Origin of the sequence: Kutzneria buriramensis (assembly GCF_003387475.1) — a bacterium.
GTDB classification, from domain to species: domain Bacteria; phylum Actinomycetota; class Actinomycetes; order Mycobacteriales; family Pseudonocardiaceae; genus Kutzneria; species Kutzneria buriramensis.
The window spans coordinates 337413-394802 of the sequence record NZ_QUNO01000012.1 but is presented as its reverse complement, the minus strand read 5'-3'; the positions used below and the strand labels follow the sequence as shown (position 1 = coordinate 394802).

Below are 57390 nucleotides of genomic sequence, written 5' to 3'. Positions count from 1 at the left end.
GTCGGCCTTCCCTCCACAGCTCTCCCCTCACCGTCCCCACCCACCCGCTACTCCTGGCCGCTCGCGCCGCCGCATCCCGTGCTGCGGCCGTTCCAGCCGCCGACCGGCCCGTACGGCCCCGGCCACCGCGGCGTCGACCTTGGCGCGGCCGTCGGCGAACCGGTGCTCGCGGCCGCGGACGGGGTGGTTTCCTTCGCCGGATGGGTGGCAACCCGGGGCGTGGTGTCGGTGACGCACGCAGGTGGCCTGCGCACCACGTACGAGCCGATCCGGCCGGAAGTCACCGCCGGCCAGCGGGTGCGGCGGGGCGAGGAGGTGGGCCGGCTGATGCCCGGACACGAGGGCTGCGCGCCGAGTTGCCTGCATTGGGGCGTGCGGCGTGGCGACGAATATCTGAACCCGTTGCGACTGTTGTCCACACAGCGCGTTCGCCTGCTGCCATGGCGTGAACCACCACCGGGACGGGCGGCCTGAACCGACTGTCGAATTCCTGTCGATTGCCGCCCAATTCCCCCAAATCGGTCGCGCACAGGCGGTTCTTAAGTTCCTCCTATGCGCTTCACATCGATCAAGTCAAGAATCGATCAGGTCATCCCACATCGTGAGGAGGCCGCATGGCAGTGGTGTCCCGGCTGCTGACCGCACGCGCGCTGGAGCGGCCCGCGGCGGCCGCGTTCGTCGCCGGCGCGGACGGCAGGTCGCTCACCTGGTCGGAGCTGGCTTCCCAGGCCGAGAACTGGCGTGCGGCCAGTCGCGGCCGCGGGCTCCCGGAGCGGTCCCGCGTCGGGCTCGTGGCCACCGATCCGCTGGCTTTCACGGCGGCCTATCTGGGCCTTTTGGCGGCCGGCCTGACGGCAGTGCCGCTCGATCCCCGGCTCACGGCGTCGGAATTGGCCAATTCGATCTCACGCCTTCGTGTCGACGTGGTGGCGACGGACACTCCGGAACTGTTCACGACCGAGACGGAAATGTGGTCGCTCACCGATTCCGGCCCGATTCCGGTCCGATTGGCGACGCTGTCGGCCCGACCTGGCGACGGCGCGGCGATGCGGCCCGCGGTGCTGTTGGCCAGTTCCGGCACGACGGGCGCGCCCAAGGGCATTCCGCTGTCCGAGTGGCAGCTGATGCACGCGGCGCGGCGGGTCGCCCGGCACCACGGCTTCGGCCCCGAGCAGCGCGGTTACACGCCGCTGCCGCTCTTCCACGTGAACGCTCAGGTGATGGGGCTGCTGGCCAACCTGGTCAGCGGGGCGTCGCTGGTGGTGGACCGCCGATTCGACGTGAACGCGTACTGGGAACGGGTCGAGCAGTGGCGGCCGACCTGGCTGAACACGGTGCCCGCGATCCTCGCGTCGCTGGCCGCCGCACCCGCGCCGAGCGAGGACTTGGTGCGTGGCATCCGGTTCGCGCGGTCGGCGTCCGCGCCGCTGCCGGAGCACACGCTGCGCGCGTTCACCGAGCACACCGGCATCGGCGTGCTGGAGACGTACGGCATGACCGAGGCGGCCGGGCAGATCACCGCCAACCCGGTCGAGGCCGACGCCCGGCGCATCGGCTCGGTCGGTCTGCCGGTCGGCGTCGGCCTGTCGGTGCTCGGTCCGGACGGCCGCCCGGCCCCGCCGGGTCAGGAGGGCATGGTCGCGCTGCGCGGACGGCAGGTGGTCAGCCACTACCTGGACCTGTCCGCCAACGTGCCGGAGCGCGCCCGACCGGCCCGCGACGCCAGCGGCTGGCTGCTCACCGGCGACCTCGGCGTACGCGACGAGGCCGGCTTCGTCCGGCTCGCCGGGCGTGCGGACGACGTGATCAACCGGGGCGGCGAGAAGATCCACCCGCTGGAGATCGAGAACGTGCTGCTCGGGCACCCGTCGGTGCGGTCGGCCGCGGTCGTCGGCGCCCCGCACGAGCGGCTCGGCCAAGTGGCGGTCGCGTTCGTCACCGCCCAGCCCGGCGCGGACTCCGACGTCCTGGCCCGCGACCTCCGGGATCGGTGCGAGCGGGAACTGACCAGGTACAAGCGTCCGACCGCGATCGAGGTCACCGCCGAGCTGCCCACCGGCCCCACCGGCAAGGTGCTCCGCCGCGCGCTGCGGGCCGAACTGGCGACCGCTGGAGGCGCCCGATGACGCCCGCTCCGTCGCCGAACCACGATTCCGAGTCAGGGAGGCACCGCATGAGCAGGGGCATGCCCGGAACCACCATGATGATCGACCCCGGCCTGCCGACCGGCGCCTTCACCGACGTCATCCAGAGCCACGGGCAGCTGATCGACCTGGTCAAGTTCGGCTGGGGCACCGCGCTGGTGACCAAGGACATCGACCGCAAGGCGGCCGTGCTGCGCGAGGCCGGCGTGGACTTCTACTTCGGCGGCACCCTGTTCGAACACTCGGTGTGGACCGACCGGCTGCCCGACTACCTGTCGCTGGTCGAGCGCACCGGGGCGACGCACATCGAGGTCTCCAACGGCACCATCCCGCTGGACCAGCGCAGCAAGGCCGACTACGTGCGGCGGATGTCCGCACACCGGCCCGTGCTGTCCGAGGTCGGGTACAAGGACGCCGACCGGTCCGCGCTGCTCACCCCGGCCGACTGGGTCGAGGCCCTGCGCGAGGACCTCGACGCCGGCGCCGTCATGGTGATCACCGAGGCACGGGAGAGCGGCCGCAGCGGCATCGCCAAGGCCGACGGCCACATGCGCGAGGACGTGCTCGGCGCCGTGCTGGACGCCCTCGACCCGGCCACCGTGATGTTCGAAGCCCCGACCAAGGACCTCCAGGTCGAGCTGATCCGCACCGTCGGTCCGCAGGTGAACCTCGGCAACATCGCCACCCACGACGTGGTCGGCGTGGAGACCCTGCGCCGGGGCCTGCGCGGCGACACGCTGCTCAGCCTCACCACCGGCATGGCCAATGCGCGGTCGCTCACCCACTCCACCTGAGCACCACGCGATCGCCCCCCACTCCACCTGAAAAGCCGCCCCCACAAAGGAAAACGAGGATGCGCAACCCGTACGACGCCTGCCACATCGCCGTCCCGGCGCGGGATCTGGACGAGGCCATGGAGTTCTACGTCTTCGGCCTGGGCGCGAAACTGGCCCGGCGCTACGACGACCGGATCACCCTGGACTTCTTCGGCGACCAGCTGGTCTGTCACCTGTGCGAGGACGTGCCGGACGAGGCGATCGCCTACCCGCGGCACTTCGGCGTGAGCTTCGCCCAGGCCGAGGACTTCGACCGGCTGGTGCGGCTCGTGGAGCACCGCAAGCTGCGGGTGCTGTCCGGGCCGGCGATCCGCTTCGAGGGCACCGCCGAGCAGCACCGCACGCTGTTCCTGGCCGATCCGTCGAACAATGTGATCGAGTTCAAGAACTACGACGACCCCCGCATGCAGTACTGATGACGGACGTGACCATCACACCTGCCGTGCTGCACCTGGTCCGCCACGGCGAGAGCACCTGGAACCTCGCCGGCCGCATCCAGGGCCAGTCGCCCGAGGCCGGCGGCCTCACCGCCGCCGGCCGAGCCCAGGCCCGGCTCACCGCGGACCTGTTAGCCGAACGCCCCGCCCGGCCCGCTGCCATCGTCGCCAGCGACCTGATCCGGGCACGGGAGACGGCCGAGATCATCGCCTCGGTGCTGGACATGCCGCTGGAGTTCGACCCCGAACTCCGCGAGCAGCAGTTGGGAGTCCTGGAAGGCCACCGCCTCGACGCGCCCTTCGCCGACGACCCCACCGCCCAGCACGCCGTCGACCGCCTGTGGCGCGAGCCGTTCCGCCGTCCCGACGGCGGCGAGAGCATCGCCGACATGTACGACCGGATTCACCGAGCCCTCCGCCGCCACGCCGAGTCCCGCCCCGGCGCCGAGGTAGTCCTGGTCACCCACGGCGGTCCGGTGCGCATGGCCTCCGCACCGCAGGCCCCAACTCCCGGCGTGGCAGTACCCCGCGTCGGCGTCGACAACGCCTCAGTCACCTCGATCACGATGAACTGAACAGGTGCCGACACCGGCTGCTGGGCTCGGCCGCGCTGGCTCGAGCTGGTCGAAGCCCGCGCCGCGTGTGGCTGACTTGCCGGGCAGCTGGGACACATACGTGTGGTGGGCGCATCCATCCCAGCTGTCCAGTTCGCGACGGGAACGGTTCAGGTCTCCGACTGCTCGTTCAACTTGGTGCGCAGGCGCAGCACGGCGCGGGTGTGCAGCTGGCAGACGCGGGACTCGGTGACGCCGAGGACCCGGCCGATCTCGGCGAGGGTCAGGTTCTCGAAGTAGTACAGGGTCACGACGATGCGGTCCCGCTCGGCGAGCTGGGCGATGGCGTCGGCGAGCTGGCGTCGGCTGTCCTGGTCGACGAGGCTGGCGACGGGGTCCTCGGCGTAGTCGTCGGGCAGGGTCTCGGCCAACGACGCGGTGCCGCGGCCGGCGGCGATGAGCTCGTCGAGGGCGACCACGCTGGTCAGTTGGAGCTGGGCGTAGAGCTCACGCAGCTCACTGATGGTGATCGACAGCTCGTTGGCCAGCTCGGAGTCGGTGGGGGTGCGCTGCAACCGGCCGCCGAGGCGCTCGAGGGCGCGTTCGACGTCGCGGGCGCGGCTGCGGACGGAGCGCGGCACCCAGTCCTGGGAGCGCAGGTCGTCGAGGATCGCTCCGCGGATGCGCTGCATGGCGTAGGTCTCGAACTTCAGCCCACGCTCGGGCTCGAACTTCTCGATGGCGTCGACCAGGCCGAAGATGCCGGACTGAATCAGGTCGCCCACGTCGACGTGCGCGGGCAGGCCGGTGCCGACACGGCCGGCGACGTACTTGACCAGCGGCGCGTAGTGCAGCACCAGGCGGTCCCGCAGCTCCTGCGCCCGGCTCCCGCCGTAGCTGCGCCACAGCGCGACGATGCCCGCCTCGACGTCGTCGGCCGTGCGCTGGTCGCCGGGAAGGACCCCGTCGGGCTGGCCCCCACCGTACGAGCCCCGCGAGCCACCGGCGGCCGGGCCGTGGCTGCCGTTGCGCATCGCTGTCGTCTCCGGGGCGCGTGTCTCCAGGGAGGGCACGGTTGCCGTGCGGGAACCTCCCCCGGCGTCCTCAGGAACGGGGGTGGGTTCGCTCATGGATCGCCTTAAGCCGTTCGACGGTGACGTGGGTGTAAAGCTGCGTGGTGGCTAGCGTAGCGTGACCGAGCAGCTCTTGGACGGTCCGCAGGTCCGCTCCCCCTTCCAGCAGGTGCGTCGCGGCCGAGTGCCTTAGCCCGTGCGGCCCCGTGTCGACTGCTCCGGGTACCGCACCGACGGCGTCGTGCACGATCTTGCGGGCGGTCCGCTGATCCAGCCGGCCACCCCGCGCTCCGAGCAGCAGCGCGGTCGGCGAACCGGCCTTGACCAGGGCGGATCGCCCCTCTCCGAGCCATCGGCGAAGCGCTTGCTCGGCCGGCACGCCGAAGGGCACCACCCGTTCGCGACCGCCCTTGCCGAGCACGCGAATCACTCGGCTGGAGTAGTCCACGTCGGCCAGGTCCAGGCCACACAGTTCGGACACCCGGACCCCGGTTGCGTAGAGCAGCTCCAACAGCGCTTGGTCACGCAGAGCAACCGCCGCGCCCTCCGCGGCCCCGCTCTGCGCGGCGGCCAGCATCGCGGCCGCCTGGTCCTTGCGCAACACCCCGGGCAGTGTCCGGTGCGGCCGCGGCGCCATCAGCAGCTGCCCCGGATCGGTCGCCAGATGCCCCCGGCGGCGCGCCCACGCGGTGAACGTCCGCGCCGCCGCCGACCGCCGTGCCAGCGTCGACCGGCTCGCGCCGGCGGACCGCAGCGCACCCAGCCACGCCCGCAGCCCGGCCAGGTCGATGTCGGCGATCGCCACCGCCAGCGGTGCTTCGTCTGCGTCTCCAGCGTCGTGGTCGGCCTCACCGCGATCCGCGCTGGCACCTCTCGTGCTGCCGCCGCCGACATCGTCGGCGGCGTCGCGGACGGCGTTGTGGCTGTCGACCATGTCGCGGGAGGTTGTGGTGCGGGCGGTACCGGCGTCATTGGGCGGCGGGGCCAGGTGGCCCAGCAGCGAGACCACGTCGCCAAGGTAGGCGCGCACGGTGTGCTCGGAGAGGTTGCGCTCCAGCCGGAGGTGGCGCTCGTAGTCCGCGAGCACCGCCTCGACGTCAGCGGGCAGCCGCTCGCGGAGCCGGATCAGCTCCCGCGCAGCCGGCCGTCGGGAAGAGGACATCGAACGCGCGTCACATCCCCGCGAGCGGCGAGGTGGCCTCAGGCCTCAGCGGGGCTGGGCGCCCGCTCCCGTGATGTCCACCCGCGCGAATGACCCTCGTGTGACGGCACATAGCCCAACACGGTGCGCCGCAACCCGTTCGTGGTCAAGCATCGCCACACCCGTTGGAGTGGCCTCTGCCCGTTCATCCTGTTCCGCGACACCACCCCGCTTCACACTTTTGGACTAGCCCCAACAGTTCCAGTTCCGGCAGCAAGGCTCTGACCCGCGACAACGGGACGCCGGAACCGACGGCGATGCGCTCGGCGCTCAGACCACCCCGGGATGGCAACTCCTCGTGCACGCGCAGCATCACCCGATCGAGTCCATCCGTTGACCGCAGGGGTTCATCCGATCGAGTACTTGCGTCGACACCGATCCGTCCGGCGTCAGCCATCACGTCCTCGACCGAGCACACCGCCGTCGCGCCCGCCGACCGCAGCAGGTCGTGACAGCCCACCGACATCGCCGATGTCACCGGGCCGGGCACGGCCATCAGCGGCCGTCCCAACGCACTTGTCGTCGCGGCGGTGTTTCTCGAACCGCTTCGACGGCCCGCCTCCACCACGACCGTGCCGGCCGCCAGCGCGGCGATCAGCCGATTCCGCACCAGGAAACGATGTCTGGCCGGACGGGTGCTCGGCGGGTACTCGCTGACCACGGCCCCGGTGTCCGCGATCTTCGCCAGCAGCGCGGTGTGGCCGACCGGGTAGGCGACGTCGACCCCACAGGCCAACACGGCGATCGTGGGGCCGTTGGCCCCCAGTGCTCCGCGATGGGCGCAGCCGTCGATCCCGTACGCAGCCCCGGAAACGACGGTCACCGACCGCTCGGCCAGGCCGAAGGCGATCTCGCTCGCCACGTGCTCGCCGTAGCCGGTCGCCGCGCGTGCGCCAATCACCGCGACCGCCTCCTGCACGAGAGCGTCGAGGCGTGCGCGGCCCCGCACCCACAGCCCCAACGGTTCTGTCATGCCCGGCACGCCCCGGGCGGCGGCATTGGCCAGGGCCAACAGCTGCCAGGCCGGCCACTCCTCGTCCTCCGGAATCACGAGGCGGGCTTGCTTGGCCCGCGCCGCCTCGATGTCCATCGCCGCAACGTCAAGGTGCCGCCGCGCCGCCGTCTCGTCGTCGGCGGCCTTGCCGGCTCGCACCAGTTGCGCGGCCCGCACCGCCCCCAGGTCCTTCACCAGCGACACCACCTCGGGAGCCGGCGGCTCCGCGACCCGGAGCAGATACGCCCTGGCCAAGCGGATCTCGTCGACGGTCATGCCGCTCGCCGGTCCCGGAACTCCAGTGCGGCCGCGACGTCCTCCCCATCGGGACGGTCCTTTTCCGCGAGATCTGCCAGCGTCCACGCGATCCTGATGCACCGGTCGGCACCTCGGGCGCTGACGAAGCCGGCGGCGAGGCCGCGGTCGAGCAGGCGCGTCGCCTTGGCCGGCAGGCGGGAATGGCGTCGCAGCGCCGGTCCCGGGACCTCGCCGTTCGTCTGCCAGCCGTGTTCGGCCCACCGCTCGGCGGCTCGCGCGCGGGCCTTGGCCACCCGTTCCCGCACGGTCACGGAACTCTCCGGCGGACCGAGGTCGCTGTTGTCCATGGCGTGGATCGGCCGCATCCGGGTGCGGATGTCGATGCGGTCGAGCAGCGGCCCGGACAGCCGGGCGAAGTAGCGCCGTCGCTCGACCGGGGAACACGTGCAGTCGACGTCCCGCGGCGGCGCACACGGACAGGGATTCGTCGCCAACACCAGCTGGAACCGGGCCGGATAGCGGACGACGCCGTCCCGGCGGGCCAGCCGGATCTCGCCCTCCTCGACGGCGGTCCGCAACGCCTCCAGATGACCCGGCGCGTATTCGCAGGCTTCGTCGAGGAAGAGCACGCCCCGGTGGGCTTTGCTGATCGCGCCGGGACGAGCCGTGCCGACGCCACCGCCGACGAGTGCGGCAATGGATGCCGAGTGGTGCGGGGCGATGAACGGCGGCAACGTCACCAGCGGCACGTCGGCGGACAAGGAGCCGGTGATGGAGTGGATGGCGGTCACCTCCAGCGCCTGCTCCGAGGTGAGCTCCGGCAGCAACCCGATGATCCGCTCGGCCAGCATGGTCTTGCCCGTGCCTGGCGGACCGACGAGCAAGAGGTTGTGTGCGCCGGCGGCTGCGACCTCCAATGCCCACCGCGCCTCGGGCTGGCCGAGGACGTCGGCCAGATCGAGGGCGTCGGTCCGGGCGACGGGAGCGGGTGGTTCGGCCTCGACAAGCGCCGAATCCTCGTCCTTGAGCCAGGCCAACACGTCCGCGAGCCGAGCGGCGCCACGCGTGTGCACGCCGCCGACGAGCGCGGCCTCGGCGAGCGTCTCCACGGGCACGATGGCGTGCGTCAACCCGGCCCGCTTGGCGGCGAGCAGCCGGGGCAGCACGCCGCGCACGGGACGGATCCGACCGTCCAGCGCCAGCTCACCGATGAGCACGGTGCCGCCGAGTTTGGTCTGCGGCACGCTGCCGGCGCCGGCCAGCACGGCGCACGCCAGGCCCAGGTCGTAACCGGAGCCACCCTTGGGCAGGTCGGCCGGCGACAACGCCAGCGTCACCTGGTCCGGCCACTCCAGGCCGGAGTTGCGGACCGCGGCCCGCACGCGGTCCTTCGACTCGTTCAGCGCCGGATCCGGCAGGCCCAGCAGCTGCACCTTGGGCTTGCCCTGGCTGACCTCGGCCTCGATCTCCACGGGCTGGCCGTCCACGCCGAGCAGCGCGACGGACCAGGTGCGGGACAGCGGCATCAGAACGCACCCCGCAGGTGCTCCACCCGTGCCGGTCCGTGGCCCGGCCACATCACCGAGACGATGTCGAACCGGGTGTAGCAGTACGGCACCTTGTGCGCGGCCCGCCATCGATGCGTGAGCCGCCGGATGCGGGTCGCCTTCAGGTAGTCGACGGCCTCGGCCGGCTTGCCGAAGTCGGGGCCGGAACGGGTCTTCACCTCGCACACCACCAGCAGGCCGCGGCGATTGGTGGCCACGATGTCCAGCTCCCCCTCGGGACATCGCCAGTTCCTGGACAGCAGGACCAGGCCCTGGCCCTCCAGGAAGAGTGCGGCCAGGTCCTCGCCCAGCTTCCCCAGCTCGCGGGTGCTGCATCGATCGCGGGTCATGCGTCGACGATGCGCCGAACGGACCAGCGATCGCCAGCCCGTTCGCCACGCCTGTGGACAACTCGGGAGCTGTCCACAGGCCATCCCCAGCAGGGCACTCCGGTCAGGGAAATGTGGTTGGCTGGGCGGGGGCATTCAGACGTCGGCAAGTCCGCGAGGCCGCCGCCGGTGCCTGGACCGCAGGCAGTTTTCGATCGTGTCTGTCCATCGATCGAAAACTGACAAGGGAAGGCATCGGCCTCGTGGGCGGCCGAGCCGCGACGCCGCAGGCGGCGCCAAATTACGTGGCGGGAGGGCCGCCGGCGCCGAAGGGGCCGTCCTCCGGGAGCCGGAGGTCGGGCTTGTCCAGCTCCTCGACGTTGACGTCCTTGAAGGTGATCACCCGCACGTTCTTCACGAACCGAGCCGGTCGGTACATGTCCCACACCCAGGCGTCGGACATCCGCACCTCGAAGTACACCTCGCCCTCGGCGTTGCGCACCTGCACGTCGACGGCGTTGGCCAGGTAGAACCGCCGCTCGGTCTCCACCACGTACGAGAACTGACCGACGATGTCGCGGTACTCCTTGTAGAGCTGAAGCTCCATCTCGGTCTCGTACTTCTCGAGATCCTCCGCGCTCATCGGACCCGCGTCCCTCCTCGTCGTGAGCCAGGTACCCCGGCTTCCGGGGACGCTCCATTCTGAACCACGCGGCGGGCGACCTCGTGCGGAGGGCACATGTTGTGCAGCCGCCCGGCCGCCGCCACGTTCACGTACGACCAGCGGTGCTCCGCGGTCGGCCCGTGCACGTTGAGCGCCGCCGTGTGCTCGGCGGTGCAGTAGCCCTTGTGCACGTCAAAGCCGTAACGCGGCAGCTCGCCGTGCAATTCCGTCATGATCCGGTCCCTGGTCACCTTCGCCAGCACCGACGCGGCGGCCACGCACGCGACCACCTGGTCCCCCTTGATCACCGCCGTGCTCGGCGCGGTCAGCCCCGGCACCTTGAAACCGTCGACCAGAACATAACCCGGATGGGTGGTCAGCTGGGCGACCGCGCGCCGCATGCCCTCGATGTTCGCCACGTGCACACCGATCCGGTCGACCTCGGCCGGCGGGATGACGATCACCGCGAAGTCCAGCGCCCGGGCCAGCACGAGGTCGTACATCCGCTCCCGCGCGAGCTCCGTGAGCAGCTTGGAGTCGGTGAGGCCTTCCAGCCGGCGGGCGTCGCCCGGCCGCAGCACGCACGACGCCACCACCAGCGGCCCGGCGCACGCGCCGCGGCCGGCCTCGTCCACGCCCGCGACCGGCCCTAAACCGCGCCGGTCCAGCGCCGACTGCAATGCCCAGTTGCCCGTGCTGCTCCGGATCACCGCCCGCTGCGGCCGGAGCTCGTCTCCCGCCACTACCACCTCAGCGGTCGCCCCTGGCGAACAGTCCGAACAGCTTGCGCCGCACCCGCCGGCCGACCCACAGCGTCGGGAACGCCGCGGCCAGGCCGACGCCCGCCGGCAGCCCCTGCTGCCAGGCCGGCGCGTTCAGCGCCGACGCCTGGGCCTGCGGGTCGACCGTCGTCACGCCGCCCCAGCGCTGCGGCGGCAGCACGATCACCCGGGCCTTGCCGATCACGTTGGCCACCGGCACCGCGCCGGCCAGCAGGTCGCCGTGCCCCTGCAGCCGCGAGTCGTCGGAGTTGTTGCGGTTGTCGCCCTGCACCCAGAGCATGCCATCGGGCACCTTGACCGGCCCGAACGTCATCTGCGTCGGCGGATAGTCCGGCCGCCAGTAGATGTACGGCTCGTTGAGCGGCTTGCCGTCGACCACGACGCGGTTGTTGTCGCAACACTGCACCGTCTGCCCGCCGACCGCGATCACCCGCTTGATCAGGTCGTACTCGTTGGGCGGGTACAGCGAGATGGCCGACGCGAAGTTCTCCAGGCCCCGGATGATCGGGTTGGCCGACTGCTGCGCCTGGAACTCGCTCTTGTCCCAGTTGTCCGGCGCCTTGAACACGATCACGTCGCCGGGCTTCACGCTGGTGAAGTCGTAGCTGAGCTTGTCGACCAGCACCCGGTCGTCGGTGCACCCGTCGCAGCCGATCAGCGTCATCTCCATCGACTCCGACGGGATGACGTAGACCCGGGCCAGGAACGTCTGGATCAGGATCGTCAGCACCAGCGCGGTGACGATCAGGATCGGCAGTTCCTTCCAGAACGACCGCTTCTTCTCCGGCCGCCGACGCCGACGGGTGCGCGCCGTGGCGGCGCTGTCGAGAAGATGGGGTTCCGACTCGGCCTGCTCGGACTCGGAAGAAGTCAGCTTGGGTTCCTCCGGGTCCGGGCTGCTCTGCGGGTTCTGCGAGGGCACGACGTCGGTCACCGGGCCAGGTTACGCTAGCGCTGGTGGGGTGGAGGTACAGCGGGCCGTACGGTCCCCTACACGGGTAGTAGCGAATCCGCCCAATTCCGGCGTCGCCACCACAGCAACGCCAGACCGCCGGCGGCGACCTGCGGATCGTGGTCGGTGATGAAGCCCCAGCGGCCCACCGGCAGCACGATGACGCGCGCCTTGCCGATGACGTCGTCGACGCCGATCGTGCCGTTCACCCCGCCGCCGCCCTGGTACCGCGAGTCCTCGGAGTTGACCCGGCTGTCGCCCATCACGAACAGCCGCCCCGCCGGCACCTTCACCGGCGCGAACGGCTCCATCTTGTCGCCCCGGCCCGGCAGGAAGTAGATGTACGGCTCGTCCAGCGGCTTGCCGTCCACCAGCACGCGGTTCTTGGCGTCGCAGCACTGGATGGTCTGCCCGCCGACGGCGATCACCCGCTTGACGAAGTCCCGCTCGTCGACCTGCGCCAGCCCGATCAGCGAGCCGAGCCACTGGAGGCCCTGCACGACCGGGTTGCCCGGTTCCCGCGCGGTGAAGTCGTTGTGGGTCCAGGCTTCGGGGCCGCGGAACACCACCACGTCGCCGGGCGACGGGTCGCGGAACCGGTAGATGATCTTGTCCACCAGCACCCGGTCGTCCGTGCAGCCGTCGCAGCCGTGCAGCGTCTGCTCCATCGACCCGGACGGAATGACGTAGACCTTGGCCAGGAAGGTCTGGATGAGGACGGTCAGCACGAGGGCGATCCCGATCAGGATGCCCAGCTCCTTGAAGAAGGAGCCGGCGCGCTTACGGCCCTTGCCGCCATCCGATGATGGCGGCAAGGGCCGTTCAGCGTCGTCGTGCTCGTCCCGGGACTCGTCGTAACTCACCGGGGCGCTACGGCCGCGTGATCAGGAGTTGGCCGGGATCGCGTCCCGCTTCTCCTTGATCTTGGCGGCCTTGCCGCGCAGGTCGCGCAGGTAGTACAGCTTCGCGCGGCGGACGTCGCCGCGGGTCACGCGCTCGATCTTGGCGATGTTCGGGGAGTGCACCGGGAAGGTGCGCTCGACGCCGACGCCGAACGAGATCTTGCGCACCGTGAAGGTCTCGCGCACGCCGCCGCCCTGGCGGCGGATCACGACGCCCTGGAACACCTGGACGCGCTCGCGGGTGCCCTCGATGACGCGGACGTGGACCTTCAGGGTGTCGCCCGGACGGAAGTCCGGGATGTCGGAACGCAGCGACTGAGCGTCCAGAGCGTCCAGGGTGTTCATCGGTGGTCCGTCCTCGTCCTTCGGGTGTCTGTCGTACAACCCCCGCGAAACGCACGAACGAACTCCACTGCCGGAATCCGGGTGCTGGTCCTGCCTGGGGGTCTGGGCCCAAACTGGCGCACGCCGGTCGCACTGACCGGGTGCAGCAACCTGTCCAGTGTGCCAGACGCGCTCGGCAGGCCCAAATCCGGGGGTTAGGGGTGGTCCGGGTCGCGCAGGCGGTCCAGCAGCGCCCGGTCGTGCTTGTCGAGCTGGTCGTCGGTGAGCCGGTCGAGCAGCTCGGGCCGACGGTGGAAAGTCCGCTCCAGCGCCTGGTCGCGCCGCCAGCGGTCGATCAGCTTGTGGTTGCCGGAGCGCAGCACGCTCGGCACGCCCAGGCCGCGCCACACCTCCGGCCGGGTGTAGCTGGGGCCCTCCAGCAGGCCGTCGGAGAACGAGTCCTGCTCGGCGGACAACGGGTTGCCGAGCACGCCGGGCAGCAGCCGGGCCACCGCCTCGACCATGACCAGCACCGCGACCTCGCCGCCTACCAGCACGTAGTCGCCGATGGAGACCTCGTCGACCCGCATCCGGCCGGCCGAGTCGTCCACGACCCGCTGGTCGATGCCCTCGTAGCGGCCGCAGGCGAACGCCAGCCAGGGCAGCGTTGCGTACTCGCGGGCCAGTTCCTGGGTGAAGGGCCGGCCGGCGGGCGTGGGCACGACCAGCCGCGGCAGCGTGCCGTCGGCGTCCGGCTGGCACACGGCGTCCAGCGCCTCGCCCCAGACCTGGGGCTTCATCACCATGCCGGGGCCGCCGCCGTACGGGCTGTCGTCCACGGCCTTGTGCACGTCGTGGGTGTAGTCCCGCAGGTCGTGCACGTCGACGCTGATCAGTTCCTTGTCGATCGCCTTGCCGAGCAGAGCCGCCCGCAGCGGCTCCAGGTACTCGGGGAAGATCGTCAGCACGTCGATCCGCATCAGGCGTCCAGCAGTCCCTCGGGCGGGTCGACGACCACGCGGCCACCGGCCACGTCCACGGTGGGCACGATCTGTGTGACGAACGGCACCAACACCTCGCCGCCGCCGTCCCGGCGCACGGCCAGCAGGTCGCTCGCGGCGGTGTGCAGCACCTCCGCGACCACGCCCACGCGGTTGCCGTGCACGTCGACGACCGCGAGCCCTTCGAGCTCGTGGTCGTGGAACTCGTCGGGGTCGTCGGTCGGCGCCAGGTCCGACGCGTCGACCAGCAGGAGCAGGCCGCGCATCGCCTCGGCCGAGTCCCGGCCGGCGACTCCCTCGAACGTCACCAGCAGCCGTCCGGTGTGTGGCCGGACGGCTGCGACGGTGACAGTGCCGGACGCGCCGTCACGCGCGCGGGTCCCCAACACGGAACCCACCGCGAACCGCTCCTCGGGGGAGTCGGTGTGCACGTCCACGACGAGTTCGCCGCGGATGCCGTGCGGCTTGACGACCCGTCCGACGACGCGAACGTCGGGACTGGTCAACGGTCGGTGTCCACCACGTCCACGCGCACACCGCGACCGCCGATGCCGGCCATCACGGTGCGCAGCGCGGTCGCGGTCCGACCGCCCCTGCCGATCACCTTGCCGAGGTCGTCCGGGTGGACGTGCACCTCGAGGGTGCGACCGCGGCGGGTGGTCAGCAGGTTGACCCGAACGTCGTCGGGGTGGTCGACGATGCCCCGGACGAGGTGCTCGAGCGCGTCCGCGAGCAAGCTCACGCCTCGCCGCCCTCGGACTTCTCCTCAGCGGCGGCCTCGTCCTTGGCCTCGGCCTTCTTGGACGCCTTCTTCTTCGGCGTCGTGGCCTCGGTCGTCGGCTCCTCGCCCGCGGCGGCCAGCGCGGCGTTGAACAGCGCCTGCTTGTCCGGCTTCGGCTCGGCGTGCTTCAGCGTGCCCTCGGCGCCCGGCAGGCCCTTGAACTTCTGCCAGTCGCCGGTGATCTCCAGGATGCGCTGCACCGGCTCGGTCGGCTGCGCGCCGACGCCCAGCCAGTACTGCGCCCGCTCGGTGTCGACCTCGATGAAGCTGGGCTCCTGGAGGGGGTGGTACTTGCCGATCGTCTCGATCGCCTTGCCGCTACGACGGGCGCGCGAGTCGGCGACGATGATCCGGTACTGCGGCTGGCGGATCTTGCCGAGCCGTTGCAGCTTGATCTTGACGGCCACGGGTGGTGGTACTCCTCAGGCTCTCGTTGCTCCGGGTGGAGCCCGGCCGCCCGCGTGGGGACGCGGAGGTCGAGCTCAGGTTTCAGGACGCCACGGCACAGCGAGAGGGACCGGCAATGGCGGACAGCCGTCCATTCTGCCAGACGACGGCGCGCCGACACCAATCAGGGTGTGCCCGAGACCTGCATTCGGTGTGCCCGAGAGCGCGACTCGCGGGGGTTCAATGCCACACACCCAGGGACATGAGGAGGATGCCGATTGCCGGGATGAAGTTGTTGATCTGGTGGGCGACGATGCTGGCGGGCAGGCGGCCGGTAACCAGGCGGGCCCAGCCGATGGGGATGGCTATGACCAGCAGCAGGGACGTCCGCAGCGGCTCGAGGTGGCCCATGGCGAAGATCGCCGTGCTCAGCGTGAAGGCGGCCCAGCGGCTCCAGTTCAGCCGCTCGATGGCGCCCCACAGCAGGCCCCGGTAGATCACCTCCTCGCACAGCGGGCCGACCAGCCAGGTGTAGAGGAACATCACGACGGCCAGCGCGACCGGCAGCGGCCGGGTGTCGACGACCGACGCCAGCGCGGACGTCGGATCGAGCCGGCCGACGGTCTTGGCCCAGATCACGGCGGCCACGGCGGTCAGCACCACGCCGGCCGCGCCGAGTTTGAGGCCGGCGCGCACGTCCGGCCAGCTCCATTGCAGCCGCAGGTCGGTCACGGGGCCGTTGCCGCGCAGCAGGGTGGCCAGCACGGCGACGCCGGCGGCGAGCATGGCGGGCAGGATCGTCACCACGACGATCACCACCGGCGGGATGGAGCCGTCGTCGCCGGTCGGCCCGGCGGCGGCGGACAGGAACACCGCGGAGAGGATGAACACCAGCTCGGCGAGCAGGAACGCACCGAACCCCCAGCGGTGGGCCAGGGGCCTGTCGGCCTGCGTTGTCGGTGGTGTCACCGGGCCTCCTCGGTCCGACGGCTGGTGCACGTGGTCGGCATCCGGTCAGGTCGCCGCGAGCACAACGATCCCGGGCAACAGGTTGTTGGTCGCGTGGGCGACCATGCTCGCGCCGACCCGTCCGGTGGCCATCCTGGCCGCGCCCAGCGCCAGGCCCTGGGCGAACAGCGACGCCAGCCGGGTCGGGTCCAGGTGCATGAACGCGAACACCAGCGCGGTGAACGCGAGGATGACGAACCGCGGCAGACCGTAACGCGCCAAGGCTCCCCACAGCGCGCCGCGGACCAGTAGTTCCTCCGTCATGGGCGCGCCGACCACGAGGAACACCACGTAGCCGACGAGCCACCCGTTCAGCTGAGTACTGACGGACTTGGGCTCCGGCGGGATGGCCTGCGCCACCAGCAGCGAGATCACGATGCCGACGAGAACCGCCCCGACACCGCAGACGAAGCCGACCAGGACGTCGCGGCCGTTCGGCAGGTAGCCGAAGTCGGCCAGCACGCCGCGGCCGCGCCGGCGGGAGAACCACCACGGCACCAGGCCCAGGAACAGGTTGGCGATCAGCGGCAGCACCAGGTCGAGCCCGGCCCGCGGTCCCGCCGGCGGCCGCAGCAGCCCCAGGATCAGCAGCGACACCACGTAGTACGCGCCGAAGCCGAGCAGGAATGCGGGCAGGCCCCAGGCGAGGTCGGTGGGCGGTTGCTGCCGCTCGTCGTCCACCGGGCCTCCCCGTCGCTAGCGAACCACCCGTCCCCGCAGCATGATCATCGACGGATCACGCAGCACCTGGAGATCATCTCGTGGGTCGGCGGCGAATACCAGCAGGTCAGCGGGTGATCCCTCGGTCAGTCCCGGCCAGCCGAGCCAGGACCGGGCGGCCCACGACCCGGCGGCCAGCGCCTGTTCGCGGGTCATGCCGGCCTCGTGCAGGGCGATCACCTCGTCGATCAGGCGCCCGTGCTTGATGCCGCCGCCGGCGTCGGTGCCGGCGTAGACCGGCACGCCCGCCTCGACCGCGCAGCTGACGGTCCGTCGCACCCGGGCGTGCAGGTCACGCATGTGAGCGGCGTAGGCCGGGTACTTGCCGGCACCGTCCGCGATCGACGGGAACAGCTCGATGTTGATCAGGGTCGGCACCAGCGCGGTGCCGCGGCGGGCCATCTCGGCGATGGTGTCGTCGGTGAGGCCGGTGCCGTGCTCGATGCAGTCGATGCCGGCGTTGATCAGGCCGGGCAGCGCGTCCTCGCCGAACGTGTGCGCGGTGACCTTGGCGCCGGCCGCGTGCGCGACGTCGATGGCCTCCTTGAGCACCTCGTCCGGCCAGAGCGGGGCCAGGTCGCCGAGGTCCCGGTCGATCCAGTCGCCGACGAGCTTCACCCAGCCGTCGCCGTACGCCACCTGCTCGGCCACCGCGGCCGGCAGCAGCGACGGGTCCTCCAGCTCGACGCCGAGGTGCCGGATGTAGCGCCGGGGCCGGGACAGGTGCCGGCCGGCGCGGACGATCCGTGGCAGGTCGAGGCGTTCCTGGAGCGGCCGGGTGTCGATCGGCACGCCGCAGTCGCGGATCAGCAGCGTGCCGTTGTCGCGGTCGGTCTCCGCCTGCTCGATCGCCTCGTCGAGGGTGGTGGCGCCCTGCGGGCCGAGGCCGACGTGGCAGTGCGCGTCCACCATGCCGGGCAGCAGGAAGCCGCCGTCGACGATGGTCTCCGCGCCCGGCACCGCCTTGGTGCGCACCCGCCCGTTGACGACCCACAGGTCGCGCTCGTCGCCGTCCGGGAGGACGACGCCGCGCAGGTGGAAGCCGCTCACTGCGGCACCTCGCCAGCGCTCGGTGTCCGCATTCGCGGACGCTCTGCGCTGAATGCGCTCGCAGGCTCGCTCATTGGTCCTTGCCGAACTTGAACTTCTTCGGGTCGAAGCCGGGCGGCAGCTGGTCGAGGCCGGCCAGGCCGGGCGGCAGGTCCTGCAGGCCCGGCGGCAGGTTGGACAGGTCGGGCATGCCGGCCGGCAGGCCCGGGAAGCCGCCGCGCATCTTCGGCGGGGTCGGCCCGCGGCCGCCCTTGCCCTTCTTCCCCTTCTTGCCCTTGCGGCTGCCGCCGCCACCGCCGCCCGGGAAGCCGAACCGGCCGGCCATCTGCTTCATCATCTTGCGGGCCTCGAAGAAGCGGGTGACCAGGTCGTTCACCTCGCTCACGGACACGCCCGAGCCCTTGGAGATGCGCAGCCGGCGCGAGCCGTTGATGATCTTCGGGTCGACCCGCTCCGCCGGCGTCATGCCGCGGATGATGGCCTGCATCCGGTCCAGCTTCTTCTCGTCGAAGTTGGCCAGCTGGTCCTTCATCTGGCCGGCGCCGGGCAGCATGCCGAGCAGGTTGGCGATCGGGCCCATCTTGCGGACCGCCAGCATCTGCTCCAGGAAGTCCTCCAGGGTCAGCTCGCCGGTGCCCAGCTTGGCCGCGGTCTGCTGCGCCTTCTCCTGGTCGAAGTGCTGCTCGGCCTGCTCGATCAGGGTGAGCAGGTCGCCCATGCCCAGGATCCGGCTGGCCATCCGGTCCGGGTGGAAGACGTCGAAGTCGTCCTGCTTCTCGCCGTTGGAGGCGAACAGGATCGGCTGGCCGGTGACCTCGCGCACGGACAGCGCGGCGCCGCCTCGGGCGTCGCCGTCCAGCTTGGTCAGCACCACGCCGGTGAAGCCGACGCCGTCGCGGAAGGCCTCCGCGGTGGTCACCGCGTCCTGGCCGATCATCGCGTCGACCACGAACAGCACCTCGTCGGGCTGCACGGCGGCCTTGATGTCGGCGGCCTGCCGCATCAGCTCCTCGTCGATGCCCAGCCGGCCGGCGGTGTCGACCAGCACGATGTCGTGCTGGGCGCGCCTGGCCTCGTCGAGGCCGGCCTTGGCCACCCGGACCGGGTCGCCGACGCCGTTGCCCGGCTCCGGCGCGAACACCGGCACGCCGGCGCGCTCACCGACCACCTGGAGCTGGGTGACGGCGTTGGGACGCTGGAGGTCGCAGGCGACCAGCATCGGGGTGTGGCCCTGCTTGCGCAGCCAGGCCGCCAGCTTGCCGGCCAGGGTCGTCTTGCCGGCGCCCTGGAGGCCGGCGAGCATGATCACCGTCGGCGGCGTCTTGGCCAGGTTCAGCCGGCGCGTCTCGCCGCCGAGGATGCCGATCAGCTCCTCGTTGACGATCTTGACGACCTGCTGGGCCGGGTTGAGCGCGCCGGAGACCTCCGCGCCCTTGGCCCGCTCCTTGATGCCCGCGATGAAGGTGCGGACGACCGGCAGCGCCACGTCCGCCTCGAGCAGGGCGATCCGGATCTCCCGGCAGGTGGCGTCGATGTCCGCGTCGGACAGGCGACCCTTGCCACGCAGGTTCGCCAGCGCCGACGAGAGCCGGTCAGAAAGGGTGTCGAACACGGTCCGCACGACCTCGCAACTAGACGGTGGTGTTGCGTCGAGCGTAGCTGGACGGGTACCCACCAGTCTCATGAGCGCCACGATGCCGGCCGGACGGCTCAACCTCCGCACCCTCGAGTTCGCCGTCGAGGAGGTGCCGGTGCCGACCCCCGGGCGGGGCGAAGTGCTGGTGAAGGTCGAGGCCGCGGGCGTGTGCCTGTCCGACATCCACCTGATCGACGGCACGCTGCGGCTGCCCGGCGACGAGCTGGAGACGGTGACGCTCGGCCACGAGGTCGCCGGCACCATCGCCGAACTGGGCGAAGGGGTGCCGGACGTGTTCCGCGAGGGGCAGCGGGTGCTGCTGCTGGCCGGCATGGCCTGCGGCAAGTGCGCCAACTGCGTGCGGCGGCGTCCCGGCTGCCTGAACGGGCTCACCCGCGGCGTCCAGTTCGACGGCGGTTGGGCGCACTACACGTTGGCACGCACGGAGACCGTGTACCCGATCCCCGACAGCCTCCCCATCGAGCAGGCCGCGATCATCCCCGACGCCGTCTCCACGCCGTATGCCGCGATCACGCACACCGCCCGTCTGCGCCCCGCGCAGTCCGCCGGCATCTGGGGCGTCGGCGGCCTCGGCGCTCACGGCGTACAGCTGCTGCGCTTCGCCGGCGCCGCACCGATCATCGCCGTGGACCCGCTGGCGAGTGCACGTGAACGCGCCCTGAGCCTCGGCGCCGACTTCGCGCTGGACCCCATGGCCGACGACTTCCGTACGCAGGTGTTGGCGGCCACCGACGGCCTCGGCCTCGACTACGCCTTCGACTTCGCCGGCGTGCCGGCCGTGCGACCGCAGGCCGAGAGCGTGCTCGCCCGTGAGGGCTCCCTCGTGCTGGTGGGCCTCTCCGGGCAGGCGCTCACCCTCCCCAACGACACCGCCTTCAGCGCCCAGCGGCACCGCGTGCTCGGCCACTACGGCGGCCTGCCCGTGCACCTGGAGGAGCTCATCAAGCTCACCGGCCACGGCCGGCTGGACTTCTCCGGTTCCATCAGCGGGCACTTCAAGTTCGAGGACGCCGCCGAGGCTGTGCGCCAGCTGGCCGAGAAGGTCAACGACCCCATCCGCCTGGTGCTGGTCCCCTGACGCCGCAGGGGACCAGCCACTTCTAGCCTCTCGCCGCGGTGAGGACGGCGCGTTCGAGGGCGCGGCGGCGGGGCAGGTCGAGCTGCTCACCGTCCTGGGGCACCAGGCAGAACGAGTCGACGACGGTGCCGCCGAGGGTGGCGACCTTGGCCCACCGGACGTCGAGCTTGTTGCCTTCGAGGGTGGCGGCGACGTGGTGGAGCAGGCCGATCCGGTCAGCGGCGCGGAGCTCCATGACGACGCCGCCGGTGGCCTCGTCGTCGAACCACAGGACGCGAGGGGGCGGGGCGTCGGCGGGCGGACCGCCGTAGTCGCGTTCCTTGGCGCTGAGTCGTTCGGCGAGGGGCAGCTCGCCGGCGATGGCGCGGGTGAGCTGCTCCCGGATCAGCCCGGCGTCGGGCAGGGTGCCGAAGCGCGGCGACACGGAGAAGACGTCGACGGCGACTTCGGCGTGGCTGCGCAGGGCGGCGGAGTGGACCTGGAGGGAGTTCAGCGCCAACACGCCGGCGGCACGGGAGAGCAGGCCGGGACGGTCGGGGGCGACGACGGTGACGGTCGCCGAGGAACCGTCCTCGGTGATCAGCACGTCGGGTTTGCCGGACACGGCCACCTTCTGCGCCAAGTCCTGCTGCGACGCGTCCAGCGGCTCGGGATGGGGCGACGGCTCGCCGGCCATCGCGGAACGGCAGCGCCGCACCAGGTCGGCGATGAGCCCGGCCTTCCAGTCGGTCCACACGCCGGGACCGGTGGCCAGCGAATCGGCCTCGGCCAAGGCGTGCAACAACTCCAGCAGCACGGGGTCGCCGCCCAGGGTCTCGACGACCCGGGCGACGGTGGCGTCGTCCTCGACGTCACGCCGGGTTGCGGTGTGCGGCAACAACAAGTGGTGTCGCACGGCGGCTGACAGCAGCAGGACGTCATTGGGCCACAAGCCCAACCGCTCCCCGATCTGGGTGGCCAGCGCGGCGCCGACCTCGGAGTGGTCGGCGTCCCGTCCCTTGCCGATGTCGTGCAGCAGCGCGGAAAGCAGCAGCAGGTCGGGCCGCGAGACGGTGGTGGCAAGCCGGGCCGCGTGGGCGGTGGTCTGCACGAGGTGCCGGTCGACGGTCCACGTGTGTGCGAGATCCCGCGGCGGCAGGTCTCGAACGGCGCCCCACTCGGGGAAGAGCCGCCCCCACAGGCCGGTCCGGTCCAGGGCCTCGACGACGTCGATGAGCCCGGGACCGGTGCCGAGCAACTCGAGAAGCTCGTCACGGGCCTCGCGCGGCCACGGCTTGCGCAGCTCGGGCGAGGAGTCGGCGAGCCGGGTCAAAGTCCCCGACGAGATGGGGCTGTTCGTACGGGCAGCGGACCCGGCGACGCGAAGCAGCAGCCCGGGGTCACGGCTGGGCACGGCGTCCCGGGCCAGCGCGACTTCGTTGCCGTGCAAGACAACGCCGTCGTCCAGCGGCCGCCTGGCCGGGCCCCGACGCAGTGCCGATCGCCCGAACGCGCCGATTCCCTTACGGGGAGCGGCCGCCCGCGCGGATCGCAGTGCCACGTCGACGGCGTAGACGACGGTCCGACCGGCCGACGACAACGCCCGCGCGAGCCCGAACCGGTCGCCCATCGCCAGCGCCGAGGCGACCTCGTCACCCTCCTGGGCGTGCAGGACATCGCGAGGCTTTCCGCTGGCGCGCCGCAGTTCCGTCCGAACGTCGAGCAGAAGTTCCCGCGCCTCTTCGACATCGCCGCCGGGACGGTCGATGACCTGAGCCACCGCCAGGGCGTCCACCAGCTGCACGTCACGCAGCCCGCCGCGACCGTGCTTGATGTCCGGCTCCACGCGGTGCGCCACCTCTCCGGACGCCGTCCAGCGCCGCTTGGCCTGGTCGGCGAGCTCGTCGAGGCGGTCCCGGATGCCGGCCCGCCACTGCTGCCGGGCCGAGTTGATCAGGCGCTCGGCGACCTCCTGGTCACCCGCGAGGAACCGGGCCTCCAGCAGCCCGAGCGCCACCCGCAGGTCGCTGCCGGCGACCCGCAGCGCCTCGCCGACGGTGCGCACCGAGTGGTCCAGTCCGATGCCGGAGTTCCACAGCGGATACCACAGCTTCTCGGCGACGGAGTCGATGTCCTTGCGCCCGTTGTGCACGAGCACGAGGTCGAGGTCGGATCCCGGCACGAACTCCCGCCGGCCCAGCGCGCCGACGGCCACCAGGGCGGCCCCCGCGCCCACGCCGGCGGTGCCGGCGTGGGCCGTGAGCCAGAACTCGTGCAGGTCGACCAGCGCCTCGCGAAGCGCCTCCGCCGGTAGTCGGCGGTGGCCCGGTGCGGGCTTGAGGAGCAAGTCCCTGGCCCGCACCAGGTCGTCCGCCGAAACGGCCCCCAGATCGGTCACTTAAACCTCCCGAGCACGCCTCGCGTGGACGCTCGGCGCCCTCGCTAGGAGCCCTGCGTTGAACGGTGAGCTCGCAAGCTCGCTCACAGAGCGTCGTTGCCGCGTTCGCCGGTCCGCACCCGCACCACGGTCTCGACCGGCACGACCCACACCTTGCCGTCGCCGATCTTGCCGGTGCGGGAGGCCTCCACGACCGCGTCCACGACCTTGTCCGCGGTCAGATCGTCGACCAGCACCTCGACCCGCAGCTTGGGCACGAAGTCCACGGCGTACTCGGCGCCCCGGTAGACCTCGGTGTGCCCCTTCTGCCGGCCGAAGCCCTGCACCTCGCTGACCGTCATGCCCAGCACGCCCAGCCGCTCGAGCGACGCCTTGACGTCGTCCAGCACGAACGGCTTGATGATCGCCGTCACCAGCTTCATGACTTGCTTCCCTCCAGGACCGTGCTAGCGCCCGACACGTTGCCCACACCCCGGCCGGCGCCCACGATGCCGCCGAGCTCGTAGGCGGTCTCAGCGTGCTCGCTCTCGTCGATGCCGGTGACCTCGGCCTCGGTGTCGACCCGGAACCCGATCGTCTTCTTGATGATCCACCCGAGGATGAAGGTGATCACGAAGGAGTAGCCCAGCACCGAGAACGCGCCGATCGCCTGCTTGCCCAGCTGGGTGAATCCGCCGCCGTAGAAGAGGCCGTCGGCGCCGCCCGAGTTGACGCTGGTGGTGCCGAAGAAGCCGATCAGCAGGGTGCCGACGAGGCCGCCGACCAGGTGCACGCCGACCACGTCGAGCGAGTCGTCGAAGCCGAGGCGGAACTTCAGGCCCACGGCCAGGGCGCACAGCACGCCGGCGATGAGGCCGATGGCCGCCGCGCCGAGCGGGCTGACGAACGCACAGGCCGGGGTGATGGCGACCAGGCCGGCGACCGCGCCGGAGGCCGCGCCCAGGGTGGTGGGCTTACCGTCACGGAACTGTTCGGTGATCAGCCAGCCGAGGACGGCGGCGGCGGTGGCCACGGTGGTCGTGGTGAACGCGACGGAGGCCAGGTCGCCCGCGGCCAGCGCGGAGCCGGCGTTGAAGCCGTACCAGCCGAACCACAGCAGGCTGGCGCCGAGCAGCACGAACGGCACGTTGTGCGGCCGCATCGGCTCCTTCGGCCAGCCCTTGCGGCGGCCGAGCACCAGGGCCAGCGCGAGGCCCGCGGCGCCTGCGTTGATATGGACCGCAGTACCACCGGCGAAGTCGAGTGCCTTGATGCGGTTGGCCAGCCAGCCGCCGAGGGTGGAGCCGTCCGGCGCGTCGAAGGCGAACACCCAGTGCGCGACCGGGAAGTAGACGACGGTCACCCAGACCACCAGGAAGATCACCCAGGACCAGAACTTGGTCCGGTCGGCGATCGCCCCGGAGATGAGCGCGGGGGTGATCACCGCGAACATCAGCTGGAACATGGCGAAGGCCAGCACCGGGATCTGGTGGTCCTTCGGCCCGGTCAGCTGTCCGACGGTGCCGGCCAGCCCCGAGTTGTCGAAGTTGCCGACGAGGCCGGCGAAGGCGTCGTTGCCGAACGCCTCGCTGTAGCCGTACAGCATCCACAGCACCGTCACCACGGCGAGCGCGATGAAGTTCAGCATCAGCATGTTCAGCACGCTCTTGGAGCGGACCATGCCGCCGTAGAAGAACGCGAGTCCCGGTGTCATCAGCATGACCAGCGCTGCGCTGGCCAACACCCAGGCGGTGTCTCCTGTGTTCACATCGTCCTCCCGTGCGGGCGCCAACTGCACGGAAGCATCCGCAGCGGCTGTTTCACCGGCCCGCGCCTCATGTTTCGCGGGCGTGAACTGTCGGCGGTCCGGTGTTAACAGGGCATTTCCACGGGCCTACCCGCCCGGTTTCGGTGACGTTCCGTCAACGGGTGGTGGGCTGTGCGTCGCCCGATGCGGTGGCTGGCTCAGGCCGTGACGGACTCGGTCGGCGCACCCCGCACCGCACGGTGGCGACGGGTGATCATCGTGACGAGGCCCAGCACGACCACGTTCGCGACCAGCGCGACGACGCCGGTGTTCAGGTCCTGCACCGGCTGCGGCAGCCACGGCGCGAGCCCGGCCAGCGTGGCACCGCTGATGGTGAACGCCGCGACCACGGCGACGCCGACCAGAATGCCCGCGGCGGCGCCGGTCGCGTTGACCAGCCGGCGGCGGCACAGGCTCAGCAGCAGGGCCGGGAACAGCTGCGTGACCAGCGAGTAGCCCATCAGGAGCAGCGAGACGATGGTGTCGCCGCCGTTGAACGTGAAGTACAACGCGATCACCGCGACGACCGGCACCAGGATCTTGGCCAGCACGCCGACCTGCCGGTCGGAGGTGCCCGGCCGGGCGACGCGGTAGACGTTCTTGGCCAGCATCGTCGCCGACGTCATGAGGATCAGCGAGCCCGGCACGAGGGCCGTCAGCACGCCCGCGCCGCCGACCACGCCGACGAACCAGGGGTCGAACGTCTTCACGCTGATGCGCAGCAGCGACAGGTCGCCGTCGCTGCCCTTGAGGCCGGGCACGACCAGGACGGCGGCGAAGCCGGCGAAGAACACGAAGAGCAGGATCAGCTGGTAGAGCGGCAGCACGACCGCGTTGCGGCGGAAGACCCGCTCGTCACGGGCGGTGTAGACGGCGCCGAACGAGTGCGGCCACATGTAGAAGCCGAACGCCGACAGCAGCACCGTGGACACGAACCAGCTGGGGCTCATGCCCTTGGCCGGCAGTGTGAGGAAACCGGGCTTGGCTGCGTCGACGGCGTGGAACATCTCGCTGTAGCCGCCGAAGTAGCGCACCGGCAGGTAGATGCCGAGGAACACGACGACCGCCAGGATGAGGACGTCCTTCAGAGCCGCCGTCCACGCCGAGCCCCGCACGCCGGAGATCGTCACATACGCCGCGAGCACCACGGTGCCGACGATGATGGCCGCCGCGTACGGAATCCGGCCGCCGGAGGTCTCCGACACGATGATGCCCAGGCCCTTGAGCTGGAGCACCAGGTACGGCACCAGCGCGACCACGCCGACCAGCGACACCAGCACGCCCAGCGCCGGGCTGTCGAACTTGGCCGTGTAGAAGTCGGCCTGGGACAACAGCTCCTTGCGCCTGCCGTAGCGCCAGACCGCCGGCAGCAGCCAGTACGACATGACGAACGCCAGCGAGCCGTAGCAGAGGATGTAGAAGGCGGGGCCGCCCTTGCCGTAGGCCCAGCCGGAGCCGCCGAGGAACGTGAAGGTCGTGTAGATCTCGCCGGCCATCAGCAGGAACACGAAGACCGAGCCGAAGCCGCGGCCGCCGACCGTCCACTGCTCCAGGTCCATGTCGCGGCCGCGACGGGCCTGCACCGCCAGCACGACCGCGACCAGCACGGTGGCCGCGACCACCAGCAGCGCGGTCACTCGCCACTCCGGTTGGCCGGGTCGAGCTTGTAGATCACGGCCAGCACCACGCTGGTGAGCACGACCCAGGCCACCATCCAGAACAGGATGAACGGCAGGCCGAGCACGTACGGCTCGGTCCGGTCGGCGAACCAGACGCCGCCGAGCATTCCCAGCACCGGCAGCACGCCCAGCAGGTGGCGCAGTCGCATCGAGCCTCCCCGAAGCCCGGCAATTCCGCATTGCGGAATCCAACTACCAGGTTTGGGGGAATCCAACGTCGAGCCCCGACGGTGTGTCAAGACCTACCCACCGGCTGTTACCCGACCGACCAATGCTGCGAAAGGGCCATTCCTGACGTCGAACGTCAGGAATGGCCCTTTCCACACTCAGCCCAGCAGGGCGTCGACGAAGGCGGCCGGCTCGAAGGGGGCCAGGTCGTCGGGGCCCTCGCCGAGGCCGACCAGCTTCACCGGCACGCCCAGCTCCCGCTGCACCTGGAACACGATGCCGCCCTTGGCGGTGCCGTCCAGCTTGGTCAGCACGACGCCCGTCACGTCGACGACCTCGGCGAACACCCGCGCCTGGATGAGGCCGTTCTGGCCGGTGGTGGCGTCCAGCACCAGGAGCACCTCGTCGACCAGCGCCTGCTTCTCCACCACCCGCTTGACCTTGCCCAGCTCGTCCATCAGGCCGGTCTTGGTGTGCAGCCGGCCGGCGGTGTCGACCAGCACGGCGTCGACCTTGGCGTCGATGCCCTGCTTGACGGCGTCGAAGGCGACGGCGGCGGGGTCGGCGCCTTCGCGACCCCGCACGATGTCCGCGCCGACCCGGGAGCCCCAGGTGGCGAGCTGTTCGGCGGCGGCGGCGCGGAAGGTGTCGGCGGCGCCGAGCAGCACGGTGCGGCCGTCGGCGACGAGCACGCGGGCCAGCTTGCCGGTGGTGGTGGTCTTGCCGGTGCCGTTGACGCCGACGACCAGCAGCACGGCCGGCCGGCCGTCGTCGGGCAGCGCCCGCACGGACCGGTTCATGTCCGGGTGCAGGGCGTCGATCAGCACCTCACGCAGCAGCGCCCGCGCCTGGGCGGCGTCCTTCACGCCCTGCGAGACGATCTTCGTGCGCAGCGTGGCGACGATCTCGACGGCGGTGGCCGCGCCGAGATCGGCCATCAGCAGCTGGTCCTCGATCTCGGTCCACGAGTCCTCGTCGAGGTCGCCGGCGCCGAGCAGGCCGAGCAGGCTCTTGCCGAACATCGTCTGGGACCGGGCCAGCCGCCCGCGCAGCCGCTCCATGCGGCCGGCGGTGGGCGCGATCTCGTCGAGAACCGGTTCCTCGACGATCTCCTCGGGCTCCGGCAGGTCGACGTCGACCAGCGTGCGGCGCTCGGAGTCGCGCGGCACGGCGGCGTCGTCGCCGACGCCGGGCTGGCCGTCGACCTCGGTTCGGTCGACGACCGGGTGTTCGACCGGTTCGACGGTGGCCGTGCCGCCACCGGTGGACAGGTTGAAGCCGCCACCGGCCTGGTAGCCGCCGGACTTCGGCTTCTCCAGCTCCTCCTTCTTCTTCGTCATGTCGATCCGGCGGCGCCGGGCCAGCACGAGCCCGACCACCAGGGCGACGAGCAGCACCGCCAGCACGACGGCGCCGATGACGATCAGCTGGGTGGGAGTCAACACGGGTGCCATCCTCGCATCCCGGGTTCCGCCAACATCTAACGCATCGACGCGCGATTTGGTAAAAATCGTGCATGAAGGTGCTCGGCCTGATCTCCGGCACGTCGATGGACGGCATCGACGCGGCCGTGGCCGAGCTGCGACTGGCCGGCGACACCGTGGTGCTGACGCCGCTGGACGCCACCTCCGTGCCGTATCCGCGGCACGTGCACGCGGACCTGCTCGCGGCGCTGCCGCCGCGCGACTGCACCGCGGCGAAGATCTGCCAGCTGGACACCTGGGTCGGGCAAGCGTTTGCCAACGCCGCCGCGCAAGCGCTTGCGCGGCATCCGGACCTGGGACTCGTCGCCTCGCTCGGCCAGACCATCTACCACTGGGTGGAGGGCGAACGCTGCCTCGGCACGCTCCAACTCGGCCAGCCGGCGTGGATCGCGGAGGCGACCGGGCTGCCGATCGTCGCCGACATGCGTGCCCGTGACGTCGCGCGCGGCGGTCATGGCGCGCCGCTGGCGGCGATCCTCGACGCACTCTGGCTCGGCGGCCGCGACGACCGCACGTGGGTGGGACTCAACCTCGGCGGCATCGCCAACATCACCGTCGTCGCCCCGGGCCGCGAGCCGATCGCGTACGACACCGGCCCGGGCAACGCGCTGCTGGACCTGCTCGCCCGCCGGGTCGGCCTGCACCAGGACGAGGACGGCGAGCTGGCCGCCGACGGCACCGTCCAAGGTGACCTGCTCGAACTGCTGCTCCAGGACCCCTACTACGGCCGGCCCGCGCCGAAGTCGACCGGCAAGGAGCTGTTCCACGTCGGCTACCTCGACGGCACCGAGCACCGCGTCGTCGAGGACGTGATGGCCACGCTGGTGGAGCTGACCGCGGTCACCGTCGCCGACGCCTGTCGCAAGCACGGAGCGGACGTCGTCGTCGCTTCCGGCGGCGGGGTGCGGAATCCGGTGCTGATGCGGGCGCTTCGCCGCCAGCTCGCGCCGGCGGAGCTGTGCGTCAGCGACGACTTCGGGCTGCCCAGCGACGCCAAGGAGGGCTACCTGACGGCGCTGCTCGGCTTCCTGACCTGGCAGGGCGTGCCGGCGAACGGCCGGCTGCTCGGCTCCCTGACACCCGGCCGCGGGCCGCTGCGCCCGCCGCCACCGCCCGAGTTCCCGGTGACGAAGCTGCGTGTGGAGGCGTCCGATGCATCCCGTTGATCTGATCATCATCGTGCTCTATCTGCTCGCCATGCCGGTGATCGGCCTGCTGTTGCGCGGCCGGCAGCGCACCGGTGCGGACTACTTCGTCGGCGGCCGCAACCTGCCGTGGTGGGCGGTCTGCCTGTCGGTGGTGGCGACCGAGACCTCGACGCTGACGGTGATCAGCACGCCAGGTCTGGTGTGGGGCACCGGCTTCACCTACCTCCAGCTGGCGCTGGGCTACATCATCGGCCGCATCCTCGTGTCGGTGATCCTGCTTCCCCGGTACTTCAAGGGAAATCTCGTCACCGCCTACGCGTTCCTCGGCGAACGCTTCGGCACCGCCGCGCAGGGCGTGGCGTCGCTGGCGTTCGTCGTGACACGGCTGCTCGCCGAGGGTGTGCGGCTGTTCGCCGGGGCGATCCCGATCCAGGCGATCCTTGCCAGCTACGGCATTCACACCGCCTACTGGCACATCGTGCTCGGCCTGACCGTGCTCACCGTGATCTACACCTACGTCGGCGGCGTGCGGTCCGTGGTCTGGGTCGACGTCGTGCAGCTGGCGCTCTACCTCGGCGGTGCGCTGGTGGCCGTCGGCGTGCTGGCGTCGCGGCTGCCCGGCGACTGGTTGTCGACGGCCGCGGCCGGAAACCGGCTCCAGTTCTTCGACTTCACGTCCAACCCGCTGTTCAGCCAGTACGCGTTCGTCACGGCGATCGTCGGCGGCGCGGTGTTCGCGATGGCCTCCCACGGCACGGATCAGCTGATCGTGCAACGGCTGCTGGCCACCCGCAGCCTGCGCGACGGCCAGAAGGCGCTCATCGGCAGCGGCATCATCGTGTTCGTCCAGTTCGGACTGTTCCTGCTGGTCGGCGCCGGGCTGTGGGTGCTCTACCACGGGGCGTCGCCGGCCTCGCTGGGGCTGACCAACACCGACGGCTTCTTCTCCAAGTTCATCGTCGAGGACCTGCCGGTCGGCGTGGCGGGGCTGCTGATCGCCGGCATCCTCGCGTCCACGATGGGCGCGCTGGCGTCCGCCCTGAACGCGTTGTCCACGTCGACGGTCACCGACCTGTACCAGCGCGTCAGGAGGGAGCCGCTGCCCGAGGAATCCGCCCTCAAGCACGGGCGGATCTGGACACTGGTGTGGGCGGCGGTATTCGTGGTGTTCGGCTCGATGTTCTCCAGCACCAAGGGCCCGGTGATCGAGCTCGGGCTGGGCATCACCGGCTACACCTACGGCGCGCTGCTCGGCTCGTTCGCGTTGGGACTACTGGTGAAACGGGCCGCCCAGGCCGACGCGGTGATCGCCTTCCTGGTCACCGTCGCGGCCATGGCGGTCATCGTTTCGCTGAAGTTCACCGTCGGCGGCAAGTCGGTCGGGCTGGCCTTTCCCTGGTACACGCTGACCGGCGTGGTGATCACACTGACCGTCGGCGGCCTGTTGTCGCTACGGCATCGGGCACCCGTGCCGGTCGGCTGACCGCCCAACCCACCAGGGCGGACGCCACCTGCATGCCGCCGACCAGCGCGATCACGCCGGCCGCGCTGAACACCGTCAACAGCGGGCCGACCAACGCGGCGCCGAGCGCGTAGGCGCCGAGCCGCAGGCTGGCACCCGTGGCGCCGACCTGGCTGAGCAGCTCCGGCGGGCTGAATCGTTGGCGCGCCGACAGCAGCGCCGGGAACTCCGGTCCGAACGCGAGACCGGCGACCAGGGCCAGCGCCAGCAACACCGGGAAGGTGCCGGCCAGCGACCAGCCGCCGAGCACGATGCCGTAGGCGGCCAGCGACGCCAGCACCACCCACCACCGGCCCTGGAGCCGGATCAGGGCGATGTTCGTTACGACACAACCGATCTCGACGACCGTGAGGACGAAGCCGGCGGAATCCCGGCCGACGCCCAACTGCTCGGTGCGCAGCGACAGCGCGACGATCAGCAGCCCCATCGCGCCCCAGGACAACGTGGTCGCCACCGTGACGGCGCGCAGCTCGGGCGTACGGACCATGTGCCGCAACCCGGTCAGCACCGGCTGACGACCGTGCGGGCTGGGCGGCACCGGCGCGACGAACGCCAGCGCGACCAGGCTGCCGGCCGCGGCCGCCGCGATCGCCAGCACCGCGCCCGTCGGCGACACGACCTTGGCCAGGCCGCCGGCGACGGCCGGACCGGCGATCGCGGCGCCGCTGAACGACATCGAGTCGAACGAATTCGCCCGCGCCAGCCGGGCGGGACCGGCGAGTTTCGGCACCATCGCGGAGAAACCGGCGCTGGTCATCGGCAACGCGAGCCCGGCGATCGCGGCCAGCGGGGGCGCGGCCCACCCGGGCGCGACCACCACGCCCACCATCGACGCCGCGAGCGCGATCTGGTTGGCGGCCAACACCGCCCGCCGATGGCGGGTCCCGTCCAACCAGGACCCGAGCACCGGGCCGGTGAGCATCGACGGCAGCGCGTACGCGGCGAGGGCGACGCCGGTGAGGGCGGGATCGTTGGTGCGCGCCAACAGGAAGAACGTCAACGCGGTGGCGACCATCTCGTCGCCGAGGCGGGCCAGCGTGGCTGCGGTGTAGTACGCCCTCACACCGCCTGTGTACTGCTCACCACGCAGTTGCGGCCAGCGCTTTTCGCGCGGTACAGCGCCGTGTCGGCGGCCAGCAGCAGCTTCTCCAGCGTGTCGCCGGCGCTCGGGTGCACGGCGCAGCCGATGGACACGGTCAGGCCGTCGACGTCGGCGTGCATGCCGTCCAGCGGCACGGTGACGGCCATGTCGGCGATCGCGCCGCGGATCCGCTCGCCCACCGTGAGCGCGCCGGGCTCGGAGGTGCCGGGCAGCAGGATCGCGAACTCCTCGCCGCCGAAGCGGCCGACCACGTCGTAGTCCCGGACCTGTCCGCGCAGGGTGTCGGCGACGGCCTTCAGCACCACGTCGCCCGCCACATGGCCGTAGGTGTCGTTCACCCGTTTGAAGTAATCCAGGTCGACCATCAGTACGCCGAAGGTTCTATTCTCGCGTATCGATCTGGAGTATTCGCGTTGTGCGGAATCATGCCATGCAAGTGCATTAAGCAATCCCGTTTTGTCGTCGGTGCTCGCCGCCACTTCCAACTGCTTCACCAGGACGCTTCTGTGCAACATCAACAACGGCGGCAGCACGAGGATCACGAGCACCGGTTGGTAGACCAAAGCGAGGGCGGCAAGGCCACCGAGACACAGCGTTACCGTTTCGAGCGCGTTGTCACTCCAGGTGCCGAACAACGCCTGTCTCGAACGTTTCCGGCCGTACAGGAAAATTCCGGTCGCGGCCAAGCAGGCGTTGACCGATTCGAACACCAGAGCGGCCGTCAGCACGATCCCGGCGGCCCGCCAGGTCGACGGCGTGCCCACGTCGAGCTGGCCCAGACCGGTCACGCGCAGCACCGACGCGGCCGCGAAACACGACAGCAGGGCCCACGCGGTGCTCACCGCGACCCGGTGCGCGGGCCGCGCGCGGACGTGCCGCCAGACGCGGATCCACAGGTGCAGATACAGAAGCGCGGCCAGCAGGGACACCATCGCCGGGGACAGCAGCACCGCGCCGGCCAGGTACCAGACCGAGGTCATGTTGATGTGGGTCTCGCCCGACATCCAGCGCCGCATGCGCTCGATCCGGGCCGACAGCTCGGCCTGGCCGACGCCGAGCACCAGCAGCACGCCGAGCCAGCACAGATCCGCCGCGCGCTGCGGAAACACCACCGCATCGGTTATCGGCAACGCAATCGCGGCGACTTCGCAACTGAGTGCGAATGCCAGCCATGCCGGCGCCTGCTTCCACACGTCCCAGTTCGGCACCGCGACGCTCATGTCACGGAATCGTGCGATACTCGTGCGCAACGCGATACCGAGTTGGGCCATAATAGAAGTCGACACCCCCTCTACTGCGACCGCTCCGCATCGACAACCACCCGACGTGTCTGCCGTCAGCGTAGTCGGCCGTACGTCCGACGTAGCCGGAGGAGGCGACCGAACATGGCGACCCGCGAAGGCTGAGCCCCGTATTCTCCCGCAGACGAGCGCGCGCCGCCGCCCCCGGCGGCCGGAATCCACCGCCGCTCGCACTCACGCTCCGTCACCACGAAGCAGGTCGGCGGCCGCCCCCGCCTCCGGCACCCCGAGCGCCTCCAGCACCTCGGACGCCCGTTCCCATGCCCGCCTGGCCGCCCCGGTCGCGCCCAGCGCCCGGTGCCCCCTACCCGCCGTGAGCAGCGACCTGCCCTCGACGAGACGCTGACCCGTCCGCGCGGCCAGCGCCACCGCCGCCTCGGCGCGCCCGACGGCCGGGCCCGATTCCCCCGTGGCCAACTCGATCTCGGCCATCACGTGCAGCGTGGCCGCCTCGGCGCAGCGCATCGTCGCCGCGTCGCCGATGTCCAGCGCCTGCCGAGCGTGCTCGAACGCCGAGGACAGCTCACCCGCGGCCAGCAACGTCGCGGCCAGGCCGAGTTGTGCCTGAAGCTCACCGCTGCCGAACCCGATGCCGCGGCTGAGCTGGAGCGCCTCGCCGTGCCGGCGCAGAGCGAACTCCGGCCGGCCGACAGCGAGTTCGAGCGCGCCCAACGTGTTCAGGGCGTTGACGGTCGCGCCGCGCGCGCCGGCGCGGACCGCCAGCGCGTGCGACTCCTCGGCCTCGCTCCGGGCCAGATCGTACTGGCCCAGGTCCAGGTGCACGGACGCACACGTGTCCAGCACGTCGTATTCGTCCTCCCCGCCCAGCTCGTGGCGGATCCGCAGCGACTCGGTCATCTCGGCGATCGCCTCCTCGTACCGGCCGAGCTCGCGGTAGGTGTTGGCCATGTTGTTGCGCACAAGCGCCTCGCCGGTCCGCTGGGGGATCTGCCGGTAGCACTCCAGCGCCTGCACCAGGAACGCCAGCGACTCGTCGAAGTGGCCGAGGTCGAAGTAGATGTAGCCGAGCCGGGACAGGGTCTTGGCCTCGGTCTCGGTGGCGCCGGCGGCGCGGGCCAGCGACAGCGCGTCGGTGGCGTTCGGCGCGGCCCGGCCCGTGACGCCCAACTCGGCGTGGGTGGCCGCCAGCGCGCTGAGCGCCGCCGCCTCGCCGGCCGTCGACCCGGTCTCCCGGAACAGCTCGACGGCCTGCTCCAGGTGGTCGAGCGCCGGCCGGGTCTGGCCGAGGTCGTCGTGTGCCAGCGCCAGGCAGTAGTTCGCGGCGGCCTCACCGAAGACGTCGCCGAGCTGTGCGGCCAGCCGCCGGGCCGCCTGGGCCGTCACCACGGCGTCGGCGGTATGCCGGTTGGTGACGAGGAAACGGCTGATCACCACCGCGAGCCGCCAGCCCATCGGCAGGCCGGCGTCGGCGGCGTCGAGCACCAGCGCGACCAGGGTCGCCCGCTCGTCGCCGAGCCAGTTGGCCGCCACGTCCCGAGTTCCCGTACGACAGATCGGCGCGCCGGCCGCGACCGGCGGCAGCCCGATGTCGAACGGCGGCGCGAGGCCGAGCAGCTCGACGTTGCTGGCCGCCGTGTGCAAGTAGCTGTCGCGCAGCCGGATCAGAGCCGGCTCGCGCTCCTCCGCGTCGGCGCGGGCGGCCGCGTGGCGACGGACCATGTCGGGCAGGTGGTACCGGCTCGGCTGGTGCTGCTCGATCAGGTGCGCCCGGTTCAGGACACCCAGCAACTGCTCCGCCTCGTGCCTGCCGATGCCCGTGAGTGCCGCGGCCGCGAGGACGCCGAAGTCGAGGATCGGCGTGAGCCCCAGCAGCCGCAGCATCCGCCTGGCCTCGGGCGGCAACGCCTCGTACGCGAGGTCGAAGGTCGCGTGCACCGCCGCTTCCTCGTCGCTCTCCACGGCGAGCGCCGCAATCAGGCTGCCCTTGCGGAGCTGGCGCGCGTAGTCGGCGATGTCCGTCGTGACGGTGCCGGCGGCGATCCGCAGCGCCAGCGGCAGATGCGCGCACAGCGTGGCCAGATCCGCGACGGCCTCCGGCTCGGCGCGCACCGCCCGTTCGCCCAGCATCGTGGCCAGCAGCGCCCGGGAGTCGTTGGCGGCCAACACATCCATACTCAGCGGGCTCGCGCCCTGCAACACGATCAGGCCGCGCAGGGCGTTCCGGCTGGTGATCAGGACGGCGCAGCCCGGCTCGCCGGGCAACAGCGGTCGCACCTGATCCGGCGTGACGGCGTTGTCGAGCACCAGCAGGACCCGCTTGCCGGCCAGCTGCGAGCGGTACAGCGAGATCTGCTCGTCTTCGTCGGCGGGAATCTGCTTCGCCGTCACCCCGAGCGCCCGGAGCAGGCGAGGCAGCACCGCGGCCGGCGTGAGCGGATGCGCCGGCGCCTGGCCGCGCAGGTGCACGAACAGCTGGCCGTCCGGGAAGCGGGGACGCAGCTCGATCGCCGCCTGCACCGCTAGCGCCGTCTTGCCGACCCCCGACGGGCCCGACACCGTCACCACCGGCACCGCCAGGTCCAGCTCCGCCGGCGCCAGCAACGCCGTCAACCGGGACAGTTCCGTGTCACGGCCGACGAACTCGCCGCTGTGCGGCGGCATCCGGAACACCGGCGCCTGCGAGCTGATGCTCGGCTCCGGCGGGGCCAGCTTCGGGTCGCTGGTCAGGATCGACTGGTGCAGGTCGCGCAGCTCGTCGGTGGGCTCCACCGCCAGCTCGTCCGCGAGCAGCCGGCGCACCTGGTGATAGATCGTCAGCGCCTCGGCCTGCCGGTCCGAGCGGTACAGCGCCAGCATCAGCTGCGCCCAGTACCGCTCCCGCAGCGGATTCGCCGTGGTCAGCGCACGCAGCTCGGTGATCAGCTCGTGGTGCCGGCCCAGCCGGAGCTGCGCGTCCATCCGCAGTTCCGCCGCCTGTAAGCGGCGCTCGTCCAGCGCCGCCGCCTCGTTCTGCCGCAGCCGCGCGCTCGGCACGTCCGCCAGCGCCGGGCCGCGCCACAGCTCGAGCGCCTCGGCCAGCAGGTCGATCACCCGCGCCGGCTGCGCCGTGCGGGCCATCGCCAGCAGCCGGTCGAAGCGGCCCGCGTCCACGTCGTCCGGCGGCACGTCCACCCGGTAGCCGTCGGTGACCGTGGTGATCAGGTCGGGCACGCCGATCGCCTGCCGCAGCCGCATCACGTACGCGCGCAACGTCGTGCGGGCGCCGTCCGGAGGATCCTCGTCCCACAGGTTGTCGATCAGCTCCTGCGCGCCGACCGTCCGGCCGGTGTGCAGCAGCAGGGTCGCCAGCACGATCCGGTGCTTGCCGGCCCGGACCGCGACCGGCTCGCCGTCGCGCACCAGTTCGACCGGGCCCAGCAGGCGGAACCGCATGCCCACGCTCATCGGCTCCCTCCTCGGCTCCCGATCGTATTGGGCTGCCTACGCCCCCACGGCCACCGAGGTTCGCTCGCCTCCCCCACCGCGCCCGAAACCTCCCAGATATCCGATCCCGACCGGCGTGAACGGGACTTTCCTCCACACCGAGCGCAGACAGGCCCCTCTCAGGCCGACAAAGGTGCCCGAACGCGGGAAAGGACGCCTTACCCGCGGTGAACGAGGGCAAGGCGTCCTTCCGCGTGTGGATCGTGGCGGGGAACGGGTCAGCTGGCGGCGTGGCGGGCGCGGACCATGCGCTGGATGATGTTGAGCGCGTGAGCGTTGCCGGCCCAGGCGACGTTGCCGTTGGCGTCCTGCACGGTCCCGCTGTAGCCGGTCTCCACGGTCAGCGACTCGCCGCTGGTCACCGACAGGCTGAACAGCTTGGCCACCGAGAAGTCCCCGGTCACCCCGCCGATCAGCTCCACGTGCTCGGAGATCTCCCGGGCCATCGGCTTGGACACCGACGAGATGCCCACGATGTCTCTGTAGTGGTACTCCTGCGTGTGGTCGTAGACGATGTTGCCGGTCTCGAAGTCGAGCCGGCAGCCGTACGAGCTGACCAGACCGTCGGTCAGCAACAGGATCAGCACGTCGTAGGCGTTGGCCCGCAGGTCGCCGTCGTCACCGCGTCGGACCCGGATCTTGTGGTTGGCGCCGGACGCGGAGCTGGGGAAGCCGACGACCACCTGCTCTGGCACCACGAGGTCGCCGGAGTCCTGCTTGAGCCGGGCGTTGAGGCGCAGCCGCCGGGCCGCCTTCTTCTTGATGTAGTCGACGTCCTCGGCCAGCCACTTGTCCATCGTCGGGTCCGGCACCTTCGGCATGGCCTCGGCGTACTTGCGCAGGTACTCCTGGTACGCCAGGTAGCCGCGCACGCCGGGCCGGGCCAGGAAGAAGGCGCCGACCAGACCCAGCACGATCCCGAAGCCACCGATGATGAACCCGACGATGGCCGCCAGCGCCGCCCCGAACAGGAGCATCGCCGGGCCGACCTGGTCCTTCTTGTCCGGGACCGGCGTGAAGTACTTCTTGACGGCGGCCGCGCGGCCGGGCTCCACCCGGCGCGTCTCCTCGAACGGCGTTTCCTGCTGGATCTCCAGGCCGAGTTCCCGGACCCGCGCGCTCAGCGCCCGCCAGGTCCCACCGCGGGCCGGGGCCAGATGCCGCGCGAGAGGCGCCGCCTCGTCCGGCGTGAGGTCGCCGACGTGCCGACGCAGCTCGCTCGCCGCCGGCGCGGGCGCGGGCATGCCGTCGGCCTCGTAGTAGTCCTCCTTGACGATCGCCCACAACACGGCTGCCTGCGCGTACACCGGCATCCCGGCACTGACGTCCATCGCCGCCTTGAGGTGCACGTTGATGCGCTGCACGGCTTCCGGTGTCAAGTACGCCGGCGGGCTGGCGCTGAGTAGCGCGAGCGCCGCGAACACGTGCGCTCGCGCGATCTTCTCCTCGGCCGGGTCGACCCGGCCGTCGCGAGCGGTGCTGAGGAAGCCCTCGAACTTCTCGACCGCGTTGGGATAGAGCATGTGCTTCAGCGCGTCCAGGCCGTCCTCGAACAGGTGCAGCACCTGCTCGTAGATGTACTGGTCGCCCTGAGCGTTGTACTGGGTGCCGCCGTCGGAAGCGGTGTTGTGCTGGAAGTTGTTGGTGTTGTCGCTCATCGCGCGTCCCTGCCGTAGATGTGCTGCGAGCCGCTCTGGTTGTTGAACATCACGCCCGAACCGGTGACCGTGTTGTGCTGGACGTTCGCCGGGTTGCCGGCGAGCACGTCGGCGACCGACGACCCGGCCGGCACCACGACGTGGTGGCCGGGCAGGTGCAGCCAGGCGTCGCCGGTGGTCTCCTTCACGGTGTAGCGCACCTTCGTGAACGTCTCGGGGTCGATGCCGGGATAGCCGTGCTGCACCGTCTCCTCATAGACGTGTTGGGAGACAAGGAGAAGCACCGTCGCGGACTCAGGGGCGGCCCGCAGCGCCTCGCGACCAGGCGGGGCGTCGAGCAGTCGCGCCAGCACCTCGAGGGGGCGCCCCACGATCCGGCCGTCCTGGACGTGCACGTCCCCGGCGTGCAGCGCCATCCGGATGCGGATCTTGGTGCTGTCGCCAGCGGTGCGGTTGTAGGATCGCAGCCGGCCGGCGAGGTCGGCGGCAAGGGGATGGATCAGGCTGGACTTGGCGACCCCCTGCGGGGCAATGACAAGCACGCCGTCGCCGAGGTCCTCGCGATGACAGGCGTCCCAGTCGATACGGCTGGTGGCGAACGCCTCGCGCAGCTGCGCGAACAACGCCTCCTGGTACCGCATCATCGCGACGTTGCCCCGGCCGCTGGACCGTTCGACATCGACGGCGAACATCGGTCGATACTCCGGATTGGTGAACATGTGCTCCCTCTGGGTGGAGATCCGTGCGCGGCGGCTATCGAATTCACCCGCTCGTGCGACGACCAACCTGGCACCGACGCGGTATGGGGTCTGCCTCATCTGACCCACACGGCGCTGGTTCATCCGGCCGTTATGAACGTGACATCAGGAGGGGCTCATGGACCCGGCATACCACTCCGGCACGCTGTGGGCCCTGCTGACCGCGGCGGAACGGCGAATCCTGGAGGCCGCCGGCACGACGCACTACCACCCGGCCGGCACCCGGCTGCTCAGCCAGGGCGACTGCGCCGGCGCGGCGCTGATCCTGTTGGCGGGCCGGGCAAAGGTCGTCGCGATCTCGCCAACCGGCTACGAGTCGGTACTGGCCGTGCGAAGACCCGGCGACATCATCGGTGAGATGTCGGCCATCGACAACAAGCCGCGGTCGGCGACCGTGGTGGCCATCGACGGCCTACAGGTGCTGCGCATCCCACCGGCCAAGTTCAACGCCATCCTGGGCGGCAATCCGGCGATCGCGCACGCGGTGCTGAAGGTCGTCTGCGCGCGGCTGCGCAGCGCGAGCCAGCGGCGCAGCGAGTTCGGCGGCAGCACGGTCGCCCAGCGGCTGACCGCGTTCCTGGCGGAACTCGTGGCCCAGGACGGAAAGGCGTCCGGCGACGGCATCACGATCACTGTCCCGTTCAGTCAGGAGGACATCGCCGGGGCGATCGCCGCCTCGCGCAAGGCGGTGGTGCGTGCGTTGCGGGTGCTGCGCGACGACGGAGTGATCACCACCAACCGACAGCAAATCGTGGTGCTGCGGCCGGACACGCTGATGGAGCGCGCCGGGTAGCACTCACATATCGTCGGACGCCGGCTCTTGATTCGCCTCCGCCGCAACGGGATCGACCTCGGTCACGGCGCCCTCGGCGCCGACGTCCTCGGTCACGCCGGCTTGAGCGGGGCTCGGACTGACCTCGACGGGAACCTCCGCGATCTCAGCATCGCTCACGTCGACGGGAGCCTTGGGGACATCCGCCGCCCCGGCCGGCTTCTCCGCCACGCGTTCCGCCTTGCCGCCGCGCAGCCGCTGCGAGATCACCGCGCTGATGCCGTCGCCGCGCATGGACACGCCGTACAACGCGTCGGCGATCTCCATGGTCGGCTTCTGGTGCGTGATGATGATCAGCTGCGACTTCTCCCGCAGCTGCTCGAACAGGCTGATCAGCCGGCGCAGGTTGGTGTCGTCCAGCGCGGCCTCGACCTCGTCCATGACGTAGAAGGGCGACGGGCGGGCGCGGAAGATCGCGACCAGCATGGCCACCGCGGCCAGGGACTTCTCGCCGCCGGACAGCAGGGAAAGCCGCTTGACCTTCTTGCCGGGCGGGCGGGCCTCCAGCTCGATGCCGGTGGTGAGCATGTCGTCGGGCTCGGTGAGCACGAGCTTGCCCTCGCCGCCCGGGAACAGCACCTTGAACACGGTCTCGAACTCGCGGGCCACGTCCCAGTAGGCCTCGGTGAAGACCTCGAGGATCTTGTCGTCGACCTCCTTGACCACGGTCAGCAGGTCGCGGCGGGTCGCCTTGAGGTCCTCCAGCTGTGTGGACAGGAACTTGTAGCGCTCCTCGAGCGCGGCGAACTCCTCCAGCGCCAGCGGGTTGACCTTGCCGAGCTGGGCCAGGTCGCGCTCGGCCCGTTTGGCCCGCCGCGCCTGCACGTCCCGGTTGTACGGCATCGGCTGCGGCGCAGTGACCTGCTCGCCCTGCTCCTTGGCGGCCTCGTACTCGGCCAGCTCGGTCGGCGTGGGCGGCACCATGGCGTCGGGGCCGTACTCGCTGATCAGGTCGTCGAGGCCGATGCCGAAGTCGTCGGCGATCTTGGTTTCCAGCTGCTCCAGCCGCAGCCGCTGCTCGGCCCGCACGACCTCGTCGCGGTGCACGGCGTCGGTGAGCTTCTCCAACTCGGTGGTGAGTTCCCGAACCCGCCCGCGGACAGTGCCCAGCGCGGCCTCGCGGTCGGCGCGGCGGGCCTGTGCGGCATCCCGGTCGGCGGCGGCGCGGTGCAGCGACAGCGCGATCCGCTCCAGGGCGGTTTCACCGCCGGACACAACGGCATTGGCGACGGCCGCGCCACGCACCCGCGCGGCACGGGCCCGCTCGGCCCGTTCACGGGCCTCCCGCTCGGCCCGGGCGGCCCGGCGCAGCTGCTCGGCCTTGCCCTGCAACGCCCGCGCCCGCTCCTCGGCGGTCCGCAGCGACAGCCGGGCGTCCATCTCGGCCTGCCGGGCGTGGTGGAGCTGGTTGGCCGCCTCGTCGCGCTCGGCCGTGTCCGGCTCCTCCTCGACGGCCTCCTCCTGCACGGCCGCGAGCCGCTCCTCCAACTCCGCGAGCTTGCCGACGGCGTCCTCGCGGGCCTGCTCCAGCTTCACCCGCTGGGCGCCGATCCGCTCCACCTCGGCCTCGGCCGACCGCACCGCCTGCTTGAGCCGGTTGATCCGCTCGCCGGACCGGGCCCGCCGGACCTTGGCCTCGTTCAGCTGCTCCTTGAGCTCGCCGACCTCGTCCCGGCGGGTCTGCTGCTCGGCACGGGCGCCGGCCAGCGCGGCGCTCGCGTGCTCCAGCGCCCGCTCGGCGGCACCCAGCTTGTCCTGCGCCTCGTCCACGGCGGCCTGCACCTCGATGGTGCTCTGCGCACGCCCCGAGCCGCCGATCGCCCAGTCGGCGCCGAGCACGTCACCCTCGCGGGTGGCGGCGCGCAGCCCGAGCGCGACGAGTGACTGCGCGGCGGCGAGGTCGTCGACGACGGCCAGCTTCTCCAGAGCCCGCTCCACCGCCGGCCGCAGCGCCTCCGGGGCCCGTACGAGATCGACGGCCCACCGCGCGCCTGGCGGCAGCGACGGCCAGGTCGAACGATCAGGCAACGGCCCGCCGGAGCCGATGAGCAACCCTGCCCGGCCGGAGTCGGACGTGCGAAGCAGTTGCAAGGCGGCGATGGCGTCCGAACCGCCGCCGACGGCGATGGCGTCGGCGACCGGACCCAAGGCTGCCGCGAGGGCGACCTCGGCGCCGGCCTCGACGGTCAGCAGCGCGGCGACGGAGCCGAGCAGGCCCGGCAGCCGATCGCCGGCGGCGAGCAGCGCGCCCGCGCCGTCCTTGCGGGTCAGCCCCAGCGACAGCGCGTCCACGCGCGCCTTCCAGGACGAGATCTCCTTGTCGGCGGACCGCTCGGCCTTGACCAGCTCCTCGACCCGGGCGCGGGCCACCTTCTCGGCCTCGACGGCCTGCTGGTGCCGGTCGTCCAGGCCGACGTCGCCCTCGTCCTCGGTGCCGGTGACCTCCTGCTGCTCGGCCAGCTCGACGCGGGCGATCTCGGCCCGTTCGCCGGCCTCGGCCAGCGAGGTGGACAGCCGCTCGATCTCCTCCGCGGACGCGTTGTTCTTGCTGCGCAACGCCTCCACCTGGCCGGTCAGCCGGGCCAGGCCCTCGCGCCGGTCGGCGATCAGCCGCACCGCGGCCAGATGCGCCTTCTCGGCGGCGGTGACCATGCGCTCCAGCTCGGCGCGCCGCTCGGAGCTCTCGGCCAGCACGATCCGGGCCTCGGTGACGGCCTCGTTCAGCTCGGCCTCACGCTCGGCGGTCTGCTCGGCCTCGGCCTCCAGCTCCTCCGGGTCGCGGCCACCGCGGGACGCCTCGGGCGCGGCCGACAGGTGCCGGGCGCGCTCCATGGCCAGCCGCACGGTGCCGCGCAGCCGCTCCTCCAGCGCCGACAGCCGGTACCAGGTGTCCTGGGCCTGCTGGAGCACGGGCGCGTCCTCGGCGACCAACTGCTCCAGCTCGGACTGCTTGGCCGTGGCCAGCTGGAGCAGCTGCTCCACCTCGGTGCGCCGGGCCCGCGCCGCCGCCTCGTCGGCCTCGTCGCGGTGCAGCTCGCCGCGCTGGGTGACCAGGTCGTCGGCGTACAGGCGGAGCCGGGAGTCGCGCAGCTCGGCCTGCACGGCCTGCGCCTTGCGGGCGATCTCGGCCTGCTTGCCCAGCGGCTTGAGCTGACGCCGCAGCTCCGCGGTCAGGTCGGTCAACCGGGTCAGGTTGGCCTGCATGGCGTCCAGCTTGCGGAGCGCCTTCTCCTTGCGCTTGCGGTGCTTGAGGACGCCGGCGGCCTCCTCGACGAAGGCGCGGCGCTCCTCGGGCTTGGACTCCAGGATCGCCGCCAGCTGGCCCTGGCCGACGATGACGTGCATCTCGCGGCCGATGCCGGAGTCGGACAGCAGCTCCTGGATGTCCAGCAGCCGGCAGGAGTTGCCGTTGATCTCGTACTCGGTGGCGCCCTCGCGGAACATCCGGCGGGTGATCGACACCTCGGTGTAGTCGATGGGCAGCGCGCCGTCGGAGTTGTCGATGGTCAGCGTCACCTCGGCGCGGCCCAGCGGCGCGCGGCCGGCCGTGCCGGCGAAGATGACGTCCTCCATCTTGCCGCCGCGCAGGCCCTTGGCGCTGCCCTCGCCCATCACCCAGCGCAGCGCGTCCAGCACGTTCGACTTGCCCGACCCGTTCGGGCCGACGACACAGGTGATACCCGGCTCCAGGCGCAGCGTCGTCGCCGAGGCGAAGGACTTGAAGCCCTTCAGCGTCAGGCTCTTCAGGTGCACGTCAACGCCTTGTCGGTAGATGGTTCCGGCCGGGTTATCGCGTGAGGGTACCCGCCGTACGGCCGCACCAGTCGCACGCTGGGCCGAATGGTGAAAAAGGAACTGAGACGGGCCTTTTGTGTGTCAGTTCTTGACGGCCACGGCGGCCGGGGTCACGGTATGCAGTGTTCCGGCTACCCAGGAGAGCCCCGCCATGCCCAGAATCCCCGCCGTGATGGCGACCGCGGCCAGCGTAGCGCTGCTGCTGCCGCTCGCCGGCACGGCCCCCGCCGCAACGCCCCAGACCTCCGACAGACAGCAGCAGTACGCCGCCGCGGCCGCCGAGTTCGGCGTGCCGGCGCAGGTGCTGCTCGGCGTGTCGTACATGGAGTCGCAGTGGAACACCTACGCCGGCACGCCCAGCGTGGCCGCCGGTTACGGCCCCATGCACCTCACCGATTTCGCGACCGCCGACACCGTCAAGAGCACCGAGTTCGACCAGAGCGACGCCCGCGGTGACGACAGCCGCCCGACGCTGCACCCTGCGCCCGCCCCCGCTGGAGTGCCGGCGGCGGCGCTCCAGACCGTCCAGCAGGCCGCGCAGCTCGCCGGCACCACCGCGGCAGCCGTGCGCAGCGACCCCGCGCAGAACATCCGCGCCGGCGCGGCACTGCTCTCTTCGTACCAGAAGCAGTTGCACCCTCAGGGTGACAGCATCGGCGACTGGTACGCCGCGGTGGCGAAGTACAGCGGCGCCACCGACGAAGGCTCCGCGCGCGACTTCGCCGACGAGGTGTTCGAGACCATCCAGCAGGGTGAGACGCGGACCACAGACGACGGCCAGCTCGTCACGCTGAGTCCCGACGCCGTGCAGGCGAACACCGGCCAGCTGGCCGACCTGCACCTGACGCCGACCTCCTCCAACGGCGCGGAGTGCCCGGCGCGCCTGGCCTGCGAGCTCGACCCGGCCGCGTACGCCCAGTACGGCCCGGGCCCGGACGACTACGGCAACCACGACACGTCCGACCGGCCGGCCACACAGAAGATCGACTACATCGTCATCCACGACACCGAGGGCAGCTGGGACACCACGCTCAAGCTGATCCAGGACCCCACCTACGTCAGCTGGAACTACACCATCCGGTCCCAGGACGGGCACGTCGACCAGCACGTGCTGGCCAAGGACGTGGCCTGGCACGCCGGCAACTGGTACATCAACTCCCGCTCCATCGGCATCGAGCACGAGGGCTTCCTGGCCCAGTCCGGCTGGTACACCGAGGCGATGTACCGCTCGTCGGCGAAGCTGGTCCGCTACCTGGCCGCCAAGTACCAGATTCCGCTCAACCGGCAGCACATCCTGGGCCACGACAACGTTCCCGGCATCACCGGGCCGTACATTCCGGGCCAGCACACGGATCCCGGCCCGTACTGGGACTGGGACCACTACTTCGACCTGCTGGGCGCGCCGCGGTTCCCGTCGCTGCCGATCCCGGCGTTCGGCATGCTGACGGTCCGGCCGGACATGGCGTCCAACAACGTGCCGTTCACCGGCTGCACCACCGCCGGAACGCCTTGCCCGGCAAGGGGTTCCAGCGAGGTGATCCTGCACTCACAGCCCAGCGACGACTCGCCGCTGCTGGGCGACATCGGCCTGCACCCGGGCGGCACGCCGCAGACCATGGACGTCAACGACGTCGGCAGCCGGGTGGCCACCGGCCAGCAGTACGCGATCGCCGACCGGCAGGGCGACTGGGTGGCCATCTGGTACCTCGGCCAGAAGGGCTGGTTCCACGCCCGCGACGCCGTCTTCGCGGCCGGCTTCGTCGTGACTCCCAAGGACGGCAAGGCATCCGTGCCGGTCTACGGCCGCGCCTACCCGGAGGCCTCGGCCTACCCGGTGGGTGCGACGCCGCAGCCGATCGTGCCGCAGCCGTACACGCTGTCGGCCGGGCAGTTCTACGTGTTCGGCGGCGTCGCGCCGGCCGAGTACCTGCCGACGGTGTACGACCCGACCGGCACGAAGAACAAGCCGGTGGTGGGCAAGCTGCGCTACTACGAGATCCAGTACGGACACCGCGTCGAGTTCGTCAACGCCGACGACGTGCGGCTGGTGCCCGCGCTCTGACACCGCGTCGAAAGGGCCGGCCCGCGTGCGGGCCGGCCCTTTCTCCTGCGATATCAGGCCTTCGGCGTGATGTCCACCAGCAGCTTGTGGTCCATCGTCACCACGTCCATCCGGTCGATCTCCCCGATGGCGTAGGAGGTCGCCACCGGCACCTGGCTGTCGCTCTCGTTGCCGTTGCGCCACCAGCCGGCGCTCTGGGTCTGCCCGTTCTTGTTGTGCACCACCAGCTGGCACACCTGGCCGGCGGGCAGGTTGGACACGCTCAGGCTCACCTGCGTGCCCCAGCCCTTGCTGGTGAGGGCCGCGGCCGCGGTCACCTTGCTGGTCGCGTCGGTGGACTGCCACACCGCGGTCGGCTGGGCCACGTCCGGCGTGCTGGACAGCGAGCGCTGCACGAACACCGCGCTCAGACCCACCGCCGCGACCAGGATCGCCGCCATGGCAAGGAAGTTGCGCCGACTGGTCTTGCGATCGGTGTCCTTGCGCCGCCGGTTGGCCGGCCCCTTGGACTGCGGCGCCGGCGGTTCCGGCCGCTGCGGGGCCTTGGCGGCCGGGGCGGCCGGCCGCTGCGGCGGTCGCGGCTGCTCCGGCACCGGCGGCACCAGGTGACGCCCCAGGTTCGGCTCCGGCGCCCGTCCCATGCCCGGGTTGAGCGGCCGCGGCCGGGGCAGCGGCATGGACGGATGCTCGGGCAGCTGCACGTTGCTCATGTCGAGGTGGTCGGTCAGGCCTGGATCGCCCGGCGGGCCGAGCGAGGCCGGGTCCAGGTCGAACCCGTCGATGTCCTCCAAGTCTGCCAAGGAGATCCGCCCCAGCAGGCCCGGCAGCGGTGAGAACCGCACCAGTTCCTGCTGGCAGAACGGACATCCGGCGAGATGGCGCTCCATCTGCGAGCGCTCCCCCGGTTCGAGGGAGCCAAGCACGTAGACGCCAAGGGATACTGAGTGCTGGCAACTCATAGCTCGGTCACCCCCCGCTCCTCCAACGCTCCCCGAAGCGCGCGCAACGCGTAGAAGCAGCGCGACTTGACCGTGCCCGCGGGGACGCCCAACACGGTTGCAGCCTCGGACACCGTCCGACGGCAGTAGTACAGCTCCACGATGACCTGGCGATGGTCATGACTGAGCGACCGCATCGCCTCGGCAATCTGCCAGGCCTGCAATACGTGATCCAGTTCGTCGGAGCCCGACGGGAGCTCATCGGTCTCCAGCGGAACCTCAGGTGCTCGGGCCTCCTTGCGGCGGTGGCCGGAGATGATGAGGTTGCGGGCGACCGTGTACAGCCACGGGCCGGCCTGCTCGGGTTCCAGCGAGTCTGAGTGCTTCCACGCGCGCAACAACGTCTCTTGCACGATGTCCTCGGCGTACTGGTAGTCGCCTCGCACGGCTCGCAACACGTAGCCGAGTAGCGGCCGCCGGTAGCGGCCGTACAGCTGCCGTGCCAACTCGTCACTACGCTTCGCGCTCTGACCCACGAACGTCCAATACGGGGGCGGGTCCCCGGCGGTTCAGCGTTCCTCAAAACCTTTTTGGACACCCCTGGCCTCCGACCATCTCTCGACGACCAAGTCCACACGTCCAGGGGTGTCACCCGAGTTCAACGCGGCGAGCAACTTCTCGCAGATCGACCGCGGTCCCTCGGCCACGACCTGCACGCGGCCGTCGGCGAGATTGGTGGCCGCGCCGTCCAGGCCCAGCTCCAGCGCCCGGCTCCGGGTCCACCACCGGAAGCCGACGCCCTGCACCCGCCCGTGCACCCAGGCGGTGAGGCGCACCGCGTCTTCTGTCATCTGGCAATGATCCACCACGGTCGGGCCCGCCCCCGCTGACCTGGGGTGAAGGCGGAACGGCCCTTCCCCGGCACCCGTTCGCCCGCACGGGTGTCACCCATTAGTGGTACGGTCGCCCGCCGTGAGCCCCCGCAGCAGACGACCGGCCACCGCCGGCATGCTCGTCGGACTGACCCTCGGCGCCGCGTGCGCCGGCGCCGCGTCGGTCGCCGTCGGTCCCGCGACCCTGACCGGAGTGCTCCTCGGCGAGGCGAGCCCGCTGACCGCGTCCACCAGCACGACGCAGCAGCTCGGCAGCGCCGCCGGCCATGAGCTCAACAACCGCCCCGTCGCCACCGACGCGCCCGCGGACACCACGTCCAGCAGCGCGCCGACGACCACCAGCACGACCACGGCGACCAGCACCACCACGACCACCTCGGCCGCGCCGTCGAGCACCAGCGCGGCGCCGACCACCACGACGACCAGCAAGCCGGCGCCGGTCGACAACGGACCGGCCGCGCGCGTGCTGGATCTCGTCAACCAGGCCCGCGCGAGCAACGGCTGCCAGCCGCTCACCGAGGACAAGCGCCTCGACGCGGCGGCCCAGGGCCACAGCGACGACATGGCCGCGCACAGCTACTTCTCGCACACCTCGCAGGACGGACGGTCCTTCGTCGACCGCGAGCAGGCGGCCGGCTACCCCAACCCGGGTGGCGAGAACATCGCCGAGGGCTACACCAGCGCGGACGCCGTGATGGACGGCTGGATGCACTCCGACGGGCACCGCCGCAACATCCTCGACTGCAGCTTCACCACGATCGGGATCGGCGTGACCACCAAAGGGTGGTACTGGGTACAGGACTTCGGCAGGTAACCGAGTGGAGTTGAGCCACTTCACCCGGTCGCGTGACGCTCGTACTGAGTGCTTTTCGCAAACGCCGACACGACCCGTATTCTCTGGCCGGGGCGGTAACGAGGAGGTCACGTGAGTGAGCCCGAGCGGGCGCTGGTGAGCCCGCCCAAGCGAAGCGGTGCGCCGCGGCAGTCGGCCAAGGTCGTGATGGCCGCGGCCGGGGTCGTGGTGGCGACCGCGTTCGCCTCCGTCGCCACGATGGCGGCCGGCCAGGGCGCGTCCCCCCAGTCCCAGCACCAGAACGTGGATCCGGCCTCGCAGCAGTTCGGCGGCTCGACGCAGACGACGGACGCCAACGGCACCACCACCGGCAGCGGCGACACCACCAGCTCGTCGCCCAGCAGCTCGTCGACGACGGTGACCACGACCAACAAGGCCGTGAAGGCGACCACCACGACGACGCAGCCCGGCAGCAACCCGCCCGAGGGCGGTCCGATCACGCAGCCCGGCACCGACAGCCCGTCGTCGCCGCCCCCTCACACGACGACCACCACAACGACTACGACGACCACAACCACGACGACCACCACGACCACGTCGTCGGAAAAGCCGCCACCCCCGGCTGGCTGATCACGCGGCGAGCTCGCCGCGGGCAATGGCGCTCGTGCGGCGGGCCAGCGACACCGCATGGTCGGCGAAGCGCTCGTAGTTCTGGCTCAGCACGGTCGCGTCCACTGCTGTCGCAACACCGTGCGGCCAGTTCTCGCGCGTGACGGCCGTGAACACCGCGCGGTGCAGGTCGTCCATGATGTCGTCGCTGTCGTCGAGGAAGTCGAGCAGCTGCGGGTCGCCGGTGCGGATGACCTGTTCTGCCGTGTTGGCAAGGGTGATCGCCAGCTGGCCCATGTCCGCGAACGGCGCGCGCAGCTCGTCCGGCAGCACGTGCGCCGGGTGGCGCCGCCGGGCCGCCCGCGCGATGTGCAGCGCGAGTTCGCCCATGCGTTCCAGGGTGTCGACGGCGTGCACGGCCGTCAGAACCACGCGGAGATCGGTCGTCACCAGCAGCTGTTCCTCGCAGGCGGCACGCGCCCGGGCCAGTGCGGCGTCCCCCGAGATGACCTTCTCCGCCATCGCCCGATCGGCGTCGAGCAGCGCGACACTCGCGCGTTGCATGGCGTCGCCGACCTGCCGACACAGGTCGGCCAGCTGGTCGAGCCGACGGTGCTTGACCTTGCCCACCCGATCGAGGGTAGGCACGCGTCAACGGAATCGGACGGTGGCGCCGACAACCCTGACGCGATCCGAACGCGGGAATGCCGGGCCGACCGCTGGCGGACGGCCGACCCGGATCCCGCACATCACCGGATCAGGTGATGAGTCCTCAGGCGGCGCCGCCGCTGCTCGCGATCCACTGGGCGCCGGTCTGCCTGGCCTGCTTGCGGGCCTCCAACAAGGCGGAGATGACCAGGTCGACCTCCTCCTCGGACAGGAAGGCGACCTCGCCCGGGGGCGCCTGCAGCACCACCTTGTCGCCAGCAGACCACACGCGCAGGGCCCGGCGCTTCTTGCCGAACCCGAGACATGACACCTCGTGGCCCTCTGGTGAGCTCATGGCCAACTCCTCCCCGCGAGAGGCTGGGGTAGCGGCCGCGATCCTGGGGGTGGCCGCACCTCTCGCACGATCACGTAGAACATAGGTGTACGCACCGCAGTTGTTACGCACTCTAACCGTGGAGTTTGCGTCCGAACGGGTGAAGTTGTGTCAGCAAACGGGACAAGTTGTCACCATTTGTAAAGGTCGTAGTCTGCTCAACTTGATGACCGAGCGTTGTCGATCGCCCATCCGGCGTCACTCCACGACCCACAGGTCCGTTCGGCGGTACAGGGTCGATGTAGCTGAAAGTACTCGCTTGATCACGAGGCGTACACCCAGTCGATCACGCAGGCCGATGGCCGCATGGAACCCATGAATCTCAGCGTTTCCGATCACACATCGAGGACGGACAGTGGTTCCCTTCGTCGTCGCGCCAACTCCGCTGCAATCCGGTCTGCCTGGACAGACCAGGGAGGCCGAGGTGAGTCGTCACTGGCAGCTCCAGGCGGCCAAACAGCGGTTCAGCGAGCTGATCAGGTTCGTCGAGGTCGATGGGCCGCAGTTCGTGACCAGGCACGGTGAGGAGGTCGCCGTCGTCATCGACATCGCGGAGTACCGCAGGCTCAAGGGCGACCGGACCGAGGATTTCAAGGACTTCCTGCTCTCCGCGCCCCAGCTGGACGAACTGGAGATCCATCGGTCGAGCGAGCCCGCGCGCGACGTCGACTTCGGCGCCGACCTGTGAGTCAACTTCTCGACACGAACGTGCTGTCGGAAATCCGCAAGAAGCAACCGGATCCCGGTGTGCTGGAATGGTTCGCGACGGTGCGGGCGAGCGAACTGTTCGTCAGTCTGCTGGTGATCGGCGAGATTCGTCAGGGCGTCGATCGGCTCGCCCGCCGGGATGCCGCGCAGGCGGACGTCTTCGACCGCTGGCTTCGGCAGCTGACGACCGTGTACGGCGATCGCATCGTGCCGATCACCACCGAGATCGCCGAGGAGTGGGGCAGGTTGAACGTGCCGGACCGGCTGCCGGTCGTCGATGGTCTGCTCGCGGCCACAGCGCTGGTCAAGGACTGGACTCTGGTCACGCGCAACACGGCCGACGTGGAGTCGACGGGCGTCAAGCTGCTCAACCCGTTCGGCACAGCTCAGACCTCGAAGCGGTAGCCCATGCCGGGTTCGGTGAGCAGGTGGCGGGGGCGCGAGGGTTCGGGCTCCAGCTTGCGGCGCAACTGCGCCAGGTACACGCGGAGATAGTGCGACTCGGTCGCGTACTGCGGCCCCCATACGTCCTGGAGCAACTGCTTCTGGGCGACGAGACGGCCACGGTTGCGGGCGAGGACCTCCAGGACGCCCCACTCGGTCGGGGTGAGGTGAACCTCCTCGCCGTTGCGGTGCACCTTCTTGGCGGCCAGGTCGACGGTGAACGACGCGGTCTCGACGACGGCCTCCTCGCCGTCCGCGGAGGAGGCGGTGGAGCGGCGGACGGCGGCCCGCAGGCGCGCCAGGAGCTCGTCCATGCCGAAGGGCTTGGTGACGTAGTCGTCGGCGCCGGCGTCGAGGGCCTCGACCTTGTCGGACGAGTCGGTACGGGCGGAGAGCACGAGGATGGGCACGGTGGTCCAGCCCCGCAGCCCGGCGATGACCTCGGTGCCGTCCAGGTCGGGCAGCCCCAGGTCGAGCACGACCACGTCCGGCTTGGTCTCGGCGGCGGCGCGCAGGGCGCTGACGCCGTCGTGGGCGGTGAGGACCTGATAGCCCCGAGCGGACAGGTTGATCCGCAGGGCCCGCACGATCTGCGGTTCGTCGTCGACAACCAGCACCTTGGTCACAGACCCTCCTCGCTAGCGCTCGTCGCATCTGCGACCGAGGTCACTGTGCCAAATGGTGCCCTCGCAAGCTCGGTCACGAGTGTTCCTCCTTGGCCGGCAACGAGATCACCACGGTCAGGCCGCCGCCGGGCGTGTCCTCGGCACTGATGGTGCCGCCCATGGCCTCGGTGAATCCCCTCGCCACGCTCAACCCCAGTCCGACCCCGCTGGTCGCGTCCCGGTCCCCCAGCCGCTGGAACGGCTGGAACAGCGCGTCGCCGGTGTTCTTGGGCAGGCCCCGACCCCGGTCCACGACCCGCAGCTCCACCTGCGAGGCGTGCGCGCTGGCCCGGACCTCGACGGCGGGCTCGCCGTTCACGCTGCTCCCGGACCTGCCGTGGCGCAAGGCGTTGTCGATCACGTTGGCGACCACCCGTTCGAGCAGCCCGGGATCGGCCAGCACCTGGGGCAGCCGCTCGTCGACGTCGACGAGCACCTCGCGCCGGTCGTCGATGCCGGACAAGGCCCGGGCGACGATCTCGTAGTACGCGACCGACCGCAGCTGCGGCTGCACGGCGCCGGTGGCGATCCGGGACGAGTCGAGCAGGTTGTCGACGAGGCCGGCGAGCCGGTCGGCGGACTCCTCGACGGTGGCCAGCAGCTCGCCGGTGTCCTCAGTGGACAGATTCAGCTCGGGGTCGCGCAGGCTGCCGGCGGCGGCCTTGATCGAGGTCAGCGGCGTGCGAAGGTCGTGGCCGACGGCGGACAGCAGGGCGGTCCGCAGCTCGGTGGTCTCGGCCCGACGCTGGGCGTCGGCGGTCTGCGCGGCCATCCGCTGCTGCCGCAGGGCGAGCAGCGCCTGCCCGGCGGCGGCCTCCAGCGCCCGCCGGTCGGCGGCCTCCAAAGCCTTGCCCCGCAACGCCAGGTGCACCTCTGGCGTCACGGGAACGTCCACATCGGCCTCATCGGGGTCGTCGCACGGGGTGGGCCCGACGCACGCCACGCGCTCCCACCTGCCGTGCCGGTGCTCCAACAACGCCACGGACATGAGCCCGAAGTTCTCCCGGACCTTCTCCAGCAGCCGCACGAGCGGGTACGGGCTCGTCAAAACGGTCCGCGCGTACGACGCCAGCAGCGCCGCCTCGGTACGGGCCCGCGCCGCCTGCTCGGCCCGCCGCGCGGCCCGGTCCACGACCAGCGCCACCATCACGGCGACGATCACCATGGCGATCAGGGTGATCACGTTCTCGCCGTCGGCGATGGTCAGCGAGTACAGCGGCGGCGTGAAGAAGAAGTTCAGCAGCCCGGCCGACAACGCGGCGGCGACGACGGCGGGACCGATACCGCCGACCAGCGCCACGATCACCGTGGCGAGGAAGTAGTCCACGGTGTCGGTGGACACGGTCACGGTGCCGTGCAGCAGCGAGCCGATGGCGGTGGCCAGGAACGGCAGCAGCAGGGCGAGCACCCAGCCGAGGATCTTCCGCTGCGGCGTCAGCGGGCTGCGGCCCCACTTCCACTTGAAGCCCCGCCGGGCCTCGCTGTGGGTGACCATGTGCACGTCGATCGGCCCCGACTCCTGCACCACGGTCGCGCCGATGCCCTCCTCGAACAGCCGCGCGACCTTCGACCGCCTGGACGTGCCGAGCACCAGCTGGGTGGCGTTCACGCCGCGGGCGAAGTCCAGCAGCGCGGTCGGCACGTCGTCGCCGACGACGGTGTGGAAGGTCGCGCCGACGTCGTCGGCCAGCCGCCGGTACTTGGCCACCTTGTCGGCGGGCGCGCCGGCCAGCCCGTCGCCGCGCAGGATGTGCAGCACGAGCAGCTCGGCGCCGGCCCGGGTGGCGATCCGCCGGGCGCGCCGGATCAGGGTCTCGCTCTCCGGCCCGGCGGTGATCGCCACGACCACCCGCTCCCGCGTCTCCCAGGTCTCGGTGATCTGCTGCTCGGACCGGTACCGCTGGAGCGCCACGTCCACCTGGTCGGCGACCCACAGCAGCGCCAGCTCCCGCAGCGCGGTCAGGTTGCCGACCCGGAAGTAGTTGCCCAGGGCGGCGTCGATCTTGCGGGCCGGGTAGACGTTGCCGTGCGCGAGCCGGCGGCGAAGCGCCTCCGGCGTGATGTCGACCAGCTCGATCTGCTCGGCGGAGCGCACGAACTGGTCGGGCACCGTCTCGTGCTGGGCCACGCCGGTGATCCGCTCGACCACGTCGTTCAGGCTCTCCAGGTGCTGCACGTTGACCGTGGACAGCACGTCGATGCCGGCGTCCAGCAGCTCCTCGATGTCCTGCCAGCGCTTGTCGTTGCGCGAGCCGGGCACGTTGGTGTGTGCCAGCTCGTCGACGAGCGCGACCTCCGGCCCGCGGGCCAGGATCGCGTCGACGTCCATCTCCTCGAACTCGAGGCCCCGGTGGGTCAGGTGTCGGCGCGGCACGACCTCCAGGCCGTCCAGCAGCTCGGCGGTCTTCTCGCGGCCGTGCGTCTCGACGAGGCCGACGACCACGTCGGTGCCGCGGTCGGCGCGGCGGCGCGCCTCCCCGAGCATCGCGAAGGTCTTGCCGACCCCCGGCGCCGCCCCGAGGTAGATGCGCAGCTCGCCGCGCCGCGGTGTCTCCGGTTGCACGTCGCTCAGTCTGCCCTGGTCAGTGCTTCGCCGCCTGCACGGCCAGGTTCACCGCGAGCACGTTCACACCCGGCTCGCCCAGGAAGCCGGCGCCCCGGCCGCTGGTGTTGTCCTGGACGATCCTGGTCACCTGCTCCACCGACAGCCCGTTCACCCGCGCCACCCGCGCGATCTGGAGCTGGGCGTAGGCCGGGCTGATCGCCGGGTCCAGGCCCGAGCCGGACGCGGTCACCGCGTCGGGCGGCACCTGGTCCACCGACACGCCCTCACGCTTGGCGACGGCCTCCCTGCGCGCCTTGATCTGCGCCACCAGCACCGGGTTGTCCGCCGACAGGTTGGACGGGGCCGAGGTCGCCGCGTCGTTGTCGGCCAGGCCGAGCTTGGTGTCATCGGTGGCGGAGAAGTCCGACGCGGTCGCCGACGGCCGGGTGTGGAAGTACGGGTCGTTGTTCGGGTCCTTGGCCACCGGGTTGAGCCCGATCAGCGAGGACCCCACCGGCTTGCCGTCCACCGACACGATCGAGCCGCCGGCCTGCGCCGACAGCCCCGGGATCTGGCCGATCCCCCACACCAGCAGCGGATACGCCAGTCCGAGCACCACCGTGAGCAGCAGCACCATCCGCAGCCCGGCGGCGGTCTGCTTGAGCAGTCCTGAACGCACGACAGATCACCCGATTCCAGGGATGAGACGGATCACGAGATCGATGAGCCAGATGCCGAGGAACGGCGTGACGATGCCGCCGATGCCGTAGATCAGCAGGTTCCGGCGCAGCAGGCTGGACGCGCTGGACGGCCGGTACCGCACGCCCCGCAGGGCCAGCGGGATCAGCAGCACGATGATCAGCGCGTTGAAGATGACCGCGGACAGGATCGCCGAGGTCGGGGTGGCCAGGTGCATGATGTTCAGCCGCCCCAGGCCCGGGTAGATCGCGGCGAACATGGCCGGCAGGATGGCGAAGTACTTGGCCAGGTCGTTGGCGATGCTGAAGGTGGTCAGCGCGCCGCGGGTGATCAGCAACTGCTTGCCGATCTCCACGATCTCGATCAGCTTGGTCGGGTCCGAGTCGAGGTCGACCATGTTGCCGGCCTCCTTGGCGGCCGACGTGCCGGTGTTCATCGCCACGCCGACGTCGGCCTGGGCCAGCGCCGGGGCGTCGTTGGTGCCGTCGCCGGTCATCGCGACCAGCTTGCCGCCCTCCTGCTCCTGGCGGATCAGGGCCATCTTGTCCTCGGGCTTGGCCTCGGCCAGGAAGTCGTCGACGCCGGCCTCGGCGGCGATGGCCCGCGCGGTCAGCGGGTTGTCGCCGGTGATCATCACGGTCTTGATGCCCATGGCGCGCAGCTCGTCGAAGCGCTCCTTCATGCCGGGCTTGACCACATCGGACAATCGGATCACGCCGCGCACCACCGCGACGCCGCCCGCGAGTTCGGCGCAGACCAGCGGCGTGCCGCCCTCGCCGCTGATCCGGTCGACGACCTCGTGCACCTCGTCGGGGACGGTGCCGTTGTGCTCGGTGACCCAGGCCCGCACGGCGCTGGCCGCGCCCTTGCGCACCTGCCGACCGTCGATGTCGATGCCCGACATCCGGGTCTGCGCGGTGAACGGCACGAACTCCGCCGACTTCTCGGCGTTGTTCGGCTCGGCCGGCAGGCCGAACTCTCCTGCGCACAGCTCGACGATGCTGCGGCCCTCGGGCGTGCCGTCGGCGAGGCTGGACAGCCGGGCCGAGGCGGCCAGTTCGTCCCTCGTGGACGATCCGACCGGGATCAGCTCGGTGGCGCGGCGGTTGCCGAAGGTGATGGTGCCGGTCTTGTCCAGCAGCAGCGTGTCGACGTCGCCGGCGGCCTCGACGGCACGCCCGGACATGGCGAGCACGTTGCGCTGCACCAGCCGGTCCATGCCGGCGATGCCGATCGCCGACAGCAGCGCGCCGATCGTCGTCGGGATCAGGCACACCAGCAGCGCCGTCAGCACGATCACCGACTGCTGGCTGCCGGAGTAGATCGCCATCGGCTGCAACGCGACGACCGCCAGCAGGAAGATGATGGTCAGCACCGCGAGCAGGATGGTCAGCGCGATCTCGTTCGGCGTCTTCTGCCGGGAGGCGCCCTCCACCAGGGCGATCATCCGGTCCACGAAGGACTCGCCCGGCCGGGTCGTGATCTTCACGACGATCCGGTCGGACAGCACGGTCGTGCCGCCGGTGACCGCCGACCGGTCGCCGCCGGACTCGCGGATGACCGGGGCCGACTCGCCGGTGATGGCCGACTCGTCGACGGTGGCGATGCCCTCGACGACGTCGCCGTCGCCGGGGATGACCTCGCCCGCCTCGACGACCACCAGGTCGCCGATGGTGAGCTCGGTGCCAGGCACCCTTTCTTCGCTGCCGTCCTCACGGAGCCGGCGCGCGATGGACTCCTTCTTCGTACGCCGCAAGGACTCCGCCTGCGCCTTGCCGCGCCCCTCGGCGACGGCCTCGGCCAGGTTCGCGAACAACACCGTGAACCACAGCCACAGCGTGGCCACGATGGAGAACACCGACGGCTGGGTGACGGCGAACACTGTGGACAGTGCCGACCCGACCCACACCACGAACATGACCGGGTTCTTCATCTGGTGCCGCGGGTTGAGCTTGCGCAGCGCCTCGGGCAGCGAGCTCAGCAGCTGGCGGGGGTTGAACGCGCCGGCCTGGAGCTTGCGGCCGAGGTTCTCCGCGTGGTGGCGGTCCACCTCCTCCACGGTGCGCTGCTGGGAATCAGTGGTCGTGGTCATGACATCGCCTCCGCGATGGGGCCGAGCGCGAGCGCCGGCACGAAGGTCAGCGCGGCGACGAGGAGTACGGTGCCGGCCACCATGGACGCGAACAGCGGTCCGCTGGTGGGCAGCGTGCCCGCCGACGGCGGGATCTTCTTCTGGGCCGCGAGGCCGCCGGCGAGGCA

The 57390-nt window shown here is 71.0% G+C and carries 54 protein-coding genes (2 of these 54 running past the window's edge); 14 read left to right on the top strand and 40 right to left on the bottom strand.

Annotated features, from left to right (window positions below; genetic code table 11):
• From BCF44_RS33690 to BCF44_RS33670, 5 genes are all read left to right on the top strand, one after another.
• Positions 1-474, top strand: partial view of a M23 family metallopeptidase gene (locus BCF44_RS33690; protein ID WP_116178449.1) — the 3' portion only. It extends 105 nt beyond the left edge of the window; only the last 474 of its 579 coding nucleotides appear in the window; the start codon falls outside the window, past its left edge; it ends in the stop codon at positions 472-474.
• A 140-nt stretch (positions 475-614) separates the two neighbouring features.
• A complete protein-coding gene (locus tag BCF44_RS33685) occupies positions 615-2126 on the top strand; it encodes a class I adenylate-forming enzyme family protein (protein ID WP_116178448.1) in 1512 nt (503 codons plus the stop codon).
• Between the two features lie 47 nt (positions 2127-2173).
• Entirely contained in the window at positions 2174-2938 is a 765-nt protein-coding gene (locus tag BCF44_RS33680) for a phosphosulfolactate synthase (protein WP_170217874.1), read from the top strand.
• A 59-nt stretch (positions 2939-2997) separates the two neighbouring features.
• Complete coding sequence (locus tag BCF44_RS33675; protein ID WP_116178446.1) at positions 2998-3396, top strand: VOC family protein; 399 nt, start codon at positions 2998-3000, stop codon at positions 3394-3396.
• Positions 3396-3992, top strand: a complete 597-nt coding sequence (locus BCF44_RS33670; RefSeq protein ID WP_116178445.1) for a histidine phosphatase family protein — start codon at positions 3396-3398, stop codon at positions 3990-3992. Before BCF44_RS33675 ends, BCF44_RS33670 begins: the two co-directional genes overlap by 1 nt.
• A gap of 149 nt (positions 3993-4141) precedes the next feature.
• Here the strand turns inward: BCF44_RS33670 and BCF44_RS33665 are convergent, their stop codons facing one another.
• The 18 genes from BCF44_RS33665 to ffh form a co-directional block, all read right to left on the bottom strand.
• The gene (locus tag BCF44_RS33665; protein WP_379799308.1) at positions 4142-5005 is read right to left on the bottom strand and encodes a FliA/WhiG family RNA polymerase sigma factor; all 864 of its coding nucleotides are present in this window, start codon (positions 5003-5005) and stop codon (positions 4142-4144) included.
• A gap of 70 nt (positions 5006-5075) precedes the next feature.
• Positions 5076-6206, bottom strand: a complete 1131-nt coding sequence (locus tag BCF44_RS33660) for a tyrosine recombinase XerC (RefSeq protein ID WP_116178443.1) — start codon at positions 6204-6206, stop codon at positions 5076-5078.
• Between the two features lie 184 nt (positions 6207-6390).
• Positions 6391-7515, bottom strand: a complete 1125-nt coding sequence (dprA, locus tag BCF44_RS33655; protein ID WP_116178442.1) for a DNA-processing protein DprA — start codon at positions 7513-7515, stop codon at positions 6391-6393.
• Positions 7512-9023 carry a YifB family Mg chelatase-like AAA ATPase gene (locus BCF44_RS33650; protein WP_116178441.1) on the bottom strand — a complete coding sequence of 504 codons (1512 nt, stop codon included), beginning with the start codon at positions 9021-9023 and terminating at the stop codon, positions 7512-7514. Before BCF44_RS33650 ends, dprA begins: the two co-directional genes overlap by 4 nt.
• Positions 9023-9394: a YraN family protein gene (locus BCF44_RS33645; RefSeq protein ID WP_116178440.1), complete on the bottom strand. Its 372-nt coding sequence runs from the start codon at positions 9392-9394 to the stop codon at positions 9023-9025. Before BCF44_RS33645 ends, BCF44_RS33650 begins: the two co-directional genes overlap by 1 nt.
• Before the next feature lie 280 nt (positions 9395-9674).
• Positions 9675-10016, bottom strand: a complete 342-nt coding sequence (locus BCF44_RS33640) for a DUF2469 domain-containing protein (protein WP_116178439.1) — start codon at positions 10014-10016, stop codon at positions 9675-9677.
• Complete coding sequence (locus tag BCF44_RS33635; protein WP_379799055.1) at positions 10013-10780, bottom strand: ribonuclease HII; 768 nt, start codon at positions 10778-10780, stop codon at positions 10013-10015. Before BCF44_RS33635 ends, BCF44_RS33640 begins: the two co-directional genes overlap by 4 nt.
• Positions 10781-10787: 7 nt before the next feature.
• Positions 10788-11753, bottom strand: coding sequence for a signal peptidase I (gene lepB / locus BCF44_RS33630; protein ID WP_246015884.1), 966 nt, complete (start codon positions 11751-11753; stop codon positions 10788-10790).
• Between the two features lie 56 nt (positions 11754-11809).
• On the bottom strand, positions 11810-12634 hold the full coding sequence (gene lepB / locus BCF44_RS33625; protein WP_116178438.1) for a signal peptidase I: 825 nt from the start codon (positions 12632-12634) through the stop codon (positions 11810-11812).
• A gap of 21 nt (positions 12635-12655) precedes the next feature.
• A complete protein-coding gene (rplS, locus tag BCF44_RS33620) occupies positions 12656-13018 on the bottom strand; it encodes a 50S ribosomal protein L19 (RefSeq protein WP_116178437.1) in 363 nt (120 codons plus the stop codon).
• Positions 13019-13212: 194 nt separating this feature from the next.
• Positions 13213-13977, bottom strand: a complete 765-nt coding sequence (gene trmD / locus BCF44_RS33615; RefSeq protein WP_116178436.1) for a tRNA (guanosine(37)-N1)-methyltransferase TrmD — start codon at positions 13975-13977, stop codon at positions 13213-13215.
• A complete protein-coding gene (gene rimM, locus BCF44_RS33610; protein WP_116178435.1) occupies positions 13977-14504 on the bottom strand; it encodes a ribosome maturation factor RimM in 528 nt (175 codons plus the stop codon). The genes trmD and rimM overlap by 1 nt, the downstream gene beginning before the upstream one ends.
• A complete protein-coding gene (locus BCF44_RS33605; protein ID WP_043722819.1) occupies positions 14501-14740 on the bottom strand; it encodes an RNA-binding protein in 240 nt (79 codons plus the stop codon). The genes rimM and BCF44_RS33605 overlap by 4 nt, the downstream gene beginning before the upstream one ends.
• Positions 14737-15186, bottom strand: a complete 450-nt coding sequence (rpsP, locus tag BCF44_RS33600) for a 30S ribosomal protein S16 (protein WP_116178434.1) — start codon at positions 15184-15186, stop codon at positions 14737-14739. Before rpsP ends, BCF44_RS33605 begins: the two co-directional genes overlap by 4 nt.
• Positions 15187-15406: 220 nt before the next feature.
• Complete coding sequence (locus tag BCF44_RS33595; RefSeq protein WP_246015882.1) at positions 15407-16135, bottom strand: CPBP family intramembrane glutamic endopeptidase; 729 nt, start codon at positions 16133-16135, stop codon at positions 15407-15409.
• A gap of 45 nt (positions 16136-16180) precedes the next feature.
• On the bottom strand, positions 16181-16855 hold the full coding sequence (locus BCF44_RS33590) for a CPBP family intramembrane glutamic endopeptidase (protein ID WP_116178432.1): 675 nt from the start codon (positions 16853-16855) through the stop codon (positions 16181-16183).
• 15 nt (positions 16856-16870) lie between these two features.
• Positions 16871-17944, bottom strand: coding sequence for an amidohydrolase family protein (locus BCF44_RS33585; RefSeq protein WP_116178431.1), 1074 nt, complete (start codon positions 17942-17944; stop codon positions 16871-16873).
• 70 nt (positions 17945-18014) lie between these two features.
• On the bottom strand, positions 18015-19556 hold the full coding sequence (gene ffh / locus BCF44_RS33580; RefSeq protein WP_116178511.1) for a signal recognition particle protein: 1542 nt from the start codon (positions 19554-19556) through the stop codon (positions 18015-18017).
• A gap of 70 nt (positions 19557-19626) precedes the next feature.
• On the opposite strand from ffh, the gene BCF44_RS33575 reads away from it, so the two are divergent.
• On the top strand, positions 19627-20679 hold the full coding sequence (locus BCF44_RS33575; protein WP_116178430.1) for a zinc-binding dehydrogenase: 1053 nt from the start codon (positions 19627-19629) through the stop codon (positions 20677-20679).
• 22 nt (positions 20680-20701) lie between these two features.
• Here the strand turns inward: BCF44_RS33575 and BCF44_RS33570 are convergent, their stop codons facing one another.
• The 6 genes from BCF44_RS33570 to ftsY form a co-directional block, all read right to left on the bottom strand.
• A complete protein-coding gene (locus tag BCF44_RS33570; RefSeq protein ID WP_116178429.1) occupies positions 20702-23056 on the bottom strand; it encodes a [protein-PII] uridylyltransferase in 2355 nt (784 codons plus the stop codon).
• Positions 23057-23139: 83 nt separating this feature from the next.
• Complete coding sequence (locus BCF44_RS33565) at positions 23140-23478, bottom strand: P-II family nitrogen regulator (protein ID WP_116178428.1); 339 nt, start codon at positions 23476-23478, stop codon at positions 23140-23142.
• Positions 23475-24755: an ammonium transporter gene (locus BCF44_RS33560; protein WP_246015893.1), complete on the bottom strand. Its 1281-nt coding sequence runs from the start codon at positions 24753-24755 to the stop codon at positions 23475-23477. Before BCF44_RS33560 ends, BCF44_RS33565 begins: the two co-directional genes overlap by 4 nt.
• Before the next feature lie 245 nt (positions 24756-25000).
• Positions 25001-26479, bottom strand: a complete 1479-nt coding sequence (locus tag BCF44_RS33555) for a sodium:solute symporter family protein (protein WP_211353322.1) — start codon at positions 26477-26479, stop codon at positions 25001-25003.
• Entirely contained in the window at positions 26476-26670 is a 195-nt protein-coding gene (locus BCF44_RS33550) for a DUF3311 domain-containing protein (protein WP_116178427.1), read from the bottom strand. The genes BCF44_RS33555 and BCF44_RS33550 overlap by 4 nt, the downstream gene beginning before the upstream one ends.
• A gap of 177 nt (positions 26671-26847) precedes the next feature.
• Complete coding sequence (ftsY, locus tag BCF44_RS33545; RefSeq protein WP_116178426.1) at positions 26848-28143, bottom strand: signal recognition particle-docking protein FtsY; 1296 nt, start codon at positions 28141-28143, stop codon at positions 26848-26850.
• Between the two features lie 62 nt (positions 28144-28205).
• Between ftsY and BCF44_RS33540 the strand changes: the two genes are divergently transcribed.
• Together BCF44_RS33540 and BCF44_RS33535 are read left to right on the top strand one after the other, a co-directional pair.
• Positions 28206-29339, top strand: a complete 1134-nt coding sequence (locus BCF44_RS33540; protein WP_116178425.1) for an anhydro-N-acetylmuramic acid kinase — start codon at positions 28206-28208, stop codon at positions 29337-29339.
• Positions 29326-30804, top strand: coding sequence for a sodium:solute symporter (locus BCF44_RS33535; RefSeq protein ID WP_116178424.1), 1479 nt, complete (start codon positions 29326-29328; stop codon positions 30802-30804). Before BCF44_RS33540 ends, BCF44_RS33535 begins: the two co-directional genes overlap by 14 nt.
• On the opposite strand, the gene BCF44_RS33530 is transcribed toward BCF44_RS33535, so the two are convergent.
• From BCF44_RS33530 to BCF44_RS33510, 5 genes are all read right to left on the bottom strand, one after another.
• A complete protein-coding gene (locus BCF44_RS33530) occupies positions 30743-31906 on the bottom strand; it encodes an MFS transporter (protein WP_116178423.1) in 1164 nt (387 codons plus the stop codon). The genes BCF44_RS33535 and BCF44_RS33530 overlap by 62 nt on opposite strands.
• Positions 31903-33165, bottom strand: a complete 1263-nt coding sequence (locus BCF44_RS33525; protein ID WP_116178422.1) for a GGDEF domain-containing protein — start codon at positions 33163-33165, stop codon at positions 31903-31905. Before BCF44_RS33525 ends, BCF44_RS33530 begins: the two co-directional genes overlap by 4 nt.
• A gap of 255 nt (positions 33166-33420) precedes the next feature.
• Positions 33421-36651 carry an AfsR/SARP family transcriptional regulator gene (locus tag BCF44_RS33520; RefSeq protein ID WP_116178421.1) on the bottom strand — a complete coding sequence of 1077 codons (3231 nt, stop codon included), beginning with the start codon at positions 36649-36651 and terminating at the stop codon, positions 33421-33423.
• A 257-nt stretch (positions 36652-36908) separates the two neighbouring features.
• The gene (locus BCF44_RS33515; RefSeq protein ID WP_116178420.1) at positions 36909-38348 is read right to left on the bottom strand and encodes a hypothetical protein; all 1440 of its coding nucleotides are present in this window, start codon (positions 38346-38348) and stop codon (positions 36909-36911) included.
• Complete coding sequence (locus BCF44_RS33510) at positions 38345-39040, bottom strand: nucleotidyl cyclase domain-containing protein (RefSeq protein ID WP_211353321.1); 696 nt, start codon at positions 39038-39040, stop codon at positions 38345-38347. The genes BCF44_RS33515 and BCF44_RS33510 overlap by 4 nt, the downstream gene beginning before the upstream one ends.
• Before the next feature lie 184 nt (positions 39041-39224).
• Between BCF44_RS33510 and BCF44_RS33505 the strand changes: the two genes are divergently transcribed.
• On the top strand, positions 39225-39899 hold the full coding sequence (locus BCF44_RS33505; protein ID WP_116178418.1) for a Crp/Fnr family transcriptional regulator: 675 nt from the start codon (positions 39225-39227) through the stop codon (positions 39897-39899).
• A gap of 3 nt (positions 39900-39902) precedes the next feature.
• On the opposite strand, the gene smc is transcribed toward BCF44_RS33505, so the two are convergent.
• The gene (gene smc / locus BCF44_RS33500; protein WP_116178417.1) at positions 39903-43691 is read right to left on the bottom strand and encodes a chromosome segregation protein SMC; all 3789 of its coding nucleotides are present in this window, start codon (positions 43689-43691) and stop codon (positions 39903-39905) included.
• 193 nt (positions 43692-43884) lie between these two features.
• Here smc and BCF44_RS33495 point away from each other — a divergent pair, with 193 nt between their 5' ends.
• Entirely contained in the window at positions 43885-45795 is a 1911-nt protein-coding gene (locus BCF44_RS33495; RefSeq protein ID WP_116178416.1) for an N-acetylmuramoyl-L-alanine amidase, read from the top strand.
• Between the two features lie 53 nt (positions 45796-45848).
• Here BCF44_RS33495 and BCF44_RS33490 read toward each other — a convergent pair whose 3' ends face one another.
• From BCF44_RS33490 to BCF44_RS33480, 3 genes are all read right to left on the bottom strand, one after another.
• The gene (locus tag BCF44_RS33490) at positions 45849-46754 is read right to left on the bottom strand and encodes an anti-sigma factor (RefSeq protein ID WP_116178415.1); all 906 of its coding nucleotides are present in this window, start codon (positions 46752-46754) and stop codon (positions 45849-45851) included.
• Positions 46751-47239 (bottom strand): sigma-70 family RNA polymerase sigma factor, encoded by a 489-nt coding sequence (locus BCF44_RS33485; protein WP_246015877.1) that lies wholly within the window; start codon positions 47237-47239, stop codon positions 46751-46753. The genes BCF44_RS33490 and BCF44_RS33485 overlap by 4 nt, the downstream gene beginning before the upstream one ends.
• A gap of 63 nt (positions 47240-47302) precedes the next feature.
• The gene (locus BCF44_RS33480) at positions 47303-47584 is read right to left on the bottom strand and encodes an acylphosphatase (RefSeq protein ID WP_116178413.1); all 282 of its coding nucleotides are present in this window, start codon (positions 47582-47584) and stop codon (positions 47303-47305) included.
• 121 nt (positions 47585-47705) lie between these two features.
• On the opposite strand from BCF44_RS33480, the gene BCF44_RS33475 reads away from it, so the two are divergent.
• Positions 47706-48440, top strand: coding sequence for a CAP domain-containing protein (locus tag BCF44_RS33475; RefSeq protein WP_246015875.1), 735 nt, complete (start codon positions 47706-47708; stop codon positions 48438-48440).
• Positions 48441-48551: 111 nt separating this feature from the next.
• Positions 48552-49049 carry a hypothetical protein gene (locus BCF44_RS33470; RefSeq protein WP_116178411.1) on the top strand — a complete coding sequence of 166 codons (498 nt, stop codon included), beginning with the start codon at positions 48552-48554 and terminating at the stop codon, positions 49047-49049.
• Here BCF44_RS33470 and BCF44_RS33465 read toward each other — a convergent pair whose 3' ends face one another.
• The gene (locus tag BCF44_RS33465; RefSeq protein ID WP_246015874.1) at positions 49050-49658 is read right to left on the bottom strand and encodes a phosphate signaling complex PhoU family protein; all 609 of its coding nucleotides are present in this window, start codon (positions 49656-49658) and stop codon (positions 49050-49052) included. It lies immediately after the preceding gene.
• A gap of 142 nt (positions 49659-49800) precedes the next feature.
• A complete protein-coding gene (locus tag BCF44_RS33460) occupies positions 49801-50031 on the bottom strand; it encodes a hypothetical protein (protein WP_116178410.1) in 231 nt (76 codons plus the stop codon).
• Between the two features lie 463 nt (positions 50032-50494).
• On the opposite strand from BCF44_RS33460, the gene BCF44_RS33455 reads away from it, so the two are divergent.
• Both BCF44_RS33455 and BCF44_RS33450 read left to right on the top strand, forming a co-directional pair.
• Positions 50495-50758, top strand: a complete 264-nt coding sequence (locus tag BCF44_RS33455) for a type II toxin-antitoxin system Phd/YefM family antitoxin (protein WP_116178507.1) — start codon at positions 50495-50497, stop codon at positions 50756-50758.
• Positions 50755-51183 carry a type II toxin-antitoxin system VapC family toxin gene (locus tag BCF44_RS33450; protein ID WP_116178409.1) on the top strand — a complete coding sequence of 143 codons (429 nt, stop codon included), beginning with the start codon at positions 50755-50757 and terminating at the stop codon, positions 51181-51183. The genes BCF44_RS33455 and BCF44_RS33450 overlap by 4 nt, the downstream gene beginning before the upstream one ends.
• Here the strand turns inward: BCF44_RS33450 and BCF44_RS33445 are convergent.
• The 5 genes from BCF44_RS33445 to kdpA all read right to left on the bottom strand — a co-directional run.
• On the bottom strand, positions 51165-51848 hold the full coding sequence (locus tag BCF44_RS33445; protein ID WP_116178408.1) for a response regulator: 684 nt from the start codon (positions 51846-51848) through the stop codon (positions 51165-51167). The genes BCF44_RS33450 and BCF44_RS33445 overlap by 19 nt on opposite strands.
• Before the next feature lie 73 nt (positions 51849-51921).
• Positions 51922-54450: a sensor histidine kinase gene (locus BCF44_RS33440; protein ID WP_246015872.1), complete on the bottom strand. Its 2529-nt coding sequence runs from the start codon at positions 54448-54450 to the stop codon at positions 51922-51924.
• Between the two features lie 19 nt (positions 54451-54469).
• Positions 54470-55111, bottom strand: a complete 642-nt coding sequence (kdpC, locus tag BCF44_RS33435) for a K(+)-transporting ATPase subunit C (protein ID WP_379799082.1) — start codon at positions 55109-55111, stop codon at positions 54470-54472.
• A gap of 6 nt (positions 55112-55117) precedes the next feature.
• Entirely contained in the window at positions 55118-57223 is a 2106-nt protein-coding gene (gene kdpB, locus BCF44_RS33430; RefSeq protein ID WP_116178406.1) for a potassium-transporting ATPase subunit KdpB, read from the bottom strand.
• Positions 57220-57390 carry the 3' portion of a potassium-transporting ATPase subunit KdpA gene (gene kdpA / locus BCF44_RS33425; RefSeq protein ID WP_116178405.1) on the bottom strand. It continues 1491 nt past the right edge of the window, so only the last 171 of its 1662 coding nucleotides appear in the window; its start codon lies off the right edge, out of view; its stop codon occupies positions 57220-57222. The genes kdpB and kdpA overlap by 4 nt, the downstream gene beginning before the upstream one ends.

Excerpts from the sequence above, each read along its gene's own strand:
- BCF44_RS33525 (WP_116178422.1), bottom strand. The coding sequence starts at position 33,165 with ATGAGCGTCGCGGTGCCGAACTGGGACGTGTGGAAGCAGGCGCCGGCA.
- BCF44_RS33665 (WP_379799308.1), bottom strand. The coding sequence starts at position 5,005 with ATGCGCAACGGCAGCCACGGCCCGGCCGCCGGTGGCTCGCGGGGCTCG.
- BCF44_RS33460 (WP_116178410.1), bottom strand. The coding sequence starts at position 50,031 with ATGAGCTCACCAGAGGGCCACGAGGTGTCATGTCTCGGGTTCGGCAAG.
- BCF44_RS33640 (WP_116178439.1), bottom strand. The coding sequence starts at position 10,016 with ATGAGCGCGGAGGATCTCGAGAAGTACGAGACCGAGATGGAGCTTCAG.
- BCF44_RS33490 (WP_116178415.1), bottom strand. The coding sequence starts at position 46,754 with ATGAGTTGCCAGCACTCAGTATCCCTTGGCGTCTACGTGCTTGGCTCC.
- BCF44_RS33650 (WP_116178441.1), bottom strand. The coding sequence starts at position 9,023 with ATGCCGCTGTCCCGCACCTGGTCCGTCGCGCTGCTCGGCGTGGACGGC.
- BCF44_RS33520 (WP_116178421.1), bottom strand. The coding sequence starts at position 36,651 with ATGAGCGTGGGCATGCGGTTCCGCCTGCTGGGCCCGGTCGAACTGGTG.
- BCF44_RS33510 (WP_211353321.1), bottom strand. The coding sequence starts at position 39,040 with ATGTTCGCCGTCGATGTCGAACGGTCCAGCGGCCGGGGCAACGTCGCG.
- BCF44_RS33670 (WP_116178445.1), top strand. The coding sequence starts at position 3,396 with ATGACGGACGTGACCATCACACCTGCCGTGCTGCACCTGGTCCGCCAC.
- rplS (WP_116178437.1), bottom strand. The coding sequence starts at position 13,018 with ATGAACACCCTGGACGCTCTGGACGCTCAGTCGCTGCGTTCCGACATC.
- BCF44_RS33675 (WP_116178446.1), top strand. The coding sequence starts at position 2,998 with ATGCGCAACCCGTACGACGCCTGCCACATCGCCGTCCCGGCGCGGGAT.
- BCF44_RS33560 (WP_246015893.1), bottom strand. The coding sequence starts at position 24,755 with ATGCTGATGACACCGGGACTCGCGTTCTTCTACGGCGGCATGGTCCGC.
- BCF44_RS33645 (WP_116178440.1), bottom strand. The coding sequence starts at position 9,394 with ATGACCCGCGATCGATGCAGCACCCGCGAGCTGGGGAAGCTGGGCGAG.
- BCF44_RS33495 (WP_116178416.1), top strand. The coding sequence starts at position 43,885 with ATGCCCAGAATCCCCGCCGTGATGGCGACCGCGGCCAGCGTAGCGCTG.
- ftsY (WP_116178426.1), bottom strand. The coding sequence starts at position 28,143 with ATGGCACCCGTGTTGACTCCCACCCAGCTGATCGTCATCGGCGCCGTC.
- BCF44_RS33515 (WP_116178420.1), bottom strand. The coding sequence starts at position 38,348 with ATGAGCGACAACACCAACAACTTCCAGCACAACACCGCTTCCGACGGC.
- BCF44_RS33535 (WP_116178424.1), top strand. The coding sequence starts at position 29,326 with ATGCATCCCGTTGATCTGATCATCATCGTGCTCTATCTGCTCGCCATG.
- BCF44_RS33660 (WP_116178443.1), bottom strand. The coding sequence starts at position 6,206 with ATGTCCTCTTCCCGACGGCCGGCTGCGCGGGAGCTGATCCGGCTCCGC.
- BCF44_RS33480 (WP_116178413.1), bottom strand. The coding sequence starts at position 47,584 with ATGACAGAAGACGCGGTGCGCCTCACCGCCTGGGTGCACGGGCGGGTG.
- BCF44_RS33505 (WP_116178418.1), top strand. The coding sequence starts at position 39,225 with ATGGACCCGGCATACCACTCCGGCACGCTGTGGGCCCTGCTGACCGCG.
- BCF44_RS33550 (WP_116178427.1), bottom strand. The coding sequence starts at position 26,670 with ATGCGACTGCGCCACCTGCTGGGCGTGCTGCCGGTGCTGGGAATGCTC.
- BCF44_RS33540 (WP_116178425.1), top strand. The coding sequence starts at position 28,206 with ATGAAGGTGCTCGGCCTGATCTCCGGCACGTCGATGGACGGCATCGAC.
- BCF44_RS33565 (WP_116178428.1), bottom strand. The coding sequence starts at position 23,478 with ATGAAGCTGGTGACGGCGATCATCAAGCCGTTCGTGCTGGACGACGTC.
- BCF44_RS33685 (WP_116178448.1), top strand. The coding sequence starts at position 615 with ATGGCAGTGGTGTCCCGGCTGCTGACCGCACGCGCGCTGGAGCGGCCC.
- trmD (WP_116178436.1), bottom strand. The coding sequence starts at position 13,977 with ATGCGGATCGACGTGCTGACGATCTTCCCCGAGTACCTGGAGCCGCTG.
- BCF44_RS33680 (WP_170217874.1), top strand. The coding sequence starts at position 2,174 with ATGAGCAGGGGCATGCCCGGAACCACCATGATGATCGACCCCGGCCTG.
- kdpB (WP_116178406.1), bottom strand. The coding sequence starts at position 57,223 with ATGACCACGACCACTGATTCCCAGCAGCGCACCGTGGAGGAGGTGGAC.
- dprA (WP_116178442.1), bottom strand. The coding sequence starts at position 7,515 with ATGACCGTCGACGAGATCCGCTTGGCCAGGGCGTATCTGCTCCGGGTC.
- BCF44_RS33575 (WP_116178430.1), top strand. The coding sequence starts at position 19,627 with ATGAGCGCCACGATGCCGGCCGGACGGCTCAACCTCCGCACCCTCGAG.